This is a genomic window from Agrobacterium larrymoorei (assembly GCF_013322225.1).
Classification (GTDB): domain Bacteria; phylum Pseudomonadota; class Alphaproteobacteria; order Rhizobiales; family Rhizobiaceae; genus Agrobacterium; species Agrobacterium larrymoorei_A.
The window spans coordinates 172,075-229,745 of record NZ_JAAMFB010000016.1 but is presented as its reverse complement, the minus strand read 5'-3'; the positions used below and the strand labels follow the sequence as shown (position 1 = coordinate 229,745).

The following is a 57,671-nucleotide window of genomic DNA, read 5'->3' as shown; positions in this document are numbered from 1 at the left end:
GAAGTGTGCATTCTTGGAATCCGCAAGTCATGGATTTTCTCTGAATTTTATGTACGTATTTTTTACTCCGAGTTCTAGGGGAACTCTTGGTTCCCACCCCATTTCCCTCAACGTCTCCGCGCTCATCAACTTCCTTTGCGTGCCATCGGGCTTGCTCAGATCATGCTTGATCTCGCCTTCGAAGCCTACAATGCCGCAAATGAGTTTGGTAAGGTCCAGAATGGAGATGTCTTCGCCGCTGCCTACGTTGACGTGAGTTGCTTCGGAGTAGTTTTTCATGAGAAAGACGAGGGCGTCGGCGCAGTCGTCGGCGTGCAGGAACTCGCGGCGAGGGGTGCCGGTGCCCCAGATCGTGATTTCGGTATCGCCGCGCGTTTTGGCTTCGTGTGCCTTGCGGATCAGGGCGGGCAGAACATGGCTTGAGGTTAGGTCGAAGTTGTCACCGGGGCCGTAGAGATTGGTCGGCATGGCGGAAATGAAGTCGCAGCCATATTGTTTGCGGTAGGCCTGAGCCAGCTTGATACCCGCGATCTTTGCAATCGCATACCATTCGTTGGTCGGTTCCAGCGCGCCAGTCAGTAGCGCTTCTTCTTTGATCGGTTGCTCTGCAAATTTCGGGTAGATGCAGGATGAGCCGAGAAAGAGAAGCTTCTCGACGCCAGCGTGGTAGGAGGCGTCGATGATGTTACTCTCGATCATCAGGTTTTCATAAAGAAATTCCGCAGGGCGCGTGTCGTTTGCGAGAATCCCGCCAACCTTCGCTGCGGCCAAAAATACTGCTTGCGGCTTGTTTTTCGCGATCCATTCACTCGTTTGCGCCTGATTGCGCAGATCGACTTTCGCGCGATCAATCGCAAGAACTTCGCAGTCCTCCTGTTGGAGGCGCCGAACAATTGCGGAGCCAACCATGCCGCGATGCCCGGCCACCCAGACGCGCTTTCCCTGAAGGCTATAGATCGTCATAGCTTATGCGCCTTTTGCGATATTGTCGGACTGCATCAGGCGGAGATCCTCGGCCACCATCTCTTGTGCCAGTTCACGCACGCTCGTTTCGTGCTTCCAGCCAAGTTTCTCATGCGCCTTGCTGGGGTCGCCGATCAATAGATCGACTTCCGTCGGGCGGAAATAACGTGGATCGACTTCCACCAGAACATTGCCGGTTGCGGTGTCGATGCCTCTCTCGTCCACGCCTTTGCCTTCCCATTTCAGGATGAAACCGGCATCGGCGAATGCCCACTCTACGAAGGTGCGGACCGGCGTCGTTTCGCCGGTCGCCAGCACGTAATCATCCGGCTGGTCCTGCTGCATCATCAGCCACATGCCGCGTACATATTCCTTCGCGTGACCCCAGTCGCGCTTGGCATCGAGGTTGCCGAGGTACAGCTTTTCCTGCCGGCCGAGCTTTATCGCGGCGGCGGCGCGGGTAATCTTGCGCGTTACAAAAGTCTCGCCGCGAAGCGGGCTTTCGTGGTTGAAGAGAATACCGTTCGATGCGTGCAGGCCATAAGCCTCCCGGTAATTTACAACGATCCAGTAGGCGTAAAGTTTTGCCGCAGCGTAGGGGCTGCGCGGATAGAAGGGCGTCGTTTCGCGCTGGGGCACTTCCTGAACAAGACCGTAAAGTTCAGATGTGGAGGCCTGATAAAAGCGCGTCTTTTTCTCAAGTCCAAGGATGCGGATAGCTTCCAGCAGGCGCAAAGTGCCGATGCCGTCGGCATTCGCCGTGTATTCCGGTGTTTCGAAGGAAACTTGTACGTGGCTTTGCGCGGCAAGGTTATAAATTTCTTCCGGCTGCGTTTCCTGCACGATGCGAATGAGGTTTGTTGCATCGGTCATGTCGCCATAATGGAGGAAAAACCGAGCATTTTCCTCGTGCGGATCCTGATAGATGTTTTCGATGCGACCGGTGTTGAAGGACGAGGAGCGACGCTTGATGCCGTGAACAATGTAACCCTTGTCGAGCAGAAGCTGCGCGAGGTATGCGCCGTCCTGACCAGTTACGCCTGTGATGAGGGCTACTTTTGTTTTTTTAGACATTGGTTCGTTTTATCCCTGTCGGCACCCTTGGACGCCTTATGCTGTAGGCTGTGGATTTCAGCCTCTGGCTATTTAATTTTATCGGGCAATCGTGTGCCTGCATCTATAATAAGTCACAAGCAAAATAAACCAGTGTTTTGCGAAGTTAACGCTTGAAAACGTCGGCCTATCCGGCGCTTGCCTTTCTGCCCTCCGCAATCTTATAGACAGTATAAGGCATAACCACGCTCGCGAGGGTGTGGTTGTTATTTATCCGCTTCATCTTTGGGAGTAGCATGGAAAAGCTTGGGCTCTCAGCCTTTATCATCTGTCTCAATGAAGAGGCCTATCTCGGCAATTGCATCGCAAGTCTCGAAAGCTGTGCGGAGATCGTTATTGTCGATTCCGGTTCCACCGATGGTACGGCGGCGTTGGTACAGTCTTATATCGACGAAGGCTGGCCAATCCGTTTCATGTTCGAGCCGTGGCGCGGATATGCGGGGCAGAAGCAGTTTGCGCTGGAACAGTGCAGCCAGCAATGGTGCCTGAACATTGATGCAGATGAGCGGCTGGATGATGCCTTGCGTCTGGCCTTGCCTGAATTACTGGCGACACCTCCAAATATCGTCGGCTGGAAAGTCGCGCGACGTCCCTATCTTATTGGCTTCGGTTACACGCCAGAAAATGTACGAGAGCGAAAGAACCTGCGTTTGATCCGCCGAGGGCAGGGTGGGTACGATCTGGCGCAGAAGGTGCATGAAGGCATAGTGCCGAAGGGCGAGGTGGCATCTTCACAGAAAGGCAGTCTGTTGCATTACAGACCGCTCATAATCGACGAGCAAATTCTGAAAGAAAATAAATACTCGACACTTAAGGCGGATCAGCAGTTTGCAGAGGGTAAGAAGGCCAAAGTTTCCAAACTGCTATTTTCTCCATGGCTTTATTTTCTTCGCCTCTATTTCAAGAATGGGCTATGGCGTTGCGGCATATCGGGCTTCATAGAAGCGGCAACGGGAGGTGTTTACGCCTTTCTCACTCAGGCCAAGATTTACCAGCGTCATGCGCTGAAACGACATCCCAATGTCGATGACATGGAACGTGGAAGGAAAAGCCTATGAAAGTCATGCATTACCATCTTGGCAAGGATGGTGGCGCTGAACGTTTCTTCGTTCATCTCGTCAATGCATTGGCGCGTCGTGGTGTAGAGCAGACTGCTGTCATTCGCCCGAACCGTCTCTGGCGAAAGAATATCGATGATGTCTGCGGCATTATTGAAAGTAATTTTCGCAATCTCTCTCCGGATCGGCTGCTGCTGCCCATGAAGGTGATGCGTATGGCAAAGGCGGAAAAACCAAACGCACTGATGTCTTGGGCAACCCGCCCCAGTCGTTTGATGCCTAATTACAGTGGCTGCATCAAGCTTTCCCGTTTGGGGGATTATCCGACCAAGCTGGATTACTTTCAAAATACAGACATTCTCGTTTGCAACACGCCCGGTATCGCGGAGCATGTGAAAGCTATCGGTTGGAGCCGAGGGGTCGAGGTGGTTTCCAACTTTACCAGTACCGAGAAAGTTTCGCCGGTCTCTCGTGCTGCGCTTGATACACCTGTCGATGCGACGGTCGTCATGTCGATGGGGCGTTTTGTCAAACGCAAGGGATTTCACACGCTGATTGATGCGGTGGCTGCTTTGCCCGGTGTCTATCTTTGGCTTGCAGGTGATGGTGAAGAGCGTGAGAACCTGGAGGCGCAGGTGTCTGCGCGAAATATGAATGATCGCGTTCGTTTTCTAGGCTGGCAGGACGATACGAGGCCTTACGTAGCAGCCTCCGATATATTTGTTATGCCTTCAAGTCATGAACCGCTAGGTAACGTCATTCTCGAAGCATGGGCACAGGAAAAGCCCGTCGTCTCTTCAAAGTCTGAAGGCCCCTTATGGTTTATGAAAGATGGTGAAAACGGTTTGCTCGCTGACATTGGCGAACCTGATGGATTTGCGGCAGCCATCACGAAAATTCGAGACGACGTAGAGTTGGGCGAAAACCTTGCCGCGGGAGGGAATAAATCCCTTATGTCGCAGTTTTCAGAAGATGCGGTGGTGGGTCAATATTTGGAACTGTTTTCTAGACATCCGTGATTATTTACCGTCGTAGGAAGCTGATCAAAGCCAGAATTGGGTGAGCTTGATCCAGCGCTTTTTAGCTGAATGCTTTAGAGTGCGGATAAACTTGTGCCTCTTTGTCAGAAGAGCCTTATTTGCCCACGGCGTATGCTGGCGGTAGTTAAGAAACGTGACTTTTTCCGGATGCTTACATATCTCTGTATTCGGTTTGTCATGGGTGAAATGGACAATGATTGCTGTAGAGTAATCAGGTTCTCTTTGCGCGTTCCATCGCCAATCGAGCTGGATCAATTGATCAGTTGCCAGAACGTTCAAAACGTCTTGGTCAAGAAAGTCAAAGTGGTTCGTTTTCAATAAGTCGAACGCCTTTTCTGTTGTCTTTTCAAAGTTCCATAGCTCCAAATTGACTGCGATAACACCTGCGTTGAAGTACGGGGTGTCTTTTTTTCTCTTAAGTGCACTGTTGCGAGCATCCACGAATTCCGAGACTTTGATGGGGACGGCAGCCATCAGAGCACCTGTCATCGACATGGAAAATAAGTGGGAGATATCCTGTTTTACGATAACGTCGGCGTCCAGGTAAACGAGACGGGCATGGTTGCCATCCAAGAGTTCGGGCAAAATGAGACGTCCATATGTCGCCCGACTCCAGTAAGACGTGGTGCGAAGCTGGCGCACCCTTCCAATCATTTCGTCCGTCATATCGATAAAAGTCACCGGGCGGCCCGCTGCAAGTTCGATATTCGCCTTGTCTTTGTGGGTAAGGCCATCCCCGAGAACAACAAATTCGACCTCTGGGATGTTTCCATTGAGATGGCATGAGCGAAGCATCACGCCAGCGAGTTCAACATAGTTCCGGTCAATCGCACATGCCAATAACATCAACTAACTCATTTCCTAATTTTCACGCCGAGAAACCTCGGTGGAATATCAAGTGTTGGCAATATAGATTTTGCCAATATTGCTGCCTTCGGAATCGATAGTGAATTTTTGGCTCACATGTTGATGAGCCTGATTGCCAGAAACATCGTGGCTTTCGCCTTTGCTCATCCAACTCGATGCTGCATTTGCCATTGCTTGGAGATCGTCGCGAGGTATGATATCGCCCATAGCGCCTTGGACGATCAATTCCGGAAACGCGCCTACATCCGTTGCAATCACCGGAACGCCACTTGCCATTGCTTCAAGCGGCGTCAGGCCGAAACCTTCCCAGCGTTGCGGAGCGATGAAAAGATCGAGGGCGCGGTACCATTCATTGATGTTGGTATGTTCGCCAACGAAAAGAATTCGTTTTTTGAGCCCTGCTTCACGAACCTTTTCTTTAAGACCGTTCTCGAACTCTACGTGCGCGGCTGTTGCACGACCGGCAATAATCGCAGACCATTCAGGATATGCCGGTAACGTGGCAATCATAGTGTCTACGAACAGATCCGTACCTTTCTGGTGACGGACACGGCCGAAACAGCCAGCATATTTCAGTTGAGGATCGAGCCCGAGACTGTGTTTTGCCGCTGCCTTGTCGTCGGCTGGGTAAAAACGCTCGGTGTTTATTCCATGCATGATGACGGTACAGGGAACTTCCAGATACGAGGCCGTCTTGTTGCTCGTGGCGATGACGGCGTCCATCTTGGAGATCAGGAATTTCGTCCAGCCGGTATGTTTTCTCTGCGATGCAGAGGTGAAGACGAGCTTTAGTTTCATGCGCAGGAGATCGCGCATGACGATGCCCGGCAGCATCTCTATATTTCGGCGCGCATGCCAGATGCGCGATCTGCCCTCGGGCCCATGCTGCCAGAGCCGCCAGAGATCTCGAACACGAATCCTTGGCAGGCTATCTGGCAGGCCCGGACCGATAACGGCGACCTTCTGCCCGAGCCGGTTTTGAACCGGCACGAGCTGGATGATGGTTGATGTCACGCCTGATAGCCTGCGCTTGAAGTTGGGCGCAAGGACCTGAACATCTTTCAAATCGACGTAGGGCAAGTCTCGTTCTCGCAGAAGGAGCGGCGTATCTCAGCCCCAGTTGACGGACAAAATCTCGTAACCGCGAGAGCCGCCGGGCGCATTCACTTCGATGCTGTCGCCCACTTCCTTGCCGATCAGCGCGCGGGCGATGGGGGAGGAAATGGAAATGCGGCCTTCCTTGACGTCTGCTTCCTGATCGCCAACGATCTGGTATGTCTTTTCCTCATCGGTATCTTCATCGACGAGCTTGACGGTCGCACCGAACTTGATTTTCGAACCGGACATCTTGGACAGGTCGATCACTTCCGCGCGTGCAGTCAAATCTTCAAGCTCGGTAATGCGACCTTCATTGTGACTCTGCGCTTCCTTCGCGGCATGGTACTCGGCATTTTCCGACAGATCGCCATGGGCACGCGCTTCGGCAATCGCCTCGATGATGCGTGGGCGTTCTTCCTGCTGGCGCCAGCGAAGCTCTTCCTGCAACTTGACAAAACCGCCATGGGTCATCGGTACTTTTTCTATCATCTTTTTATTCCTTCACATTCGCACCGCGTTAGTCGCAGACACAAAAAGAAACAGGTTCCGAAGCGAAACCTCGGAACCATGTCAAAATCACAATTGAAGCGACTATATCAGAAGATCAAAGCAAATTGCCAGAAAATTAAAGTTCCGGAAAATGCCGATATAGCAGGGACTTATCGATGTGATTGACATTTCGCCATGGAACATATAGAGAACATAATTATGAAGAAGTCAATAAAAGACCGGCTTGCGATTTTATCGGATGCAGCGAAGTATGACGCCTCCTGCGCGTCCAGCGGTACCTCGAAAAGAAACTCCTCGAGTAGCGGCGGGTTAGGGTCGACGGAGGGGTCAGGCATCTGCCACGCCTATGCGCCGGATGGACGCTGTATCTCTCTGCTTAAAATCCTGCTGACGAATTTTTGCATTTATGATTGTGCCTATTGCATCAACCGGTCTTCCAGCAATGTAGAGCGCGCGCGCTTTACGGTGGAGGAGGTGGTTTGGCTGACGCTGGAGTTTTATCGCCGGAATTATATTGAAGGGCTGTTTCTCTCATCCGGTATCATTCGATCATCTGATCACACAATGGAGGAGCTTGTCCGCGTGGCGCGGGAACTGCGGGTCACTCATGGCTTTCGCGGCTATATCCATCTCAAGTCCATTCCGGAGGCGTCGCCTCGTCTGGTGGAGGAGGCGGGACTTTACGCTGATCGCCTGTCGATCAATATCGAACTGCCGACAGATAGCGGTATCGGGAAATTCGCGCCGGAAAAACAGCCCGGCAACATTCGTCGTTCGATGGCTGATATCCGTCTCAAGATCGAAGAGGCGGGGGAGCCGACGTTAAAGTCGAAGCGTGTGAAGAAATTTGCACCTGCGGGGCAAAGTACGCAGATGATCGTGGGCGCCGATGGGGCAGACGACGGCACTATTTTATCCACAAGCGCGCGTCTTTATGGAAGCTATGGACTGAGGCGTGTTTATTATTCGGCTTTTAGTCCCATCCCTGATTCATCTAAAAACCTGCCACTGATCAAACCACCTTTGATGCGGGAGCACAGACTCTATCAGGCCGATTGGCTTTATCGCTTTTACGGCTTTGATATTGACGAAATAACGTCCACCCAAAAAGGCGGGATGCTCGATCTCGATATCGATCCGAAGCTTGCCTGGGCACTTGGCAATCGTCAGAAATTTCCAGTTGATTTGAATAGGGCGGATAAGGAAATGTTGCTCCGTGTGCCTGGTTTCGGCGTGAAGACGGTGAATTCTATCCTATCGTCTCGGCGTTTTCGTCGTTTGCGATTGGAGGATTTGGGGCGTTTCGGGGTATCGTTGAAAAAGGTGAAAGCCTTTGTTGTCGCTGATGGGTGGACGCCGGGGAAGTTGATCGAGCGGCCAGATTTGCGCGCAATGTTTGCTCCTCAACCGGAACAGCTGTCGTTGCTCTAATGTATCGGATCGATCTGGAGGGAAGGGGAGATTTTACCGAGTGGCGCAATGCCGCACGTGCCTTGCTTGCCGCTGATATTGCGCCCCGTGAAGTCGAATGGCGTCTGAAATCCGAGAACAGGGATTTTTTTGGCTTTCAAGAAGCGCCAGCTATACCCTCTTACAGCGGGTCGCCACAGGTCAACGTTCCTGCTTCCTTCATGCCGCTTGCCGAGGCGGTGATTTGTCACACTGACCCGGCGCGTTTCGCACTGCTTTACCGGCTGTTATGGCGGTTGCAAGCTGACCGCTCTCTCTTGCAATTCAAATCCGACCCCGATGTTCTGAATGCGCGTAAGCTGGAAAAATCCGTGCGTCGAGATAGCCATAAGATGACGGCATTTGTTCGCTTCAAAGAGGTGCCGTCTGCGTTTGAAGGCGGTCGGCGCTGTTTTATCGCATGGTTCGAGCCGGATCATTTCATCGTCGAACGCAAGGCTTCATTTTTCCAAAGGCGCTTCACGGATATGGATTGGTTGATTGCCACACCGAAAGGTTCTGCGCGGTGGGATGGCGAGCGGTTGGAAACGTCGCGCGAAGCTGCGGAAGAGCCGGATATTTCGGACGAAACGGATGAGCTGTGGCGGACATATTATGCCAATATCTTCAACCCGGCCCGCTTGAAGATCAAAGCCATGACAGCGGAGATGCCGAAAAAATACTGGAAGAATTTGCCGGAGGCGGAGCTTATTCCGGACCTTATCTTAGGGGCAGAAGCGCGGGTGCTTGGAATGGCTGCGAAAGCTGCGACAGAGCCGCAACTTTTTCACCATCGTATTCAGGCCGCCGCTGCCGCCAGGCCGGTGGATGAATTACCCGATGCTGATTCGCTGGCTGGTTTGAGACGCGCCGCTGAAGGCTGCGAGCTGTGTCCCTTGCACTGCAAGGCAACGCAAACGGTGTTTGGTGAAGGCAGTGGCGATGCCGACATCATGGTTGTCGGAGAGCAGCCGGGCGATCACGAGGATCTCGCCGGGCGTCCTTTCGTCGGCCCGGCGGGCAGGGTATTCGATCAGGTACTGGCGGAGACTGGGATCGAGCGAAAGTCACTCTATGTCACCAATGCAGTAAAGCACTTCAAATATGAAGCACGAGGCAAAAAACGCATCCATCAGAGGCCTGACGCCGGTGAAGTGGAACGCTGTCGCTGGTGGTTGACGCGCGAAATCGATCTGGTTCAGCCAAGGTTGATCGTCGCCATGGGGGCCACAGCGGTATACGCGCTGACAGGCATGAAAGAGAAGATTTCCGACCTGCGTGGAAAGCCCATGCCTATGTCCGCAGGACGAATGCTTTTTGTGACGGTCCATCCATCTTATCTACTGCGAATTCCCGATGAAGGCAGGAAGCAGGAGGAACTGCAGAAGTTTCGCGCAGACATGGCAGCAGTGCAGAGGCTAAAAGATATGGATTACGGCACGAGCGCCATAAGGTGAAAGCCGCAACGTCAATGGCCACTCATAGCACTTTCATCGATATGCGCTTTGGCGTACACCTTCTTAGCGATGAGAGCCAAGAGTAGCAGTGTGACTGAGGCGAGCAGGCAGCATGCGGCAAACCCGAGGGAAAATCCTCGGCGTGCAGGCTCCAGCCACGCGGCATTGCTTACACCCATGGCTTTGGCTGTTTCCACAGCGCCTGCCAGCGTTGCGGTTACGGCTACCGCCTGATGCTCATTCAGGCCACCCAACTCGACGCCGTTCATAACCATTCTGTAGACGACCGTTCCGAGGCTACCGAGCAATGCGACGCCAAGAGCCCCGCCGAATTCCGCGCTGGTTTCTGAAATGGCCGACGCCGAACCGGCCCGTTCAGGTGGAGCGGTGCCAACGATCAGACCTGTTGTTGTCAGGATGACTGGCACGAAGCCCAGGCCAACGATGACGCTTGCGCATAGAACTCCAATCAGGCTCTGATTATAGGACGCGATTGCCATGGCCGTCGTGCCGATTGCGTTGACGACAAGGCCTAACAGCACGGTCTTTACCGGGCCGAAATGGTTGGTGAAACGATAGGCCTGGAACGACATGATGGCGAAAACAGAGGCTGACGGAACGGACCAGAGCGCCGCATGCAGTGGCGACAGACCGATGACCAATTGCAGAAACAGGTTCTGATAGAGGAATGTGCCGAACACGAAAAAGACACCGGCCAGATTAACGATCAACGAGGCGGTGAAGGCGGGGATTCTAAACAGCTTCAGATCGATCAACGGGTGCGTTATCCGCTTTTGTCGGCCGATGAATAGGACGCCGACGGCGACGCCCGCCGCAATCGGCAGGAGCTGGCGCAGATCGAAGCCATCCGCTGCCATATGCTTGAAGCCATAGATGACGGGCAACACCGTCGCGAGCGACAGGAAGACGCTGGGCAGATCGATCCTCCCGCCATCTTCGTTTTTGTATTCCGGCAGGATGAACGGCCCGATAGCCAGCAGCACCAGCATCACCGGGATGTTGATGAGAAAAACCGATCCCCAATGGAAATATTGCAATAATAGTCCGCCGATCAAAGGACCGATGAGGCCGCCGAGAGCAAAGGCTGAACCCCATATGCCAATGGCACGGTTTCGCTCCGCCTCGTTCTTGAAAATGTTGACGACGAGCGAAAGTGTTGATGGCGCGACCGTGGCACTAGCGATGCCGAGGAGTGATCGAGAGATGATAAGCTGCTGGGATGTCTGAGAAAAGGCGGCGAGCGCGGATGCAGCCCCGAACGCAAACGCTCCGAAAAGAAGCAGTTTGCGGCGACCAACCCGGTCTCCAAGCGTTCCCATCGTCACCAGAAAGCCCGCGACCATGAACCCGTAGATATCGTTGATCCATAAGAGTTCTGCCGCACTTGGGTCGAGGTCGGCAACGATCGCTGGCATGGCCAGAAACAGTACCGACAGGTCCATGGAATAGATCAGGCAGGCGATGGATAGCACGCAGAGGCCGATCCAGTCTCGCTGGCTCGCGCGTTCGTCGGCTCCCGGCATCTCTAGCATTATACGTCCTCTTCCAGAGGCGCGGAGGGTTTACCGATTTTGCCGGATTAGCAAGCCGGAAAATGGCGACGATCCAGCAATCCCCTCACGACAGATCACCCATTGCTAAAACAATCTCTTCCAGCCGATCGAAATTCTGCTCATTGGCGGCGGAGATGAATTTCTTGAGTTGCAGATTTTCTTCCGTTGCCTCGAACAGCATTCGCCAGTTCAGTCGCGTGTCGTCTCCTTCTTCGGAGAAATCGATTTCCATTCGATACACATGCATCGGTTCATGATGTTCGAAGACGATGCGCCGTGGCGGGTCGATTTCGCGGAAAGTGGAGACATTGTGAAAATCGGTTCCGTTCGAGGCCGTCATGGTGATCTGCCATATGCCCCCCTCACGAAAGTCGAATGCGCCGATTGTATTGCTAAAGCCGTGAGGCCCCCACCATTGCTCCAGAAGTCTTGGCTCGGAGAAGGTGCGAAATAGCGTTTCGCGGTCAACGCTTAAGACGCGTTCGTTCAGAATTTCAATCTTCTCGGACATGCTTTTCTCCCGCGCCCCGCAAATTCCGGACAAAAGAAAACCGGCCAGCATCGCTGCTGGCCGGTTGATAATATCACCGAAAATCAGAAGTAGCTTTGCAGCGGCTTCACTTCGAGGTTTCCTGCCTTCAGCGCCTTGATGGCAAGGGCCGCCGCTTCCGCGCCAGCCATCGTCGTGTAGTAGGGCACCTTCTGCATCAGCGTTGCGCGGCGCAGCGATTTCGAATCCGAGATCGCCTTGTTGCTGTCTGTGGTGTTGATGACCAGCTGGACCTGACGGTTGCGGATGGCGTCTTCGATATGCGGACGGCCTTCCTGTACCTTGTTGATCTTTTCGGCGGCTATGCCCTGTTCTGCGAGGAAGCGCTGCGTGCCCCCTGTTGCCAGAACCTTGAAGCCAGCCTCGACCAGATTGCGAATGGCAGGGAGAACGCCGTCCTTGTCCTGATCGCGCACCGAGACGAATACGGCACCCGAACGTGGCAGATCGACGCCAGCACCCAGCTGCGACTTGGCGAATGCCAGTGCGAAATCGGTATCGAGACCAATGACTTCACCGGTGGAGCGCATTTCCGGCCCAAGCAGAATATCGACGCCTGGGAAGCGGGCGAACGGGAAGACGGCTTCCTTGACGGCGATGTGCTTCAGGTTGCGCGGATCCGGCTTTTCGCCGTAAGCGGCAATCGCCGGATCGAGCTTCTCACCGGCCATGACGCGGGCGGCGATCTTGGCAATCGGCGCGCCGATGGTCTTGGCGACGAATGGCACGGTACGCGATGCGCGCGGGTTAACCTCGAGAACGTAGATCGTGCCGTCCTTGATGGCATACTGCACGTTCATCAGGCCGCCGACCTTCAGCGCCTTGGCAAGCGCCGTCGTCTGGCGCTCCAGCTCGTCCAGCATGTCCTTGGAAAGCGAACGTGATGGCAGCGAGCAGGCGCTGTCGCCGGAGTGGATACCAGCCTCTTCGATGTGTTCCATGATGCCGGATACGAACACGTTCTCGCCATCGCAAAGCGCGTCCACGTCCACCTCGACCGCGTTGGTCAGGTAACTGTCGAAGAGCAGCGGGTTCTTGCCGAGCAGCGTGTTGATCTGGCCCGTCTTGTCATTGGGGTAACGCTGCTTGATGTCTTCCGGCACGAGGCCCGGAACGGTGTCGAGCAGGTAGGTCTGAAGCTGGCCTTCGGAATGTATGATCTGCATGGCGCGGCCACCCAGAACGTAGGATGGACGAACGACCAGCGGGAAGCCGATTTCGGTCGCAACGAGGCGGGCCTGCTCCACAGAATAGGCGATACCGTTGTTCGGCTGCGTCAGGTCCAGCTTCATCAGAAGCTTCTGGAAGCGATCGCGGTCTTCGGCAAGGTCGATCATGTCGGGTGCGGTGCCGAGGATCGGGATGCCGTTCTTTTCCAGCGCTTCTGCAAGCTTCAGCGGGGTCTGGCCGCCAAACTGCACGATAACGCCGACGAGTTCGCCCTTTTCCTGCTCCGCACGCATGATTTCGATCACGTCTTCAGCGGTCAGCGGTTCGAAATAGAGGCGGTCGGAGGTGTCGTAGTCGGTGGACACGGTTTCCGGGTTGCAGTTGATCATGATGGCTTCGAAGCCTGCATCCTTCAGCGCGAAGGCCGCGTGGCAGCAGCAATAATCGAACTCGATGCCCTGGCCGATACGGTTCGGGCCGCCACCGAGAATGACGACCTTTTTGCGGTCGGAAACCTGCGCTTCGGAGCGCAGAGCGCCGACGAAAGGCGTCTCATAGGTGGAGTACATGTAGGCGGTTGGCGACGCGAATTCGGCAGCGCAGGTGTCGATGCGCTTGAAGACCGGGCGCACGTTCAGGCTGTTGCGCAGCTCGGCAACTTCCTTCGGGCGCTTGTTGGTGAGGCTCGCCAGACGGGCATCGGAGAAGCCCATGGCCTTCAGCATGCGAAGGTTTTCGGCATCGGTCGGCAGGCCATGCTCGCGGACGCGAGCCTCCATATCGACGATGGCCTTGAACTGGGCGATGAACCAAGGGTCGATCTTGGAGTTTTCGTGGACTTCGGCTTCGGACATGCCCATGCGCAGTGCCTGCGCAACCATGCGCAGACGATCCGGCGTCGGCGTGCCGATGGCGGCGCGGATGGCGTTCTTGGAACCTTCGCCTTCCTCGTATCCGGGAATTTCGATTTCATCGAGACCGGTCAGGCCGGTTTCCATACCGCGTAGCGCCTTCTGCAGCGATTCTGCGAAAGTACGGCCAATCGCCATGACTTCACCGACCGACTTCATGGCGGTGGTCAGGATTGGCGACGCGCCGGGGAATTTCTCAAAGGCAAAACGCGGGATTTTCGTGACCACATAGTCGATGGATGGCTCGAAGGACGCCGGTGTCGCGCCACCGGTGATATCGTTTTCGAGTTCGTCCAGCGTGTAGCCGATAGCGAGCTTCGCGGCGATCTTGGCAATCGGGAAGCCGGTTGCCTTCGAAGCGAGAGCAGAGGAACGCGACACGCGCGGGTTCATTTCGATGACGACTAGGCGGCCATCCTTCGGGTTGACGGCGAACTGAACGTTCGAGCCGCCGGTTTCCACGCCGATTTCACGCAGAACCGCAATCGAGGCGTTGCGCATGATCTGGTATTCTTTGTCCGTCAGCGTCAGCGCAGGTGCAACGGTGATCGAATCGCCGGTGTGGACGCCCATCGGGTCGATGTTTTCGATGGAGCAGATGATGATGCAGTTGTCCGCCTTATCGCGGACCACTTCCATCTCATATTCCTTCCAGCCGAGAACCGACTCTTCCACCAGAACTTCGGTGGTGGGCGAAGCATCGAGGCCGCCGGAAACGATATCGAAGAATTCGGAACGGTTATAGGCAATGCCGCCACCGGTGCCGCCGAGCGTGAAGGACGGGCGGATGATGGCGGGCAGGCCGACGTGATCGATGGCCTGCGCAGCAATTGCCATGGCGTGAGCCATGTAGCGCTGCTTGCGGTCCGTCTCGCCGAGGTTCCACTGGTTTTCCAGCTCATCCAGAGCCTTGTCCAGATCCGCGCCGGAAAGCTTTGCCTTCAGTTCGGTTCGGGCTGCTTCGTGCTTCTTGCGGTCTGCGTCCTTGATTTCGGTTGCGTTGGCCAGCATCGAGCGGGGCGTTTCAAGGCCAATGCGTGCCATGGCCTCGCGGAAGAGGGCGCGGTCTTCCGCCATGTCGATGGCTTCAGGCATTGCGCCGATCATCTCGACATTGTAGCGATCCAGCACGCCCATGCGCTTGAGCGAAAGCGCGGTGTTGAGCGCCGTCTGGCCGCCCATGGTCGGCAGCAGCGCATCCGGGCGTTCTTTTGCAATGATCTTGGCAACCACTTCCGGCGTGATCGGTTCGACGTAGGTCGCATCCGCAAGGCCGGGATCGGTCATGATGGTGGCGGGGTTGGAGTTGACCAGGATGACCCGGTAACCTTCTTCCTTCAGCGCCTTACAGGCCTGTGTGCCGGAATAGTCGAATTCGCATGCCTGACCGATAACAATCGGTCCAGCGCCGATGATGAGAATGGATTTGATATCTTGGCGCTTTGGCATGGCTCTCGTTCCACTTTCATGTTGCGCAAAAAACGGCCATGGTGAAACTTCACCGGCCGGGGCGCGCAATTCCAATCTTTTCAGGCTAGAAGCGGCTTATAGGCAAATGTTTTGGTGAACGGAACCCCGAATCTTCGCTTTCCGACAGAAAGTTGAATTGTCATCAAACCGTGCTTTTCGCTGATCCCTTTTCGCCCGCGATACGTATGTGTTTTTGAACAAGAAATCTCCTCCTGTCAGTAAGAAGCAAGATCACATGATCACAGTCCATTATCTCGAAAATTCGCGTGCGCACCGCATTCTCTGGCTGCTGGAGGAGTTAGGCGTCGATTATGAGGTGAAGACCTACCAGCGGGGGCCGGACATGCGCGCTCCCAGGAGCCTGAAAGCGATCCATCCCCTCGGCAAATCTCCCGTCATCGAGGATGGTGGGCGCATCTACGCCGAAAGCGGGGCCATCATCGAGTATCTGATCGACACGTACGGGCAGGGGCAATTCAGGCCGGAAAATAGGACCGATGACTATCGCCATTACGTATATTGGCTGCATTACGCGGAAGGCTCGGCAATGCCGTTGCTTTTGCTCAAGCTGCTTTTCTCTCGGCTTCCCGGGCAGATGCCGTTTTTCCTGCGACCCGTCGCCTCGCTGATCTCGAAGGGTGTCGCCGCCAAGCTCATCGACCCACAGTTAACGGACCATCTGAATTATTGGGAAGACCATCTCGCCAGACACGGTTTCTTCGCGGGTAGTGAATTGACGGGGGCGGATTTCGCAATGAGCTTTCCGGTCGAGGCCGCGATGAGCCGCGCCGATGGTCTGGATAATAAGCCCGCAATCCGTAAATTCCTCCAAACAATCCGCGCGCGCCCTGCTTATAGACGAGCTTTGGAAAAGGGCGGTGCTTACATCTATTCGGATAGCTGACAGACATCTGGTGCAGGGCACTCTTGCGGGAACGCTTCCGCCGATCTAGCGTTTAACGACCACTTTTAAGTATTTGTTTTGGCGCATGTCGTTTTCGCAATCGCTGCGCAGATTTGCGCAACATGCCGTAGGGGAGACTGAAATGCAGTGGAGAGGGCGCCGTCAATCGGACAATATAGAAGACAGACGCGGCATGTCGTCCGGCGGCATGGGTGGCGGTGGCGGCTTCCGCATTCCCACCGGCGGTCGTGGTGGCGGTATCGGGATAGGCGGACTTCTTCTTATTCTCCTGATCAGCTGGGTCCTGGGCATCAACCCGCTGACGCTTCTTTCGGGCGGCGATATCTCTATGGATGGAGGCGGTCAGCAGACGACCGGCACCCGCCCGCAAGGTCAATCCGCAGATGATACCACTGCCTTTGTCCGCACGGTGCTGGCAGAGACGGAAGATACCTGGACAAAGATATTCCAGGCGTCCGGCGAGACCTATCAGACGCCGACACTGGTCCTCTTCGCGGGGCAAACGCGCTCCGGCTGCGGCGCGGCATCTTCCGCGAGTGGTCCATTCTACTGCCCGGTGGATCGTAAGGTTTATCTGGATACGGATTTTTTCCGTGAATTATCACAGCGTTTCGGTGCATCCGGTGACTTTGCGCAGGCTTACGTCATCGCGCATGAAGTCGGCCATCACGTCCAGAATCTCACGGGCGTCTTGCCGGAGTTCAACCGCCGGCGCCAGTCGATGAGCGAGACCGACGCCAATGCCATGTCGGTGAAGGTTGAGCTACAGGCGGATTGCTATGCGGGTATCTGGGGTAAATCCACTCAGCAGAAAGGGATTCTCGAAGCTGGCGATATGGAGGAAGCTCTAAACGCAGCACATCAGATCGGTGACGACACCTTGCAGAAGAAAACGCAGGGTTACGTGGTGCCGGACAGCTTCAACCACGGTACCTCCGCGCAACGCGTCGAGTGGTTCCGCCGAGGTTTCGACAGCGGCCGCGTGGAAGATTGCGACACGTTCTCCGCCGACATCTAAGATTAGGCGAGGAGCAGCGCCGTCACGAACATTCCCGATGCGAATATGGTGTGTGCGACGAGATTTAGCGCGCGCACCTTGTTCGGATTGGGCGTCTTCGAGGCAGCCCATCCGATGCCCAATCCCGGCTGGAGAAGAAACCAGCCCGCGCACACAGTTACAATGCCGACTATGAATGGCAGCAGGAACGTCGGCGCTTGGAACCAGCCCGTGGGCACTACTAACGCCAGAAGAATACCGTAAACAATGCCGACCACATAGTGCGCAATCCAGCCGAAAGCCAACTCGTTTTCGTGAGGTTCGGCGTGTGCGATGCTGTCGTGAAAAATCTTGCCTTTTGGCACGTGCCAAAACCAGCGGCCGACCGGACCCCAATTGGCGGCGGGCTGCTGAAATATCCGGTGCAGGACTATGGCCCATATGTCCATGAAGATGGTGCCGCCCACGCCCATCGCCGTTCCGCGCCAAAGAATCTCCCACATCATTTGCCCCTCCCGAATCAAGACGTCAAACATGTCCTCTCAGTCGTGGTGGAGCAAGGCATGACAGCACATCGCGCCATATCGACGTTGGCTTTCAGCAAGAAAAAAGGCCCGAAAACCGCACGCGATTCTCGGGCCTCGATATTTAAATAGTGCTGCGTCCGATCAGGCGGCGTTGCGATAGCTATTGTGCTGGCGCGGTGCGTTCGAAAGCTGGAACTGCTCAATCAGCGCGTTGAGCGCTGCGGCTTCGGAGGCCAGACCGTGGCTTGCTGCGGTCTGTTCTTCCACCATCGCGGCATTCTGCTGCGTGCCTTGGTCGATGGTGTTGATCGCCGTGTTGATTTCCTGAAGACCGGTGGATTGCTCACGAGAAGCAAGCACGATCGCGTTGATGTGCTTGTTGATCTCCTGCACCTCGGCGACGATGGTTTCCAGCGCTTTTCCGGCATTGCCCACGAGTTCGACCCCCGCTTCCACCTGTGTGGTCGAAGCGCTGATCAAAGTCTTGATTTCCTTGGCAGCATTTGCGGAACGCTGAGCAAGTTCACGCACTTCCTGCGCGACGACTGCAAAGCCCTTGCCCGCTTCACCCGCGCGCGCCGCTTCAACGCCCGCATTCAGGGCGAGGAGATTGGTCTGGAAGGCGATCTCATCAATCACGCCGATGATCTTCGAAATGCCGGATGAAGATTCCTCGATGCCTTGCATCGCCTTGACGGCATCGCCGACCACCACGCCGGATTGCTCGGCATTTGTGCGCGCGCGCTCCACCAGACGACCGACTTCTTCGGCGCGCTTGGCAGAATCCTTGACCGTGGTGGTGATCTCTTCCAGAGCGGCTGCGGTTTCTTCCACAGATGCTGCCTGCTGTTCGGTCCGCTTGGCAAGGTCATCCGCAGAGTGACGGATTTCGCTGGCGCCCGCATCGATGGCCTTGGCGTTATGGCCGACATTGACAAGGGCTGCATTCAGCTTCGCAATCGAAGCGTTGAAGTCGTTGCGCAGGCGATCCATCCGCGCGACAAATGGCGTGTCGATGCGGTAGTTCAGATTGCCCTCGGAAAGATTGGCGAGACCACCGGCCAGCGCATCGACCGCGAACTGAATATCTGCGGCATCCTGAGCGGAATGGCGTTCACGCTCTGCGCGTTCCTGTTCGGTAAGGTTGCGGTTGCGTTCGGCATCGCCTTCCAGACGCTGACGCTCCAGCGCGTTGGTGCGGAAAACGGCGACGGCGCTGGCCATGGAACCGAGCTGGTCCGTCCGTTCCTGCCCGGGGATTGCCGTATCAAGGGTGCCTGCTGCAAGTTTTTCCATGGCAGAGGTCATCTGCGTGACCGGCTTCACGACCATGCGGCTTAGAAGGAAAATAAGGAAGGCTATCATGCCTGCCACAGCCAGGACTGTCGCAATGACTGCCGCCAGGCGGAATTCCGACACCGAGGCGTAGGCCGCCTTGCTGTCCACCACGAAGCCGAGATACCAAGTCACGGATGGCAGATTTTTCACAGGAATGAAGCTGGTGATCTTGTTGACGCCATTGAGTGCGGTTTCGTGCAATTCCGTATCGATGGACGGCGTGTTTTGCGGAAACAGATCCGTAAGCGACTTGTAGATCATGGCGTTATCCGGATGGATCAGGATTTTTCCATCCTTGTTCACCAGAAATGCATAGCCATCCTGTCCGGCATCGACTGCATCGATCATCGAAACCAGCGTTGTCAGCGTAAAGTCGCTTGCCGCCACACCTGCAAGCTTGCCCTCGCGTTTTACGGGGAATGCGGCGCTGACGACGAGTTTGTCAGTGGAGGAATCGATATAGGGTTCCGTCAGAATTCCAGCATTCGCAGCGACTGCTGCCTTGTACCATGGGCGCTGGCGAGCGTCGTAGCCGTCGCGCATTTTCTGTGCCGGCCAGTTCGTGAAGACACCCGCTTCATCGCCGAAGTAAGTGGACTTGAATTCTCTGGCCAGCACATCGTTATAAAGCGCCTTTTCCAGCGTGGTCTGGTCTGACCCCTTGGAAATGGCCGAAGCGACCATCTCCGTCATGGTGACGCGGCCATTCAGCCAGTTGGAAATGCTTTGGGAGGCTTCCCCGCCGGTGGCGCCGATCTTGTCGCGGACGAATTGATCGGTCGCTCCGCGCTGGAGACTGTCGATATAGATCGAGAAGCCTGCAAAGGCAGTGACGACAACGCAGGAAGCCGCAATGACGATGCGCGTCATCAGGTTGGATTTGGTGGCCAAGATTTTTGGTCCTAGAAATGAAGCCGGTTTAACCGGAAGTGCTAACAAAACATGCCACTGGCGCTATTGGCATGCTTCATGCAGCCGAGAATTTGATTTCTATCAGGCTGGTATGTCTATTCGATAACGGTAAAAAGAACTTTAAGTGCATGTTTAATAATACTTTCATGTAAGTCTTTGTTCTTCCTCGTAATAGTTTAGAAACTGCACTTTCGCAGGCAATTTGCCTTCTTGTTGCGCAGGCGTCGCAAATATTTTATTCAACGCATATGCCGCTTCATTCTCCTTCGAAGCGGTTTTTCGTTTTGAGGTGATCCATGTCTTCGTCGGTAGCTATCAGGAACGCCCCGCAAGGTGGCAGTTCATGGGCAGCGCATTTTCGCGCTACATTGGTGCTGGGCATCCCTCTCGTCGGAGCGCAGCTGGCGCAGCTTGCCATCCACACGACAGACATGATCATCGTTGGCCAGCTCGGCGCAGAAAAGCTGGCAGCCATGGTACTCGCCGGTCAGTTCTACTTCGTCGTTTTCATTTTCGGCACGGGCTTCTCGGTTGCCGTGGTGCCGATGGTGGCGAATGCTTATGGACAGGGCGATGCAACCTCGGCCCGCCGCGCTCTTCGCATGGGTATGTGGGTGGCTATTGCCTATTGGCTGCTGGCCCTTCCTGTTTTTCTCAATGCAGAAAACATTCTGCTGGCACTGAAGCAAAACCCTCAAGTCGCTAAGCTGACCGGCGATTATCTGGCCATCTCCCAGTTCGGACTTCTGCCTGCGCTGCTGTTTTACGTCATGCGCGGGTTGGTGAGCGCGATCGGTCGGGCAGGAGTCATCCTCTACGCCACCATTGCGATGCTGCTGATCAATGGTTTTCTGGCCTATGGCCTTGTCCTCGGTCATTTTGGCCTTCCGGCCCTCGGCATGCAGGGTGCTGCGATCGCTGCCGTCTTCGTCAACGCCTTCAGCCTCGTTCTCATCGTCGGCTACATACAGACGCGTGATGAAACGCGCCGATATGAGTTGTTCGTGCGCTTCTGGAGGCCGGATTGGCATGCGCTTTGGGAAGTGCTGCGTTTGGGCTTGCCCATCAGCATTACCATTCTTGCCGAAACCATGCTGTTCTCCGCGGCCTCAATTCTGATGGGGCAGATCGGCACAATAGAACTCGCCGCCCATGGTATTGCCCTGCAACTAGCGTCCATCGCCTTCATGATCCCGCTTGGCCTCTCGCAGGTGGCGACCGTTCGTATCGGGGTTGCGCATGGTCAGGGCGATTATGCCAATCTTATTCGCGCGGCGATCATGGTCTATGGCGTTGCCTGCACCATCGCGCTTTCGGGTGGCATCTTCTTTGCGCTGGCGCCGGAGTTTCTCGCTCAGTGGTTCCTTGATGCAAGCCTGCCTGAAGCGCCGCAGGTTCTTTCCTATGCCAGCACGCTCGTCATCATGGCAGGGGTGTTCCAGTTGGTGGATGGTATTCAGGCTGTTGCGGCTGGCCTGTTGCGTGGGCTGAAAGATGCCCGTGTCCCGGCAATTCTCGCGCTGATCTCCTATTGGCCGATTGGCTTTGCCCTAGCGTGGACCATGGCGTTCCCGCTCGGCTTCGGTGGCGTCGGCGTCTGGTCCGGCTTCGTCGTAGGGCTTTCAGCAGCGGCTTTCCTGCTCTCGCTGCGGTTCTATCTGCTTGTGAAGCGGGAGATGAGGGCTGCGGCGCGTCAGCGTATCGTCCTCTCGGCATAACTAAAACATAGTCCACGAAACAAAACGGCCCGCTGAGCGGGCCGTTCGTTATTCGATATAATGAATCTTATCAGCGTTCTGCGAGCGCAGGTTCGCCCTTCTTCTCACGCAGCAGGTTTACGAACCGGCGGAAGAGGTAGTGGCTGTCCTGCGGGCCGGGGGAGGCTTCCGGGTGGTGCTGGACCGAGAAGACAGGCTTGCCGGTGATGCGCAGGCCGCAATTGGTGCCATCGAACAGCGAAGTGTGAGTCTCTTCAACGCCTTCCGGCAGGGACTTGGCATCCACCGCAAAGCCGTGGTTCATCGACACGATTTCCACCTTGCCGGTGGTGAAATCCTTTACCGGATGGTTTGCGCCATGGTGGCCCTGATGCATCTTTTCCGTCTTCCCACCAACGGCAAGACCAAGCATCTGGTGGCCCAGGCAGATACCAAAGACCGGCAGATCGGTCTTGATGAGGTTCTGGATGACCGGCACGGCATATTCGCCCGTCGCAGCCGGGTCTCCCGGGCCGTTGGACAGGAAGACGCCATCGGGCTTGAGCGCCATGATGTCTTCTGCGGACGTCTGGGCCGGAACGACCGTGACCTTGCAATCAAGACCCGCAAAGAGACGCAGGATGTTGCGCTTCACGCCGAAGTCGACGCAGACGACGTGGTACTTCGCGTCCTTTTCGCCCAGCGTGCCGTAACCCTTGTTCCACTCCCATGGCGTCTCGTTCCAGACAGAAGACTGGCCGGAGGTGGCTTCGATGGCAAGATCGAGGCCGACGAGGCCGCTCCAGGCCTTCGCCTCTGCTTTCAGCGCATCGATGTCGAAGACGCCGTTCGGATCATGCGCGATGACCGCATTCGGTGCGCCATTTTCACGGATCCACGCGGTCAGCGCGCGGGTGTCGATGCCGCAGAGGCCAATGATGCCGCGGCTCTTCAGCCATGCATCCAGATGCTTGGCGGCGCGGTAGTTGGATGGTTCGGTAATGTTGGCCTTGAAGATGACGCCGACCGCGCCGCGGCGCGCCGCAGGCGTCAGGTCTTCGATATCCTCGTCATTGGTGCCGATATTGCCGATATGCGGGAAGGTAAAGGTAACGATCTGGCCGAGATAGGACGGGTCGGTGAGGATTTCCTCGTAACCGGTCAGGGCCGTGTTGAAGCAGACTTCCGCCTGAACCTTGCCGGTTGCGCCGATGCCGGTTCCCTCGATCACGGTGCCATCTGCAAGAACGAGCATGGCGGTCGGTTTGCGTGTTGTCCAGGGAGCTGTCTCGGTCATCTCGTTTCCCGTTTCTGCCGGTTCGGCCCGCCTCTTGAAAGGCAGGATGAAAGCGGTCATGTTTTCTCGCGGATAAGGGCGCGCGAAAGCCTTCGCGTCGTAACCTTCGTTAAAATCCTGTGCAGGTGCCGGAAAATAACGAAAGCGGCTTTCGGGGTCAACCACGGGCTCACGGATTCCCCGGAATTAAAGACGCGTCAAAACAAAGGCTTATGCAAATAGTTTGCCGATTGCCGCCCGCTCGTTTATGTCGGCGGCACATTATGACGAAAAGCCGTCTGCGGAAAATGAACCGCGGTGCCAGGCTTTTCCAAGGAGAAAGATATGATCCGCGATACATTCTCGACCGCACTGAAAGACGCCATGAAGGCGAAAGACAGCCTTCGTCTGGCGACCATTCGCCTCGCTCAGGCGGCGATCAAGGATCGCGACATCGCCAATCGCGGTATCGGCAAGGAGCCGGTGTCGGACGAAGAAATTCTCCAGATCCTAGCCAAGATGATCAAGCAGCGCGAGGAGTCGTCTAGCCTCTATGAAAAGGCTGGCCGCGATGAACTGGCCAGCCAAGAACGCGATGAAATCGCCATCATCAAATCTTTCATGCCGGAGGAGATTCCGGAAGAGGAAGTGCGCGGCATCATTCAGGATGTGATTGCTGAGACAGGTGCAGAAGGGCTGCGCGATATGGGCAAGGTGATGGGCGTTCTCAAAGAACGTTATCCGGGCCGTATCGATTTCGGTAAGGCATCCGGCCAGATCAAAGACTTACTGAAGTAAGCCTCACCAAAAATAAGAAAGGCGGGGCAGATGTGGCAGCCTCGCCTTTCTTGATGCTTGAGGACGCGCCTGCGGATAACAGCGCAATGACCAGGCTCTATTTTTGGGGGATTTCGCCGTCCCTCAAGCATTACGCACTACAATCGACATCATGCCGATGATGCGACGTTAGGCTTGGTTTTCGCTCTCAGCAAATTACAAAAACATAATTTTCGGATTGTCGCGATTGCCGCAAATTTGCCTGAACTTCGAGCAGCGATTCGCGCCTGCCTTTAGCGGTCTTTGCTTTTCTGTTCGCGCACGTAGTGGCGAAGTATCGCATTCATCCGCGTCTGATATCCCCGACCTGTCGACTTGAAAAAGTCTATGACCTCTTCATCGAGCCTTATGGATATTGATTTTTTCGCTGCCGGCACGACGACCACGGCCTTCGACCAGTCGACATCGATCCACTCCGCCCAATCGGGGTCGTCACGCATCGCACGTTCGATATCCTCATCGGTCTGCGCATCGACGCGTGCCCAGTCGGTTTTGTCTTGTCCGGCGTCAATCTTCTTTCGAATTTCATCCAGCGAATAGCTGACGATATGTTTCTCGCTCATTTTTTCGCGCTGCCCTTGCTGATATGATGCGGCAAATGTCGCCTCTCATAGTATAGACAATGGCGATCAGACGATCCGTTTCAGGGCATATTGCCAAGATGCGGCATTCACCATTCTGATCGGAACGTCGCTCTATATGCGTTTCCGAAAGTGCATTGGCGGCCACTGGAAAGTCTATGCCATGCTTCTCGACATTTTTCAGTCGTTTATTCTCGTCCCAATCGAACGAGACAAATTCTCTCTTCACAACGAACATTAGTGACCCGAAACTGTTGAAGCTTTCAGGCACTCATGCGCCATGGGTGTATATTCATCTGTATATACAAAATGTCAATACGGCGCTGTGAATAACGGGTATGACCAACTTGCAGGCTTGGTATTTCGGCTCTGCCGGTCTTATATAGAAGACTGCCGATCAGCGGGCTTGGATTTCAGGTTACAATGCGCTTTTCTAACTCATTCCTCGACGAGATACGCGACCGGGTGAACATCTCCGATGTCATCGGCAGACGCGTGACGTGGGACAGGAAGAAGAGCAATGCTTCCAAAGGTGACTATTGGGCCTGCTGCCCGTTCCACGGTGAGAAGAGCCCCAGCTTTCATTGCGAAGATCGAAAAGGCCGTTATCATTGCTTCGGATGCGGCGTCTCCGGCGATCATTTCCGGTTCCTGACCGAACTCGATGGTATGGCGTTCCCTGAGGCGGTGCAGCAGATTGCCGATATGGCGGGCGTTGCCATGCCTCAGCCGGATGTGCAGGCGGAACGGCGTGAGCGTGAGCGGGCGTCTTTGCAGGACGTCATGGAAATGGCGACGCTGTTCTTTCAGGATCAGTTGCAGACCGCAGCAGGTGCGCGGGCGCGCGCCTATCTGCGCGATCGCGGTCTGACGGGCCGCACCATCGAAACTTTCCGGCTGGGCTTTGCGCCCGATAGTCGCAATGCGCTGAAGGAGCATCTGGCTTCCAAAGGCATCACCAAGGAACAGATGGAAGCCTGTGGTCTCGTGGTGCATGAGAATGTGCCGGTTTCCTATGACCGCTTCCGTGATCGCATCATGTTCCCGATCCTGTCATCGCGTGAAAAGGTCATCGCCTTCGGCGGCCGTGCCATGGCGGCGGATGCGATGGCGAAATATCTGAACTCCAACGAGACCGAGCTCTTTCACAAGGGCAATGTTCTCTACAATTTTGCGCGAGCCCGTCGCGCCACGCAGTCCTCCGGCACTGTGATTGCCGTCGAAGGCTATATGGACGTGATCGCGCTTTATCAGGCCGGTGTCGAAAATGCCGTCGCGCCTTTGGGCACGGCGTTGACGGAAAACCAGCTTGAGCTTTTATGGAAGATGTCGACGCTGCCGATCCTGTGTTTCGATGGCGATGGTGCGGGTATCCGCGCTGCCAGTCGCGCCGCCGATCTGGCGCTGCCGCATATCAAGCCTGGCCGTTCGGTCAGCTTCGCGCTGCTGCCGGATGGCAAAGACCCGGACGATCTGGTGCGCCACGAGGGCAGGGCGCCATTCGACCGCGTGCTTTCCGAGGCCAAACCGTTGGCTGCGATGATCTGGAGCCGTGAAACGTCGTCCGTTACTTTCGACACGCCTGAAAAGCGTGCCGAACTGGAAAACCGTTTGCGACAGATCGTATCCGTCATCGGCGATGAAAGCGTGCGCCGTTTCTATCAGCAGGATATGCGCGACCGGCTGAACAGCTTTTTCCAGCCGCAGTTTCAGCGCGGCAATATGCCGAATCGGAATTTCCAGCGCGGCGGAGGCTCGGCAAATGGACGCAACGGCCAGCGAGGGCAGGGTAGTAATCCCGGCGCGATGAATGCTGGTCGCGTCTCGGACCGTCTCAGCCAGTCCGGTCTAGTAAGGGGCTATTTAACTGCGCCTGCACTCCGCGAAAGCGTGTTGGCGTTGACCATCGTCAATCATCCACAATTGTTGCTGGAAGAGTATGACGAGATTGCTGCCATCGATTACGAAAATCGCGATTTGCAGCGGCTCTGGTCGCAGGTTCTGACTTACGCTGCCGAAAGCGCGGCGGAGCTTTCCCGCGATGGATTGATCGGGCGGCTGGAGGCTCACGGCTTCGATACCTTGGTGAAGGCGATGAACCAGCAGGTTCGCAATGCCCGCCTCTGGACCGCAACCGAGCAGGCTGCGCCGGAAGATGCGCGTGAAGGGTATGTTCAGGCGCTATCGCTGCATAAGCGCACGAAAGCGTTGCGCTGGCAGAAAATCGATCTGGAGCGGGAGATTGCCGAAGCGACGGAGGCGGGTGATGACGAGCGCGGAACATTGCTGATCCGCGCGCTTTCAGAAGTGCAGCTGGAAATCGGTCGGATGGAAAATCAGGAGGCGATCATCGATGGCTTTGGCGTCATGTCCGGCAGGGTCAAAGGGCCAGCCTACAGCCATGGATAGTTGTTTTGTGGTGGTGCAGGCTTGTCTTTTGAGTAGATCGGCCTAAATAGTGGAAAAGTTGGTGAAGGCCCGCAAAATGTTGCCGCAATGACGGCTTTTACGGTTTTTAGCCCTCGCTCTGGCCGGAAAGGCTTGACGTGACGGGAAATAGCGGGAATCACCATTTCAGGAAAAGTAAGGTGGAATGGACCTTGGCGGATCGAAACTGCATGAGCACGTATTTCCGGATGCACTGTCTTGATGTTCCGCCTATGTGTGCCGTGGTTAATCGGCAATTAAAGATCATTCCGTTAGGTGTTTGACGTGATTCGCGGTTATTGCCGGAAACCTTTGCAAGGTGGACGGCGTTGGCCGGATAACGGATGTTAGCGTCAGGGAAAGCGACGAGATAGATGGCAACCAAAGTCAAAGAAAACGAAGAAGCTGAAAACGAACGCGATGGCGCGACGGATGGCCCGCTTCTCGACCTTTCGGATGACGCGGTCAAAAAGATGATCAAGGCCGCCAAGAAGCGCGGCTACGTCACCATGGATGAGTTGAACGAAGTCCTGCCGTCCGACCAGGTCGACCCTGACCGTATCGAAGACGTCATGGCTATGCTCAGCGAGATGGGTATCAATGTCGTCGAGGACGAGGACGCTGAAGAGCAGGCTGCTGAATCGGATGGCGACGATTCCGATAGCGAAGAGTCCGAAGGCGGCGAGATTGCTCCTTCCAGCGGCACCGCGCTCGCGACCGCCAAGAAGAAAGAGCCGACCGACCGTACCGATGACCCGGTGCGCATGTATCTGCGCGAGATGGGTTCTGTCGAGCTTCTGTCGCGCGAAGGCGAAATCGCCATTGCAAAGCGGATCGAGGCCGGCCGCGAGACTATGATCTCCGGCCTCTGCGAGAGCCCTTTGACATTCCAGGCGCTGATCATCTGGCGCGACGAACTCAACGAAGGCACGACGCTGCTGCGCGAGATCATCGATCTCGAAACCACCTATTCCGGTCCGGAAGCCAAGGCTGCTCCGCAGTTTCAGAGCCCTGAGAAGATCGAGGCTGACCGCAAGGCTGCCGAAGAAAAGGAAAAGGTCCGCAGATCGCGTGTCGGCGACGACGATGTGACGAATGTGGGTGGTGAAGGCCTGCCGCCGGAAGAGGAAGAGGACGAAGACGAGTCCAATCTTTCGCTTGCCGCGATGGAAGCCGAACTGCGCCCGCAGGTCATGGAAACGCTGGATACGATTGCCGACACCTATAAGAAGCTACGCAAACTTCAGGATCAGCAGGTTGAGGCGCGCCTTGCCTGCACTGGCACGCTTTCCACAGGCCAGGAGCGTCGCTACAAGGAACTGAAGGACGAGCTGATCACGGCGGTTAAGTCGCTATCGCTCAACCAGAACCGTATCGATAGCCTCGTTGAGCAGCTCTACGACATCTCCAAGCGTCTGATGCAGAACGAGGGTCGCCTGCTGCGTCTGGCCGAATCCTATGGCGTGAAGCGCGACAGCTTCCTCGAGCAGTATCACGGTGCGGAACTCGATCCGAACTGGATGAAGTCCATTGCCAACCTTGCTGCCAAGGGCTGGAAGGAATTCGCACGCGAAGAGAACAACACGATCCGCGATATCCGTCAGGAAATCCAGAATCTTTCCAGCGAAACCGGTATCTCGATTGCCGAATTCCGCCGCATCGTTTCGATGGTGCAGAAGGGTGAACGCGAGGCACGTATCGCCAAGAAGGAAATGGTAGAAGCCAACCTTCGTCTGGTTATCTCGATTGCTAAGAAGTACACCAACCGCGGTCTTCAGTTCCTCGATCTCATTCAGGAAGGCAATATCGGCCTGATGAAGGCGGTGGACAAGTTCGAATACCGTCGCGGTTACAAGTTCTCGACCTATGCGACGTGGTGGATCCGTCAGGCGATCACCCGTTCGATCGCCGACCAGGCCCGCACGATCCGTATTCCGGTGCATATGATCGAAACGATCAACAAGATCGTTCGCACATCGCGCCAGATGCTGCATGAAATCGGTCGCGAGCCGACGCCGGAAGAACTGGCTGAAAAGCTGGCCATGCCGCTTGAAAAAGTGCGCAAGGTTCTGAAAATCGCCAAGGAGCCGATCTCGCTCGAAACCCCGGTGGGTGACGAAGAGGATTCGCATCTCGGTGACTTCATCGAGGACAAGAACGCGCTTCTGCCGATCGATGCCGCCATTCAGGCCAACCTGCGTGAAACCACGACCCGCGTTCTGGCCTCGCTGACGCCGCGTGAAGAGCGCGTGCTGCGCATGCGTTTCGGCATCGGCATGAACACCGACCACACACTGGAAGAAGTGGGTCAGCAGTTCTCGGTTACGCGCGAACGTATCCGCCAGATCGAAGCGAAGGCGCTGCGCAAGCTCAAGCACCCAAGCCGTTCGCGCAAGCTGCGCTCGTTCCTGGATAGCTGATTTTCAGCAACATAAAGATACAAAACCCGGTCAGTCACTGGCCGGGTTTTTCGTTTCAGGGATGGTCTTGCGCGTCAAAACGCTTATCTCTGTGATCGAAGAGAGGGCAGGGTTCTCAATGGATGGGGCACCGAAAAAGAACTGGCGGCAGAGGAGTTGGACGTTTCCGGCTTCCGTGCTGCTTCATGTTCTGATCGTCGGCGCTTTCTACCTGCAATGGCCGGAGAGCATGGAGGCACCGGCAGAACCAGAAAGCGTCAGCGTGGAATTGGTGGAGCCTCCCAAGGAGGAGCCTCCGGCTGAAGAGCAAAAGGCAGAGGAACCCCCACCACCGCCTGCTGAAACGAATGCCGAAGAGCCTCCACCGCCACCGCCTCCGCTCCAGCCAAGTTTGCCAAATATCGCGCTCCGGCCGGATGCCACCCAGCTTGATGCGCGTGACGAGCCGGGCAAGCAGGAGGAGCAGGGCGGTGAGGAACAGCCTAAGCCTTCTGAAAGCCCTGCAAACGCAAAGACGGAGGAGCCGAAACCTGCCGAACAGGCCGAAACGCCAGTGCAGAACGAGGCAAAAAGCGAGCCGCAGCCTGAAACTAAACCTGTAGACGAGACGGCTCAGGCGTCATCTGACCTAGCTGCGACGGCAGAAGACGGGGAGATCGCAGCATCTAAAACGCCAACTGAGCAAGAGACCGCAGCTGTCGCGGTACCGCTGCCGAAGCCGCAAGTTCCAACCAAGCCGGAGCCAGCAGCCGACAACGCGCCCTCGGGAGCAGGTAATCCGGAACTTAAGCCAGCCCGCCAAATCCTGTCTGGCTCGACCCTGATGAACCCTATGCTACGGCAGATGCTCGGCGAACTTCCACCGAGGCGTCGCATCGTGCAGATGTGCAGCACGGAGGCGCTTGCGCAGATCATGGAGGCAAGAGCCGGCCAGTCGCAGCCTGAAGGTATCGTACCCTACACCGGCAAGGGCGGCATGATTGGCGGCAATGTGCTGAATGCCAGCGGTGGAGCCTTCAACGTCGGTTCAGACTGGTATGCGATAACGTTCCGTTGTGAGGTCGACCTGGACAACTACGTCGTTTCCGATTTCAGCTATCAGATGGGAGCAAAGCTCTCGCCATCGGAGGCGAGGGCTCGCGGTCTACCCGTTCAGTAACGGCTCAAGCCGCCACGGGTTTGCCCACTAGCCTGCCAATCGAAGACATCAGCGAATCCTCGTCGTAAGGCTTGCGGATGACCGGAACGTCGGCAAATTCGGACGGCACCATGATGCCGTCTGCATAACCAGTGGCGAACATGAAGGGAATTTGGCGGCGCAGAAGTTCATAGGCAACCGGAATAGATGTATCCGCGCCGAGATTGATGTCGAGGATCGCGACATCCGGGGTTGCCGTCTTTAGCTTTTCGAGCGCCATGGCGGAGGAGGTTGCCGTCTCTATATCGGTAATGCCGTTCTGCTCCAGCATATACTCGACATCCATTGCGATCAGCATCTGGTCTTCGACGAGGAATACGTTCAAGGGTGCCTCCGAATTATAGGCTTCGAAACTCGGCTGTCCGCCGGTTTCAGTGGTCAGGTTTGTGTCCGCGGGGCCAGCGGAGGCATGGCGCGCTGGGACCAATATCTGTACCTCGACGCCGGTGCGGGTGTAGTCGATCCGGCTTTTTCCGCCCAGATCATATGGAACGCTTCGGCTGACGAGCGCCGTGCCGAAACCGCTGCGCGCAGGTGGAGACAGCCTTCCTGTCAAGCTTTCCCGCCAATCCAGAATACAGTCACGCACGTCGTTGATGTGCCAACGGACGGATAATGTACTCCCGGGCTGCGCAAGGGCGCCATACTTCGCGGCATTGGTCGCAAGTTCGTGCAGCACCAACGCCATCACCGAGAAGGCGCGTGAGTCCAGCAGGACGTTCGGACCGTCCATGATGATTTTGCTGTCTGGAGAGCGGTGCGGTGAAAGTTCTGCTTCCAGCAGATCGCGCAACAAGCCGCCGCCTTCACCCCGGACAACCTGATCATGCGCGAAGGAAAGTGCCTGGATACGCCCCTTAAGCGCCGATACGTATTCCTGCAAAGTCCGGCCCTCCTGCTTCGGATTGCCGACAAGGGATTTGATGATGGCAAGGACGTTCTTGACCCGGTGGTTCAGCTCTTCGTTGAGCATGCGCTGACGCACTTCCGCCTGTGCACGCTCTCCAGCCATCACCTCGCTGTGGCGGAATGCCACTTCCACAAGCGCAACTCTAGCCGCCTCGGCAATTTGCCGGTCTTCTTCCGTCCATGGCTGCGCCTGCCTGTGAACGGTTTCCTTCCATATGGCGAAGCTCTTGCGTGGCGTTAGCCGGTCGCCAAGCGGCCCGGTCTCGTAGGACTTGTCGGGGTTACCCGCCCAGTTCAGCGTCTGGATCAGTTCGCGGCGGAAAAACAGCAAATATTCATTTTTCACCTGGGACAGTGAAACTGCCAGCACGCCCGCCGTCTCGCTACTGTAATCCTCGGCCTCTGGCAGATGATTAAAGAGCGCGTGAGTGGCCCACGACTTACCATCGGAAACGGAGGCCAGAAGCCTGCTGAGTTGCGAGATGGCGCTATCAGGCGGAGTCGTGCCGATGCCATACCAGTTGTCGTTCATCCACAGCCCGACGCCATCGCATGGCATCAGGTTCTTGAAGTCATGCAGGCTTTCGACAAGCAGTTCTTCGATGTTGCTATGATGGGTCGCCAAACGAAGAAAATTGTCGAGAGAAGCGTGAGCTTCCTGCGCCGTCGTCAGCTTTTTCTTTTGCTTTAGAGCCTGAAGATGCAGCGACAGGAACTCACCGAACATTTCCGCCGCGATGCGCATCGGCATTGGCAGGACACGGGGAGAGTAATGATGGCAGGCAATCAGGCCCCATAATTCGCCATCGATAATGATCGAGATCGACATCGAGGCAGCGACGCCCATGTTGCGCAGATATTCGCAATGGATGGGCGATACGCTGCGCAGATGCGAAAATGATAGATCCAGCGGTTCGCCGGAGGCATCCAGCGTCGGCACGACAGGAACGCGGATACCGCGTGCATCGGAGATGATGCGGAGCGTGTTCTTGAGGTAAAGCGCGCGCGCCTGTTGCGGGATGTCGCTTGCCGGGAAATACTGGCCGAGAAAGCTTTCAAGCGCTGGCTGCTTTGCCTCGGAAATGACCTTGCCTGCACCATCTTGCTCGAACTGGTAGATCATCACGCGGTCATAGCCCAGCATGGCCTTTATCAGGCGTGATGTGCGTGAAATCAGGCTATCGACATTGTCCGCCTCGCGGATGCGGTCGATCATCAGTTGCGCTGTGTGCAGCGGCCTGCTTTCTTCACTGGCCGGCTCGAGTTCTATGATCGTCACCGACTTGTAGCGATGAATGGCTACATCGAAGGTTTTGCCGGATGCGAGGGTAACGTTTGGAAGAAGGGCAGGGCGGGTGCTATTTGCCGTTACCGTCAAGGCATTGCGGAAGTCATGCACGATATCGTGCCCGAATATCTCTTCCGCCGACAGGCCGATAAGTTCGCCTTTGGTTTCCAGAAAGTCGGAGCAGTTGACCGATGCGCGTAAGACAGTTCGCATGGCGTTGTCGCAAGCGACAAGACACCCATGTGGCTGAATATATCCGGGAATGTGGATTGGTTCTTTATCGCAGTTCGTAAGATCGATCTGCTGATCTGTGGGCGTCATGGATCAGGCTTTCCGAATAACATTCATGCTGGCGAGCGCGAAGAAATCTTTTTGTATTCGGAACAATGATAAATAGATCTCAGTTAAAATAATGACGCCCAGTGATGAGCATAAGGCATAATGGGAAGCGCAAACTGACGTCATATTTTTACATATTGTTCTTTTCGCGTTTGCGAACCGGTGCATAGGTCGATCTCGTTTCATGAACTGAAGGCTTAAAGTCCAAACCCGGCCTTAGGATGAAAAACGGGATATGCCGGAGTTTTGTTCCAACAACAGGAAATTATTTTGCCCCAACAGTCATTGAAGATCGCCACGCGCGGTCAGGGCCTCTACGAATTCACCCGGGACGTTGCGACCTTCGTTAGATCCGCCGATGTAGCAATCGGCCTTGCCACTATTTTTGTGCGTCACACCTCCTGCTCGCTGTTGATACAAGAGAATGCGGACCCCGATGTAAAAGCGGATCTGAAGCAGTTCTTCAAAAGGCTTGTCCCGCCTTCGAGCGATCCGTCCATGCGCTGGATCGTTCACACCATGGAGGGGCCGGACGACATGCCGGCGCACATAAAGTCCGCGTTGATGCCTGTGTCGATCAGCATTCCGATCGCAGGCGGCAAGCTCATGCTCGGCACCTGGCAGGGCATCTATCTTTTCGAACACAGGGACCATCCGCATATGCGCGAAGTGGTTCTCCATCTTTCCGCGTGAAAGTATTCTGGGCCTGTTTCATACTGTTTACGCGAATATTAGCATTATGAATGCCATGTGAATGCATGGTTCTGAAATCGTTCAGTCGGCGCTGACTAGTGTCTGCTCAATCGATCGGGTCCTTTGAACCCCCGGCGACGGATAGGAAACGGAGTAAGACAATGATCAGCAACTTTGCAAAACTCGGCCTCGCAGCGCTCATGGCACTTGGCGGCATCTCTGCGACCGCCTCCACAGCCTCGGCTCAGGATGTCCGTTACGGAATCTACGTTCAGGATGGATACCGCCACGGCGGTCATGGCTGGGGTCGCCCTGATCGCGGTCGTGACCGCGACCGCTGCTCTACCTGGCGGGCTGAAGAAAAGGCCAGCCGCATGGGTCTGCGCCGTGCTCGTGTGATCGATGTATCTCCACGCCGCGTCGTTGTAGCCGGTTTCGACCGTCATGGCCGCGACCGTATCGTCTTCGCGAACGTCCGTGGTTGCCCGGTCATTCGTCGCTAACATAACGGCAATCTGACAAATTCAGCCCCTCATCCGCTAAGGCGGGTGAGGGGCTTTTTCTTTTTGAAGCTTTGAGATGTCATTTTAAAGAGAATTCAAAAAGGTTTGAGCGCCGCTTAGTGAGCGGCGCCCGTATGCAAGCTTATTGCTCCAAGGCAAAGGTCACGTTCACCATCACCTTGTAGGTGTTTTCGCCCGCTGCAATCGGCACGGCGTCGGATTTCTCCATGGCGGAAGCGCGCATCATGGCCATCGGTACGGGGGCAGGGCGCTGCATGTTCTCGTTGATCTCGATCACGCGACCGAGCTTCACGCCAGCAGCTTCGCTCAGCGTCCTCGCCTTGGCGATTGCGTCTGCAACGGCGCTCTTGCGCGCTTCGGTCACGGTGGACTTCGGGTCGTCGTTAGTGAAGGTAATGTCGCCGCCCTGATTGATACCGAGCTTCACGGAGCTGTCGAGGATTTCTCCAAGCTTCGCCAGATCGCGCACCCGCACGGTCAGTCCATTCGTCACCTGATAACCGGTAATTTCCGGCGGGACGTAGACGCCATCCTTCGGCTCGAACTGCTTGTAGACCGGTTGCACGGAGAAATTGCTGGTCTGCATGTCCCTGTCCGCAATGCCCGCAGATTTCAATACAGCCTGAACTTCGCCCATCGCCTTGCTATTGTCTGTCAAGGCGGTAGCGGCGGTATCTGCCTGTTTCAAGACGTTGAAGGAAAGGATCGCCATATCCGGCGCAACGGAAGAATCACCTTCTCCGGAAACACTGATGGTCGCTTCACGTGGCTGGATCTGCTGTGCGGTCGCTACGACTGGCGCAAGTGCAAGCGCGCTGATTGTGCCGAAAAGAACGACCCGGCCAAGATTTAATGACATGTAATTTTCCTCATTTAACGTCCCTGATGCAACTATGGCCAGAGATTATGTGACTATTGCGGCATTGATATCTCAACCGTTGTCGCAACGGCTTGTTCTCGCTAAAAAATTACGTTAGAGCGAGTGCTGTATCCGATTGAACCATTGCAAACGGATGCTTCGATTGCTTCGCTGTCGAGAGGGCCTGTAGCTCAATGGTTAGAGCCGGCGGCTCATAACCGCTTGGTTGGGAGTTCGAGTCTCTCCAGGCCCACCATTTTTCAATAAGTTAGACCAAATTCCAATCATACGGCATTGTGATTCCAGTGGTGCCTTGACAGTCTATGACCGACTTTTAGAGTCGGCTGACGAGAATGCTGATGGAGGAATAGTATGATCATGCGTGTGATGGTTAGGGTTTATAGGGCGCGTGCATGATCGTCGGATTTGTATTGACGGCGGCTTTGCTACTGTTCCTTATCGCGTTCCCTCGTAAGCTGAAGCCCATCGTTGTCGGCCTTGTTGTGGTGTGGGTTGCAACTGCGTTGTGGATCGTCTTCGACTGGATGCGAACGGGTGACCGGCTGGCGGCAATCGTTGCTACAGCCTCTTACGATACAAGTTGCCAAGACCCGCGTGCACCGATTCGCCTCAGTTTCCAGAATGCCAACAATATTGCGGTGCGCCGCGTTACCTACACGCTTGAAGGTTTCGAAGCTGCGTTCCGGGTGTCGGTGTCATTTGACCCCTATCAAGTGAGCGAGAGACGGCTGGAGCCACATGAGACCTACGCTGCGTGTCGGCCATTCAGGCTACGCAATAACGAAAATGTCGATCCGAGTACGCTCGATTGGCGTGTGACGATTGATTCCGCCGAGTTCGGTTAGGCCGTTAATAGGTAGATTAAAGCTACGTTAGTCATCACAGGATTTTGACTGAATATATTCGTCCCCGTCACACTCGCTAATAAAAGCCTCGGTACAAGGCCTTGCGGGTTTTCTGTCGGCGTCTCCAATACAAATGCAACTTTATGGGCCTTGCAGGTGGGCTCGTGCGATGCCAAGTCACCCGCAATTCGTGAGTTCGGGAAGGCTTTGTTTTGATTTCTGTATCGAAAATTCTGAAGATCGGCGCCATCTGCCTCGTCGCCGTACCCGTATTGACGGGTGCTCATATGGGCATCAACCAGCTGACCGGAAATTTCCACGAGGTGCTGCCGGGTGAGCTGTATCGCTCCGGTCAGCCGAGCGGGGAAGATATTGCCCGCTATGCGCAGGAAAAGGGCATCAAGACCATCGTCAACCTGCGCAATGAAAAGCGCGAAGCATGGTATGACGAGGAAAATGAAGCCGCCACGGAAAGCGGCGTTCAGCTTATCGACTTTCCCCTGAGTTCCGCAAAGGAGGTTTCGCTGGAAGAGGCGCAGCGTCTCGTTCAATTGATGAAAGATGCGCCAAAGCCGATCCTTATCCACTGCGAACATGGTGCAAACCGTACTGGTCTTGCCTCTGCATTATATATGGGTGCAGTCGCAAAGAAGAGTGAAGCTGCCGCAGAGTTCCAGCTTTCCCCCTATTACGGGCATATCCCTGTTCCGGGCATCGGTCGTTACGCCATGTATTCTTCTTGGGACAAGTTTGAGGAAACAATCGGCTTCTGAAGCTGCGGGAAACCGAGCCCGGGTTTCCCAATCATACGTAGTGTGAAACGCAGCGATGGTGTCGATCAGCGAAAGGCGCGCTGTTGTTTTAGCCGCCGCGTCTGGCTGATTCAATCTTGGCGACGTCGATCTTCTTCATCGTCATCATCGCGTCGAAGGCCCGTTTTGCCTCGGCTCCGCCAGCCGCCATTGCTTCCATGAGTACCCGCGGCGTGATCTGCCACGAGACGCCCCACTTGTCCTTGCACCATCCGCAATCGCTTTCCTGCCCGCCATTACCGACGATGGCGTTCCAGTACCGGTCGGTTTCTTCCTGATCCTCGGTCGAAATCTGGAAGGAAAAAGCCTCGTTGTGCTTGAAAACCGGCCCGCCATTGAGGCCAATGCAGGGAATGCCCGCGACGGTGAATTCCACCACCAGTACATCACCCTCTTTGCCATCCGGGTAATCACCGGGCGCGCGGGTTACCTTGCCGACGCTGCTATCGGGAAACGTTTCCGAATAAAAACGGGCTGCTGCTTCCGCGTCCTTATCGTACCAGACGCATATCGTGTTCTTGTGCATGATCTTCCTCCCATGGAAGGAAGTACCATAGCGCGATTAGGGAAGGGTGGCGATGGTTTCGAGGTGTTCGCCCAACTCGCCCCCCATCGCTGTGTTTGTCACAGGGATGGGGGTGAGAAGAGGTCTTACTAGAAGCAATCTTCAAACAACGCCTTCGTATTCTCCAGCGTCATCTCAACCGGGTTACCCCCACAACTCGGGTCCTTGATCGCCTCAGCCGTCAACTCATCGATGCGATCCGGCCTGAAGCCCATGGCGGTCAGTGTATCCGGCACGCCGAGTTCCTTGCGCAGTTCCAGCACATAATCATAGAAGCCATCAAACCCGCCTTCAATGCCGAGATAGGCGGCGGCGCGGGCTATTTTTTCTTCGATGGCGGGCCGGTTGAAACGCAGGACTGCGGGCATGACGACGGCGTTGGTCATGCCGTGGTGCGTGTTGTACACCGCACCGATTGGGTGCGAGAGCGAGTGAATGGCGCCGAGGCCCTTCTGGAAGGAAACGGCGCCCATGGCGGCAGCGGCCATCATGTTAGTGCGGGCTTCGATATCCGTGCCATCCTTATAGGCGCGCGGCAGGAATTCCTTGATCAGCCGCATGCCTTCCAGCGCAATGCCCTGGCTCATGGGGTGGAAGAAGGGCGAGGAATAGGCCTCTAGGCAATGGGCGAAAGCGTCCATGCCGGTGCCAGCGGTAATCGCCTTCGGCATGCCGACGGTCAGTTCCGGGTCGCAGATCACAACACCGGGCAGGAATTTCGGGTGGAAAATGATCTTCTTTACATGGGTTTTGGAGTTGGTGATGACGCTGGCGCGGCCCACTTCCGAGCCCGTTCCAGCTGTCGTCGGCACTGCAACGATGGGGGCAATGCCGTCGGAATTGGCGCGCGTCCACCAGTCGCCGATATCCTCGAAATCCCACACAGGCCGCGTCTGGCCCGCCATGAAGGCAACCGCTTTGCCGAGATCGAGGCCGGAGCCGCCGCCGAAGGCGACGACGCCATCATGGCCGCCATCCTTGAATGCCTTCACGCCCGCTTCTAGGTTGATCTCGTTCGGGTTCGGGTCGACCTCCGCGAAAATAGCACGGCCAAGACCGGCCTCTTCGAGAATATCCAGCGCGTGGCCGGTGATCGCCATGCCAGCCAAGCCGCGGTCCGTGACCAGCAGCGGCTTCTTGATGCCGAGCGTCTTGCAGGCATCGGCCAGTTCCTTGATGCGGCCACGACCGAGCTTGATGGGGGTTGGATAGCTCCAGTTTGCGACGATATTCATTTCGTGACTTTCTTCAGATGGTATGATTTCGGGCGCGTCAGGTTCTGGAAGCCGATGACGGAGAGCGAACCGCCGCGACCGGTTTCCTTGACGCCGGTCCAGCACAGTGCCGGGTCAAGATAATCCGCGCGGTTCATAAAGACGGTGCCGGTTTCGATCTCGCGACCGATGCGCCCCGCGCGCTCCGAATCCTGCGTCCAGAGCGATGCGGTCAGGCCATATTTGCTGTCGTTCATCAGATGCAAGGCTTCGTCGTCGTTCTTCACTTTCATGATGCCGACGGCAGGGCCGAAGGTTTCTTCTTTCATGAATTCCATGGAGTGATCGACATTGATGAGAACCTGCGGCGCGACATAGGCGCTCTCGCCATCATCGGCAGAAAACAGTTTGGGATCGACCAGCGCCTTCGCGCCCTTCGCCAGGGCATCCGCCACCTGCTGACGCACCACCTTGGCGAAGCGTTTGTTCGCCATCGGCCCCAGCGTCGTTTCCTGATCCAGCGGGTTGCCGAGCTTGTAGTTGGACACCCATGCGACGGACTTTTCTACGAAGGCATCGAACAGAGCTTCATTGACATAGATGCGCTCGATGCCGCAGCAGCATTGGCCGGAATTGAAGGTCGCGCCATCCATCAGCGTATCGACGGCAGCGTCGAGGTCCGCGTCTTCCGTGACGTAGCCCGGGTCCTTGCCACCGAGCTCCAGACCAAGCCCGGTAAAGGTGCCAGCCGCCGCGCGCTCGATGGCGCGTCCGCCCTCCACCGAACCGGTGAAGTTGACGAAGTTGAACAGGCTTTCGGAAATAAGCGCAGACGTCGTCTGGTGGTCGAGGAAGAGGTTGATGAAAACATCATCCGGCACGCCCGCTTCGACAAAGGCGCGAACCATGCGCTCACCAACGAGCAGCGTTTGCGCGGCGTGCTTGATGACGACCGTGTTGCCCGCCATCAGGGCAGGCGCAATCGTGTTGATAGCGGTCATGTAAGGGTAGTTCCACGGCGCGATGACGAATACGACGCCGTGCGCTTCGCGCTCGATACGGCGCTCGAAATTGCCGCTTTCCTCGATAACCAGCGGGGCCAGCGCGTCTGCCGCGATGGAGGCGACGTAGTTGGAGCGCTCGTTGAAGCCCTTGAATTCACCGCCATAACGAACCGGTCGGCCCATCATGTGCGCCAGTTCCGGCACCACCTCATCCACCATCTCGTTGAGACGCGCCACGCCCTTCAGCACCAGCTGAATGCGGTCTTCCAGCGGACGACGCGCCCACGCTTTTTGCGCAGCGCGCGCCTTCAACACGGCGCCCCGCGCCGCATCCAGCGACATCGCTTCCCGTTCGGCATAAACAGTGCCGTCGATCGGCGAGATATTCTGGATCATGACCATGATTGATTGCTTCCCTGTTACTCTGCTTAACATCGGATTACCCGAAAACCGCTTCACACTTTTCGGTCCGATGTTGTTTATGCCCGTTCGAAACCGCGCGCGACTTCCCAGTCCGTCACGCGGCGGTCGTATTCTTCCTGCTCCCACTTTGCGGCGCGAACATAGTGGTCGATCACATCGTCACCAAAGGCCGCGCGCAGCATGGCAGAGCCGTGGAGATGGTCTGTCGCGTCGCGAAGGGTCTTGGGAATTTCCCTGATCTCCTTGCCGCCATAGGCATCGCCCACAAATTGCGGCTCAAGTTCCATCTTCTTCTCGATGCCGTCAATGCCTGCCGCAAGCAGCGCAGCCATTGCCAGATGCGGGTTGAGGTCCGAGCCGCCCACGCGGCACTCGATGCGGATACCCTTAGTGCCGTCTCCACATAGGCGGTAACCGGCAGTGCGGTTGTCCATGCTCCACACGGCCTTCGTCGGCGCGAAGGTGCCCGCCATATAGCGCTTGTAGGAGTTGATGTAGGGTGCAAGAAAATAAGTGATCTCGCTGGCATGGGCGAGAAGACCCGCCACATAATGCCTCATCATATCGGACATGCCGTGCTCGTCATTTTTATCGAGGAACATCGGCGTCTTGCCATCCAGGCTCCAGAGCGACTGGTGGATGTGGGACGAGCTGCCTGCGGCGCTATAATTCCACTTGGCAAGGAAGGTAACGGCCTTGCCCTTGGACCATGCGATTTCTTTGGTCGCGTTCTTGATGATGGCGTGGCGATCGGCCATGGTCAGCGCATCGGCATAGCGAACGTTGATTTCTTCCTGACCCGCGGATGCCTCGCCCTTGGTGTTTTCGACAGGAATTCCAGCACCTTGCAAGCCATTGCGAATGGCGCGCATCACCTCTTCTTCCTTGGTGGTCTGGAAGATGTGGTAATCCTCATTATAGGGGCTTGCGAGCTGCAGGTTGCGATAACCGCTGGCGCGGGCGGATTCGAAGCTCTGGTCGAAGAGAAAGAATTCCAGCTCGCTTGCCATATAGGCTTTCAGGCCCATGGCTTCGAGCCGGGCAACCTGCTTCTTCAGCATAGCGCGCGGCGAATGCGGCACTTCCGCATGGGTGTGATGGTCATAGGCGTCGCAGAGAACGAGCGCTGTGCCCTCCAGCCACGGCACGCGTCGCAGCGTTGCCATATCAGGCTTCAGCGTATAGTCGCCATAGCCTTTTTCCCAACTGGTGGATTTGTAGCCGGAGACCGTTTCCATTTCCATGTCGGTTGCCAGAAGATAATTGCAGCTGTGTGTTTCCTCATGCGCGCTTTCGACGAAGAACTGCGCCTGAAACCGTTTGCCCATCAAGCGACCCTGCATATCCACGAGGCATGCCAGAACCGTGTCTATGCGCCCCTCGGCGACGTCTTTTTTCAACTCGTCGAATGTGTAGGTCGTCATGATGTCGTTGTTCCCTGTTTATGTGTTGGTAAAAGGCGGCACGCATGGCGCGCCGCCTTTATGTTCAAAACATCAGGCCTTGGCCGCCGCCGCGTTGAGTGCCGCCTGCTTGTGCTCCATCGCAAACTCTTCCTCTGGCGAGAGAATGAGGCGGTGGCGACCAACAATCGCGAAGTATGCGATGGCAACCGCAAACCAGATTGCGACCCACAGTACGCCCTTGCCGAAGTTCGGATCCTGCACCTGATAAAGCAGCGTCACGACTGCGATGATGATGGTCAGCACTGCGCCCGGCACGCCGAGCGGCGAACGGAATGGACGCTCGATATGCGGCAGGTTTTTTCGCAGCAAAATGAAGGAGATCGCCTGCATGATGTAGGAGAACATCGCGCCGAAAACGGCCATGTTCAGAAGAACGCTGCCGATGATGCTGCCGCCCTGTTCCGCACCCAGTGCGAACCAGATGATCATCATGACGCTCAAGCCCACGATGGCACCCGTCAGCATCGCCACATGCGGCGTCTTGAACTTGGGATGCGTGATAGAAAGCGCCGTCGGGAAATAGCCCGCGCGTGACAATGAATAGATCTGACGACCCTGCGCATAAAGAATGGTGTGGAAGCTGGCGATGAGGCCTGTCAGCGCCACCAGACCCAGCAGAACCACGCCGCTATCTCCATAGACGGCCTTGAAACCATCCAGCAGAGGCTCAAGCGCCGAACCGAGATGAAACGCGCCGACACCAGGCAGTGACGGGTTAAGCAGCACGATCATGAAGGCGGAAATCATCAGCGTGATGATGCCGAGAATGATGCCTTTCGGCATGTCGCGCTTGGGATCGACCGACTCTTCGGCTGCCAGCGGCAACTGCTCGATGGCAAGGAACAGCCAGACGGCGAAGGGTAGCGTGGCAAGAACGCCGGAAATACCGAAGGGGAAGAAGGAGCCGTTGCCTTCCGGCAGTTCCACCGCAGCACCATCCGGCCCAACGCCGATGTTCAAGGCCCAGCGAGAGAAGTCCATGTTCGGAATGGCGCTGATCCAGAAGAACACCAGAACACCGAGCGAAATCAGTGTGATGACAAGCGTTACCTTGAAAGATAGTTCAAGCCCGAAAACATTGAGGCTCAGGAAGATGATGTAGAACAGCACCCACAGGAACGGCGAATAGGCCGGATCGAGCCCGAGGATGGAGTTCACATAGGCCGTGATGAAAGTGACGATGACGGCGGGTGTGAGAACATATTCGACGTTTTCGCACAGCCCGGTGATGAAGCCGCCCCAGGGGCCCATGGCAGTGCGGGCAAAGGAATAGGCCGCGCCCGTGTGGGGCAGGGCAGGGCTCATCTCCGCGATGGAGAATGTCAGCCCCAGATACATGATGGCGATGATGATGCCCGCCACCAGCATGCCGCCCCAGCCGCCGGTGGCGAAGCCGAAGTTCCAGCCGGAAAAGTGGCCTGAAATAACCGCACCAACGCCGAGCGCCCAGAGAGACCAGACGCCCGCATAGCGCGAAAGCCCTCGTTTTTCGAAATAAGTGGCGTCCGCTTTCTTGTAGCTAACGCCTGATGATGAACTGTCCATGCTTTACTCTCCTGATCGAGAAAAAACAGGCAGTCAGCCGGAATGGCCGATTTTGCCCCAGTCTCGGCCCAAATATCAGGCCGCATGCATCTGCTGTTCCCTTGTCGCATCCTGCGCCTGTTTCGGCGTTCTGGAAGATGCGGCAATATTGCAATCCGGCAGGCTGAGCCGGCCGGAGATTTTCAGTGACCCCGAGTGGCAATTGCCTTTCTCAGAAGCTCTCCCAAATATTCGGCAGCGGCCTGCTGCCCCTCCTCATCTGTAATCAGATCGTTACGTACTTCGATCATTACGTTAAGCAAGCCATTCGGCAGTGCGTGCAGCCGCAGCGTATGGGTAACGCCATCCTCCGGGCCGTATGGTTCGTTTCGCTCAACCCGGAAATTCGGCTTGGCATCTTTCAGCATCGCATCCGCCAGACGCGAATCGGCATCATGCAGAATGCCGATCTGCACATCGCGCACCCGGCCGTGGTAGACGGGCGTGAAGCTGTGGATCGTCACGAGGACTGTCCCTTTGCCAGTGATTTTGCGCCTTTCGATAAGGCCGGAAACTGCCTCGTGGAAGGGAATATAAAGGGCAGCGGTGCGCGCGAAACGCTCCGCGTCGCTCAGGTTTTCGTTCCCGGGAATATCGTAAATCTCGCTGGAAGCCGGCATGGCCGAAGCTGATTCCGGAGGGCGGTTGCAATCATAAATCAGCCGTGAAAACCGCTGGAAAATCAGTGCAGCATCCAGTTTTCTTGACAAGAGACGCGCAATCGCGAGTGCGCCGGGATCCCAGGCAATGTGGCTTGAGAGGGCATCGCTGCCAAGACCGAGATTGTTGTAGCGAAGGGGGAGCTTGTTCGACGCATGTTCGCAGACGAGCAGTATCGCGCTTTTGCCTTCGGCGTTTTCCACCGCGACCGTTTCGCCTTCATCGGCGCTAAAAAATTGCGAACGAACCGTCATGGTTGACCCTGCTTGCCTGACCGTCCCCACGGCCAAGAAAAGAATTCTTCACATAACGCAAAGTGTCAAATGGAATTTTGAAATTTTCTCTTCATTTTTTCGATTGACTCCACGTCGACCTCGTATCTTAATCATCGTCAAAAGCCGGTAGAAAAACCGGAAAAGGGGAAAAATTTGCGCCAATCATCGTCTGGGACGGTGTCAGAGGTCATTCAGACCCACTACGAAAACTTGACGCGCGCTGAGAGGCGCTTGGCGGAGAGTTTGCTGGCAAATTATCCGGTTTCCGGCCTTGGTAGCATCACCACCGTTGCGGAAAATGCAGGCGTTTCCACGCCAACCGTCGCGCGGATGGTGCAGAAGCTTGGCTACAAAGGCTATCCGGAATTCCAGGCAAGCCTCCATCAGGAGCTTGAGGCCACCATCTCCAACCCGATTGCCAAGCACGATCGCTGGGCTTCCAACGCGCCCGGGCTGCATATTCTCAACCGCTTTGCCGATGCGATCACCAACAATCTGCGTGATACGCTGAGCGATCTTGATACCGCCGATTTCGACAATGCCGCCGCGCTACTATCGGACAGGAAGCGCGGCATTTACTTTGTCGGCGGGCGCATCACCGGTTCGATCGCAGAGTATTTCTTCACGCACATGCAGGTCATTCGGCCCAAAACGGCATTAATGTCCTCCAATTCCAGTTCATGGCCGCAATATATGCTGAACATGAATGCGGGCGATGTGCTGGTGATCTTTGACATCCGCCGCTACGAGCAGGACATGGTGACGCTGGCGCAGGTGGCGCATGAAAACGACGTCAGCATCCTGCTCTTCACCGACCAGTGGACCTCGCCCGTTTCGCGCTTTGCCAAACATACTTTCCGCGTGCGAATCGAAGCGCCGTCCGCCTGGGACAGCTCCGTCGTGACGCTGTTCGTGGTGGAGGCGCTGATCGAAGCAGTACAGAGCAACGGCTGGGACGAAACCCGCCAGCGCATGAACTCACTCGAAGGGCTGTTCGAGCAGACCCGTCTTTTCAGGAAACCGGAGAGAAAGTGACACAAGGCGCTCAACGAACGGAGATATGAGAAACATAACAAAAATTTTATTGTCGCACAGCGCTCATCATGGCGATAAGGTGGCGCTAAAGTGGCAATAAAACGACAGACCAAAGTTGGCCGGTGGAGATCGGCAGCTGATACAACCGTCACATAACCTTCATGCAAGCCACGTACAGCGTCCGCCGACGCATGAGACACGAAGAGGAGAACAAAGTGATCTCGCATAGCCGCCGACTGCTTTCGCTTACCACCGCAATCATCCTTGCCACCTCGGCAATCGCTTCGGCAGCGCCGAGCGAGGAGCTCATCGCAGCCGCCAAGAAGGAAGGCATGCTGACGACCATCGCTCTGCCACATGACTGGTGCGGTTACGGCGACGTCATCGCCTCCTTCAAGGCCAAGTATCCTGAAATTCAGGTCAACGAACTGAACCCGGACGCCGGTTCTGCTGACGAAATCGAAGCCATCAAAGCCAACAAGGACAACAAGGGCCCACAGGCTCCTGACGTGATCGACGTTGGTCTCGCATTCGGCCCGCAAGGCAAGAAAGAAGGTCTCCTTCAGCCTTACAAGGTTTCCACCTGGGATGAGATACCAGACGATCTGAAGGACGCTGAAGGTTACTGGTACGGCGACTATTATGGTGCGATGTCGATCCTGGTGAACAAGGACCTCGTGTCAAATCCGCCAAAGGAATATGCTGATCTGGTCAAGCCGGAATACGCTGGACAGGTTGCGCTCGCAGGTGATCCACGCGCTTCCAGCCAAGCCATCTTGAGCGTTTTGGCAGCCGGACTCTCTACAGGCGCAAAAAGCGGCAAGGATGCTGGTGAAGCTGGCCTGAAATACTTCGCTGATCTCAATAAGGCTGGCAACTTCGTTCCGGTCATCGGTAAGGCAGGTACACTTGCACAGGGTGCGACGCCGATTGTTGTTACATGGGACTATAACGCTTTGTCGTGGGCCAAGACGCTTAACGGTAACCCGGAAACGGAAGTAGTCGTGCCGACGAAAGGCACATTGGCGGGCGTTTATGTGCAGGGTATCTCTGCTTATGCACCGCATCCGAATGCAGCGAAGCTTTGGATGGAATTTCTCTATTCGGATGAAGGTCAGCTTGGCTGGCTGAAAGGCTTCTGCCATCCGATCCGCTTCAATGCCATGGTCAAGGCAAACAAGATCCCAAAGGATTTGCTTGATGCCCTTCCGCCGGCAGCAGCTTACGAAAAGGCGATTTTCCCGACACTCGAAGAGCTGGACGCTAACAAGGCCGCAGTTACCGCCGGCTGGGACAAGGTTGTCGGCGCCAACGTGAAGTAACGATTTGATAACAGCCGTCCCGATCTTTCCACAGGCCGGGGCGGCTGGTTTATAAATACGGGAGCATTTCCGGGCCGAAAGTGTGTCACGGTTCTGCGCCCGGACAATGCGTTAAACAAATAGACCGCGATGACCGCGGCATTGGGGACAGCATGTCATCAGCGAATACTGGCACAGCATTGCCGGTTAAACGGCGCTTTCGCCCGAAGCTCGAATGGCTTGGCATTCTGCCATTTGCAATTTTCGTTCTTCTTTTCTTGATTATGCCGACGATGAAGATCGTCATCGGCGCGTTTCAGAACGCGGACGGCAGCTTCACATTTGATAATATTACGGGCCTTTTTACACCATCCATTCTCGCGGCCTACTGGATTTCGATCAAGATCAGCGTTGCCTCTGCCTTCTTTGGCTGCCTGATCGGTTTTGGCGTTGCCGCCGCCGTTGTGCTTGGCGGGTTGCCTCAGAAAATCCGCGCACCGCTTTTGACATTCTCCGGCGTTGCATCGCAATTTGCTGGCGTGCCATTGGCCTTTGCCTTCATCGCAACGCTTGGCCCGGTCGGCCTCGTTACGGTGTTTCTGAAAACCCAGCTCGGCATTGATTTGCGCCTGCTCGGCTTCAACATCCTGTCCTTCTGGGGCCTGACGCTCACCTATCTGTTCTTCCAGATTCCACTGATGATCCTCATCATCACGCCAGCTCTGGATGGTTTGAAGCGCGAGTGGCGCGAGGCTGCTGAAATTCTCGGTGCCAGCGGGACGCAATATTGGCGCATGGTGGCGTTTCCGATTTTGCTGCCCTCCATTCTCGGCACATTCTCGCTTCTGTTCGCAAACGCTTTCGGCGCCGTAGCAACGGCTATCGCGCTCACCGGTTCGTCGCTGAACATCGTACCGATCCTGCTTTTCGCTCAGATCCGCGGCGATGTTCTCGGCAATCCCAATCTCGGCTATGCGCTGGCCTTCGGCATGATCGTCGTAACTTGCATTGCCAATACCCTCTATATCTGGATGCGTACACGCAGTGAGAGGTGGCTGAAATGAAGCGCATTTTCGCTTGGGGTGCGCTTCTTTTCGGCGTCCTCTATTTTGCCCTGCCGCTGATCGGCATGACCAACTTCTCACTGAAAATGCGTCGCGGCGTCTATTCCTTCGACGCGTACGCCGTGGTGCTGAGCGATCCACGCTTTCAGGAAACCTTCACCTACTCCGTGATGATGGCGCTCGTCACCATCATCTTCGGCGTGGTGCTGGTGGTGCCTACGGCCTATTGGGTGCGGCTAAAGCTGCCGGCGCTTCGCCCGGTCATCGAATTTATTACGCTACTGCCGCTGGTCATTCCGGCCATCGTCATCGTCTTCGGCTATATCCGTCTGTACAACACATCCAGCTGGCTGCCGCTGACGGGCTCCACCTCCGGCACCAACCTGCTTTTGATGTTCGGCTACACGACGCTTGCGCTTCCGTATATGTATCGCGCCGTCGATACCGGTCTTCGCACCATCGATATCGGCACCTTGACGGAAGCAGCACAAAGCCTTGGTGCCGGGTGGACAACGATCCTTGCCCGCATCATCCTGCCGAACGTGCTGGTGGCCGTGCTGTCTGGCGCATTCCTGACCTTTGCCATTGTCATCGGCGAATTCACCATGGCGGCGCTTTTGAACCGCCCAGCCTTCGGCCCTTACATGCAGTTGCTCGGCGCAAACCGCGCTTATGAACCCGCAGCACTTGCCGTCATTTCCTTCGGCATCACATGGGGCTGCCTCGGGCTCATCCAACTCGTCTCCCGCTACCAGAAGGGCCAGGCCCCGAAGGCCTGAAGGATCATTCATGAGCTTTCTGACACTTACTCACATCAAGAAATCCTTCGGTCAGGTTCAGGTCGTGCATGACTTCAACATGGCCATCGAAAAGGGTGAATTCGTCTCCTTCCTCGGCCCATCCGGTTGCGGCAAGACCACGGTACTGCGCATGATTGCCGGTTTTGAGACGCCAAGCGACGGCTCGATCGTCATCAATGGCAAGGACCAGACGACGCTGAAACCGAACCAGCGCAATATCGGCATGGTGTTTCAGGCCTATGCGCTGTTCCCCAACATGAATGTGCGCGAAAACGTCGCGTTCGGCCTCAAGGTCGCGGGCAAGCCCAAGGCGGAAATCGATGCCCGCGTGCAGGAAATGCTGGCGCTGATCCATCTGGAGCATCTGGCGGATCGCTATCCGTACCAGATGTCGGGCGGTCAGCAGCAGCGCGTGGCGCTGGCGCGTGCGCTCGCACCGAAGCCGGAAGTGCTGCTTCTGGACGAGCCGCTCTCTGCGCTCGATGCCAAGATCCGCGTGTCGCTACGCGAAGAAATCCGCCAGATCCAGCGCAAACTCGGCATCACGACTATTTTCGTAACGCATGATCAGGAAGAGGCGCTGTCGATTTCCGATCGCATTGTGGTGATGAATGCGGGCAGGGCAGACCAGATCGGCTCGCCGTTCGAGATTTACAACAACCCCGCAACGCGCTTCGTCGCCTCCTTCGTCGGCACGCTGAACCTCATCGACGCAACCGTAACCGATGTGGCGACAAGCAAGGTTCTGGTGGGAGACCAGCAGATTTCGTTGAAGAAGCCGCTGGACAAAGCCAATGGCGACAAGGTGACCGTGGCGCTTCGCCCGGAAGCCGGTTCGCTGAACCCAAGCGCCAAGGGCGATGTTGCGATTTCCGGCGTCGTGACCTCCAGCCACTTCCTCGGCTCCGTCATCCGTACGCGTCTGGATGTCGGCGGCACCGTGCTGTCCTTCGACATGTTCAACGATCCCGGCACCGCCCCGCCTGCTATCGGCGAGCGGATCACGCTCAACTTCTCATCAGAAGATTTGATGATTGTAGCAGAGTAACGCACTGTTTCTCCGTTCTGGAAAGCGCTACTCGGTGCTCATCTCAGGAGAACACAATGCGCGCTTTATTCTACGAACGCTTTGGCGAAGCCCCGAAAGTCGCGAACCTGCCCGACCCGGAACCGACGCCGGGCGGCGTGGTCATCGATGTCAAGGCGACAGGTATTTGCCGAAGCGACTGGCATGGCTGGATGGGTCATGACAGCGACATCGCGCTTCCGCATGTGCCGGGGCATGAATTCGCGGGCGTCATCTCTGCCGTCGGCAAGAACGTCATGCGCTTCAAGGTGGGTGATCGCGTCACCGTTCCCTTCGTTTCCGGCTGCGGCCACTGCCAGGAATGCCGCTCCGGCAATCAGCAGGTCTGCGAAACGCAGTTCCAGCCGGGCTTTACCCATTGGGGTTCGTTTGCGGAATATGTCGCTATCGACTACGCCGACCAGAACCTCGTTCATATGCCGGATGAGATGGCCTATGACACCGCCGCCAGCCTCGGTTGTCGTTTCGCCACCTCCTTCCGCGCCGTTGTCGATCAGGGCCGCCTGAAGGGCGGCGAGTGGCTGGCTGTTCATGGCTGCGGCGGCGTTGGCCTGTCCGCGATCATGATTGGCGCTGGGCTCGGCGCACAGGTCGTCGCCATCGATATTGCCGAGGACAAGCTGGTGCTGGCAAAGCAGCTCGGCGCGACCGTTACCATCAACAGCCGCGAGGTCGCCGACGTGACCGAAGCGGTTCGGGATGCGACGCGCGGTGGTGCGCATGTCTCCGTCGATGCGCTCGGCCATCCGCAGACCTGCTGCAACTCCATCAGCAACCTGCGCCGTCGCGGACGCCACGTTCAGGTGGGCCTGATGCTCGCCGATCACTCCATGCCGCAAATACCCATGGCGCGTGTCATTGCGCATGAGTTGGAAATTTATGGTAGCCACGGCATGCAGGCATGGCGTTACGACGATATGCTGGCCATGATCCAGAGCGGCAAGCTTTCGCCGGAAAAGCTGATCGGGCGCCACATCTCACTTTCGGATGCCGTCACCGCTCTGCCTGAAATGGACAGTTTCAAGGACAGCGGCATCAGCATCATCAATCGCTTCGAGTGATTTCGCCAAGTTTCGACTGGCAGAGGGCTCATCTACGAGAAACAGCGTTCTCTCAATTTAGACCATAATCACGGTCGCACAGATCGTCACCAGCGCCGACAGACAGTTGGCCTTGGTGGTTGTGTAGGACGAAATACCGTCTCTGCCGCGCACAAGCAGAAGAATGAGATAGAGCGCGGTGTGAAACACAAAGAAGAACGCAAAGGCCCAGCCGAAGAGCGTGCCGAGTGCGGGCCACCAGTGTCCACTGTTGTGCGATTCAACGAAGATGCGAGCGCTGAAGACAGCGATGATCGCAAAGACCGTAATCAGAGATGATATTTGCTGCACTGATCCAACCTCGTTTCTTGCATAGAGGGCCGTTTTATCCCTATGGGCGTATCTAGAATTTGTATTTTCGATTTATCTAATATTGCGTAAATGAAGAGTCCTGAAAATGACCCGGGCCGGCTTGAAGAATTACGGTGCCACATCTGCCTTGAACATGCGCAGATTGTGCGGGCTTACACATAAAGCGCTTGAAATGATGCGATGCATGGCCCATTCACCTTTTTAGGATCACCTGAAAGAAGAACGGGAACATGTCGCCTACCACCACGCCGGTCTCAGCTCGTCCGCTGAACAAGCAGGACTTTAGAACTCTTGGTCTCTCCGCTCTCGGCGGCGCGCTGGAGTTTTACGACTTCATCATTTTCGTGTTCTTCGCCACCGTCATCGGGCACCTGTTCTTCCCGTCGGAAATGCCGGATTGGCTGGTGATGATCCAGACCTTCGGTATTTTCGCTGCCGGTTATCTGGTGCGCCCGCTGGGTGGCATCGTTCTGGCGCATTATGGCGATCGCCACGGTCGCAAGCGCGTCTTCGCTTTCTCCATTCTGCTGATGGCGCTTTCCACGCTCGGGATGGCGCTGATGCCCACCTATGCGACTATCGGTATTGCCGCTCCGATCCTGCTTGTCGTTCTGCGCATGTTGCAGGGTGCCGCAATAGGCGGTGAAGTGCCGGGAGCCTGGACCTTCGTGTCCGAACATGTGCCGTTCCGCCACGTCGGCCTTGCCTGTGGTTTTCTCACCTCCGGCCTTTCGCTCGGCATCATGCTCGGTTCGCTGATTGCCTTTGCGATCAACACCATTTTCTCGGCCGAAGACGTGGCCGGTTATGCGTGGCGCATTCCGTTCCTTATCGGTGGCGTTTTTGGCCTTATCGCCGTCTATTTGCGTCGCTGGCTGGAAGAAACGCCGATCTTCAACGAAATGAAAAAGTCGAAAGCCTTGACGGACAAGCTGCCGCTCGGCCTCGTGTTGAAGAACCACATGCGTGGCGTCATCGTTTCGGCTTTGTTGACATGGGTGCTCTCCGCCGCAATCGTGGTGACGACGCTGATGACGGCGACCTTCCTGCAAAAGCTTTACGGCTATACTCCGACGCAAGCGCTTGCCGGAACGAGCTTCGGCACGCTGTTTCTCATCTTCGGGGTCATCATTGCGGGCGCGCTGATCGACCGTGTGGGCAGTGGCGTATTCTTCATGTGTGCCAGCGTATTCTTCGGCATCGCCACCTTCACATTCTACAGCTATGCCGGAACATCGCTGAATGTGATGTTCGCGCTCTACGCTGTGATGGGCCTCTCGGTCGGCATGGCCGGTGCCGTGCCCTACGTCATGGTCCGCGCTTTCCCGGCCTCGGTCCGGTTCTCCGGCCTATCCTTCGCCTATAATGTTTCCTACGCGATATTCGGTGGTTTGACGCCAATTGCCGTATCGACTGCACTCGCCATCAACCCCATGGCTCACGCCTGGTATCTGGTTTTCATTTCGGTGCTGGCATTTTCCATTGGCGTATATCTCTATCTGCGCGGAAGCGAGGTGGAGAGCCATGTGGGTATAGAAGAGCTGGCGGCACTGCGCGGCTGATATTTATCTGAACGTCATCCTCGGCCCTGTGCCGAGGATAAAAACACGCTTGAGCTGGCTGAAATGTCAGCAGATGCTTGGGACAGGCAGAGCATGACGAAAGTGACGAAAGGCGGCGTTAAGCCGCCGTTTCCACTTCCTTTGCCGCATCCGTAGGTACGTAGTTCAGCACAGGCCCGAGCCAGCGCTCGACCTCTGCCACGGCCATACCCTTGCGCTGCGCATAATCCTGCACCTGATCCCGCTCTACCTTGGCGACGCCGAAATAGTAGCTTTCCGGGTGGCCGATATAGAGGCCGGAGACGGAGGAGCCGGGCCACATGGCATAGCTTTCGGTCAGCTCCACGCCGGTCTGGTTGGTGGCGTCCAGAAGGCGGAAAAGTGTTTCCTTTTCCGTATGGTCAGGCTGGGCGGGATAGCCGGGGGCAGGGCGGATACCTGCATAGGCTTCGCCGACCAATTCCTCATTGCTGAAGCTCTCGTCGGTTGCGTAGCCCCAGAATTCCTTGCGCACGCGCTCATGCATGCGTTCAGCAAAGGCTTCGGCGAAGCGATCTGCCAGAGCCTTGACGAGGATGGAGGAGTAATCGTCGTTTGCCCGCTCGAAGCGCTCGGCAATCGCCACTTCCTCGATACCCGCCGTGACCACAAAGCCGCCTACGTAATCTGCAACGCCCGTATCCTTGGGAGCTACGAAGTCCGAAAGCGCCACATTGGGACGTCCATCGCGCTTGGAAAGCTGCTGGCGAAGCGTGAAGAAGGTTTCGAGTTCCTGTTTCCGGCTCTCGTCGGTGAACAGGCGGATATCGTCACCCACAGCATTGGCGGGCCAGAAGCCGATGACGGCGCGAGGACGGAACCACTTCTCGTCGATGATCTTCTTCAACATCGCCTGCGCATCGGCATAGAGCTGACGTGCAGCCTCACCCTGCTTCTCATCTTCCAGAATGGCTGGGTAACGTCCCTTCAACTCCCATGTCTGGAAGAACGGCGTCCAGTCGATGTAACGGGATAGTTCTTCAAGATCATAGGTTTCGAAGGTCTTGGTGCCGAAGAACTGCGGCTTGACCGGCTGGTAGCCGGTCCAATCCACCTTATGCGCATTCTCACGGGCACGAGACAGCGGCAGGCGCTGCTTTTCCCGTTCATTGCGGGCATGGGCTTCCGCCACCTTGGCATATTCGCCACGGATGCCATCGATATAGGCTGGCTTCTGCTCGTCCGACAACAGAGCAGACACGACGCCCACGGCGCGCGACGCGTCCGTCACGTAGATCGCCTGACCTTTTTCGTAACGCGGATGGATCTTCACAGCCGTATGAACACGGCTGGTCGTCGCGCCACCGATCAGCAGCGGTAGGTCGAGGCCCATGCGTTCCATTTCAGCCGCGACATGCACCATCTCATCCAGCGAAGGCGTGATCAGGCCCGACAGGCCGATGACGTCGACCTTTTCCGCGATTGCCGTCTCAAGAATCTTCGTGGTCGGCACCATGACGCCGAGGTCGATGATTTCGTAATTGTTGCAGGCCAGTACGACGCCGACGATGTTCTTGCCGATATCGTGCACATCGCCTTTCACGGTCGCCATCAGCACCTTGCCTGCGGCCTTGCGCTGATCGCCGCCATTGAGGCGCTTTTCTTCTTCCATATAGGGCAGAAGGACGGCCACGGCCTGCTTCATTACGCGGGCGGATTTAACCACCTGCGGCAGAAACATCTTGCCCGAACCGAAGAGGTCACCAACCACATTCATGCCCGCCATCAACGGGCCTTCAATGACGTGCAGCGGACGCGCGGCCCCGAGGCGCGCTTCTTCCGTGTCGGCATCGATGTAATCGGTGATGCCGTTGACGAGCGCGTGTTCCAGCCGCTTTTCGACAGACCATTCGCGCCATGCCAGATCCTGCACCTTTGCTTCCCGACCCGGACCGCCACGAAATTTTTCCGCCACAGCCAGCAGCCGCTCCGTGCCATCTTCGCGACGGTTCAGCACCACGTCTTCGCAGGCTTCGCGTAGTTCGGGATCGATGCTTTCATAGACCGCCAACTGACCGGCATTGACGATGCCCATATCCATGCCGACCTGAATGGCGTGGTAGAGGAACACGGCATGCATCGCCTCACGCACCGGCTCATTGCCGCGGAAGGAGAAGGACAGGTTAGAAACGCCGCCGGAAATATGCACCAGCGGCATGGTTTCGCGGATCGTCTTCGTGGCCTGAATAAAGTCCACGCCGTAATTATTGTGCTCCTCGATACCCGTCGCCACGGCGAAGATATTCGGGTCGAAGATGATGTCTTCGGGCAGAAGACCTGCCTTCTCGGTCAAAAGCTTGTAGGCGCGGGTGCAGATTTCCACCTTCCGCTCATAAGTGTCGGCCTGCCCCACCTCATCGAAGGCCATGACGACGACGGCGGCGCCGTAATGGCGCACCAAACGCGCCTGTTCCAGAAACTTCTCCTCGCCTTCCTTCAGCGAGATGGAGTTGACCACGGACTTGCCCTGAACGCATTTCAGGCCAGCCTCGATGATCTCCCACTTGGAACTATCGATCATGACCGGAACGCGTGCGATATCCGGCTCGGCGGCGATGAGGTTGAGAAACTCGACCATGGCCTTCTGGCTGTCGATCAGGCCCTCATCCATGTTGATGTCGATGATCTGCGCACCGTTTTCCACCTGATCGCGGGCAACGGCGAGAGCCGCCGTGTAATCGCCCGCCGTGATAAGCTTGCGAAACTTGGCAGACCCGGTGACGTTGGTGCGCTCGCCGACGTTGACGAAGGGAATGTCCTTGGTCAGCACGAAGGGCTCGAGGCCAGACAGCGACATGAAGGACTTGTGCTCCGGGACCTTGCGTGGCTCGAAGCCCTTCACGGCCTCGGCAATGGCGCGGATATGCTCCGGCGTGGAGCCGCAACAGCCGCCCACTACATTGACCAGTCCTTCACGCGCAAACTCGGCAACCTGCGCCGCCATCATATCCGGCGTTTCATCATACTGGCCGAATTCGTTCGGCAGACCCGCATTCGGATAGGCGCAGATGAAAGTGTCCGCAACGTCGGACAATTCCTGCAAATGCGGACGCATGGCGTTGGCACCCAACGCGCAGTTCAGGCCGATGGTGAAGGGGTTGGCGTGGCGCACGGAATTCCAGAATGCCGATGGCGTCTGGCCGGAAAGCGTGCGGCCGGAAAGATCGGTAATCGTGCCGGAAATCATCACCGGCAGATGAATGCCCTTGGCCGCAAAGCGCTCTTCGCAGGCAAAGATTGCAGCCTTGGCATTCAGCGTATCGAAAATGGTTTCGATAAGAATGAGGTCGGCACCGCCATCGATCAGGCCATCGATCTGCTCGCCATAGGCAGCGCGAAGATCATCGAACGAAACGGCGCGATAGCCGGGATTGTTGACGTCTGGCGAGATGGAGGCGGTGCGGTTGGTCGGGCCAATGGCACCAGCCACGAAACGGCGACGGCCATCCTCGCGCTCTGCGCGCTGTGCGGCGCGGCGCACGACGAAGGCACCCTCGCGGTTCAGATCGTAAACCGCACCTTCCATCTCATAATCCGCCTGCGCAATGCGCGTGGAGGAGAAGGTGTTGGTTTCCAGAATATCCGCACCCGCCATGGCGTAACGGTAATGGATTTCCTCGATTGCATCCGGCTGGGTCAGGATCAGCAGGTCGTTATTGCCCTTCTGATGACAGGCGCAACCGATGAAGCGATCTCCACGGAAATGGTCTTCGTCAAATCCAAGGCCCTGGATCTGCGTGCCCATGGCACCATCGAGAATGAGGATGCGCTCCTGAGCAGCCTGTCTCAGCGCTTTCAGAATTTCCGCGCCGTCTTGTTTGCCGCCCAGAGGGCCAAACAGATTATCCAACATCGGCACTCACTCCTCATTCTTTGCAAATCAGCAAATTTCAAGTCACATAAAGATATCTTTATGTCAACATATGAAGCGGTTCAAGCAAACCATTTGCGTCCCGAACCGACGTTACGAAATTTCCGTTATGGATGACACCCTTACGCCCGAAAGATATAGGTAGAATCAAGACCGCATCAAAGGAGGACTGGATGAGCGAGACAGAAAGCACGAAAGCCAACTGGAGTACGCTGCCCTGGCACCGGCAATGGCTGGCAAAGCAGGCAGAAGGCCTGTTTGATTTCTTCCAGTATCGCGCCGTCAATCCCAAGGGTGGTTTTTTCGACCTCGACCGTCAGGGCGTGCCTCTCGTTTCCGATAATCAGGTGCGGGGCATCCACGCCTCAGCCCGCATGGTGCATTGCTTCTCCATTGGTCATCTGCTCGGTCGCCCCGGCTGCGGCGATATCGTCGATCATGGCATGACCTATCTCTGGGACAGGCACCGCGATCAGGAGCATGGCGGCTATTTTTGGCAGGTGGATGATAACGGCCCGGCAGATTCCACCAAGCAGGGCTATGGCCACGCTTTCGTGCTTCTCGCCGCCTCCTCGGCAAAGACTGTTGGCCATCCGCTGGCCGATAAAATGCTGGCTGACATCACCGAGATTCTTGAAACCCGCTTCTGGGAAGACCAACACGGTGCTATCAATGAGGAGTTTTATCGCGACTGGTCTCCCATCGAAAATTATCGCGGTCAGAACTCCAACATGCACCTGACCGAAGCGCTGATGGCTGCTTTCGAGGTGACGGGTGACAAGACTTATCTCGCCAAGGCCGAACGTATCGCAGACCTCATCATCCGCCGTGCCGCCGGTGCGCTGGACTTCCGCGTGCCGGAACATTTCGATGAGAACTGGGTGCTGGATAAGGATTATCGCGGCAACGAAATGTTCCGCCCTTCCGGCTCCACCCCCGGCCACTGGCTGGAATGGGCCCGCCTCATCCTCCAGCTCTGGGTGCTTGGCGGCCGCAAGCATGACTGGATGCCGACGGCGGCAAAATCGCTTTTCGTCCAATCCATGGCGCTGGGCTGGGACCGGGAAAAGGGCGGGTTCTTTTATACGCTCGATTGGGACAACACGCCCGCCAAGAGGGAGAAGCTGTGGTGGCCCATGAGTGAGGCAGCCGGAGCCGCCCATTTCCTCAACGAACACTTGCCCGCCGACGAGTTCTACGAAGACAGCTACCGCCGCATCTGGAGCACGATTGCCAACCGCTTCCTTGATCATGAACATGGCGGCTGGCATGAGGAGCTGACGGATGATCTCGTTCCTGCCAACACGCTGTTTCCGGGCAAGGGCGATATCTATCACGCCCTGCAGGCATGCCTTATTCCGCTGTTCCCGGCAGATGGCAGCCTGGTGAAAGTCATTGCTGAAAAGGGGGCTCGTTTCTGACGGCCGAGTATGGGATGGAGCAGGGCCGGGCAAGACTTCGCCCGGTCGTGTTTCCATTTTGTTAATTATGTTGGTTAACACTATGTAAAGCACCATGATTTGCTTCGGTGCGTTGCAGAGCATCGGAATTAAAGGCTCTGAAATTTTCGGGGGCCACAATGCCAGTCATCACATTCGCCAATACCAAGGGTGGGGCAGGGAAGACCACAGCCGTTCTGTTGCTCGCCACCGAA

General features: G+C 56.3%; 47 protein-coding genes and 1 tRNA gene (1 of these 48 running past the window's edge). 25 read left to right on the top strand and 23 right to left on the bottom strand.

Going from position 1 to position 57,671, the window contains the following annotated elements:
• Positions 1–27: 27 nt before the first annotated feature.
• Both fcl and gmd read right to left on the bottom strand, forming a co-directional pair.
• Positions 28–957: a GDP-L-fucose synthase gene (fcl, locus tag G6L28_RS09920; protein WP_337795758.1), complete on the bottom strand. Its 930-nt coding sequence runs from the start codon at positions 955–957 to the stop codon at positions 28–30.
• A 9-nt stretch (positions 958–966) separates the two neighbouring features.
• Positions 967–2,037: a GDP-mannose 4,6-dehydratase gene (gene gmd / locus G6L28_RS09915; protein ID WP_174063594.1), complete on the bottom strand. Its 1,071-nt coding sequence runs from the start codon at positions 2,035–2,037 to the stop codon at positions 967–969.
• 275 nt (positions 2,038–2,312) lie between these two features.
• On the opposite strand from gmd, the gene G6L28_RS09910 reads away from it, so the two are divergent.
• Together G6L28_RS09910 and G6L28_RS09905 are read left to right on the top strand one after the other, a co-directional pair.
• Entirely contained in the window at positions 2,313–3,134 is an 822-nt protein-coding gene (locus G6L28_RS09910) for a glycosyltransferase family 2 protein (protein ID WP_174063593.1), read from the top strand.
• Entirely contained in the window at positions 3,131–4,153 is a 1,023-nt protein-coding gene (locus G6L28_RS09905; protein WP_174063592.1) for a glycosyltransferase, read from the top strand. The genes G6L28_RS09910 and G6L28_RS09905 overlap by 4 nt, the downstream gene beginning before the upstream one ends.
• 24 nt (positions 4,154–4,177) lie before the next feature.
• On the opposite strand, the gene G6L28_RS09900 is transcribed toward G6L28_RS09905, so the two are convergent.
• Genes G6L28_RS09900 through greA form a run of 3 tightly spaced genes read right to left on the bottom strand, consistent with a single transcriptional unit; the run spans position 4,178 to position 6,628 of the window.
• Positions 4,178–5,020: a glycosyltransferase family 8 protein gene (locus G6L28_RS09900; RefSeq protein ID WP_234902524.1), complete on the bottom strand. Its 843-nt coding sequence runs from the start codon at positions 5,018–5,020 to the stop codon at positions 4,178–4,180.
• Positions 5,021–5,068: 48 nt separating this feature from the next.
• A complete protein-coding gene (locus tag G6L28_RS09895) occupies positions 5,069–6,121 on the bottom strand; it encodes a glycosyltransferase family 4 protein (RefSeq protein WP_174063590.1) in 1,053 nt (350 codons plus the stop codon).
• Positions 6,122–6,151: 30 nt separating this feature from the next.
• The gene (gene greA / locus G6L28_RS09890; protein WP_174063589.1) at positions 6,152–6,628 is read right to left on the bottom strand and encodes a transcription elongation factor GreA; all 477 of its coding nucleotides are present in this window, start codon (positions 6,626–6,628) and stop codon (positions 6,152–6,154) included.
• Between the two features lie 219 nt (positions 6,629–6,847).
• On the opposite strand from greA, the gene G6L28_RS09885 reads away from it, so the two are divergent.
• Together G6L28_RS09885 and G6L28_RS09880 are read left to right on the top strand one after the other, a co-directional pair.
• Positions 6,848–8,080, top strand: coding sequence for a putative DNA modification/repair radical SAM protein (locus tag G6L28_RS09885; protein WP_174063711.1), 1,233 nt, complete (start codon positions 6,848–6,850; stop codon positions 8,078–8,080).
• Positions 8,080–9,555 (top strand): UdgX family uracil-DNA binding protein, encoded by a 1,476-nt coding sequence (locus G6L28_RS09880; RefSeq protein ID WP_174063588.1) that lies wholly within the window; start codon positions 8,080–8,082, stop codon positions 9,553–9,555. Before G6L28_RS09885 ends, G6L28_RS09880 begins: the two co-directional genes overlap by 1 nt.
• An 11-nt stretch (positions 9,556–9,566) precedes the next feature.
• Here the strand turns inward: G6L28_RS09880 and G6L28_RS09875 are convergent, their stop codons facing one another.
• The 3 genes from G6L28_RS09875 to carB form a co-directional block, all read right to left on the bottom strand.
• The gene (locus G6L28_RS09875) at positions 9,567–11,108 is read right to left on the bottom strand and encodes an MFS transporter (protein WP_174063587.1); all 1,542 of its coding nucleotides are present in this window, start codon (positions 11,106–11,108) and stop codon (positions 9,567–9,569) included.
• A gap of 85 nt (positions 11,109–11,193) precedes the next feature.
• Complete coding sequence (locus tag G6L28_RS09870) at positions 11,194–11,640, bottom strand: SRPBCC domain-containing protein (protein ID WP_174063586.1); 447 nt, start codon at positions 11,638–11,640, stop codon at positions 11,194–11,196.
• Positions 11,641–11,723: 83 nt separating this feature from the next.
• Positions 11,724–15,209 carry a carbamoyl-phosphate synthase large subunit gene (carB, locus tag G6L28_RS09865; protein WP_174063585.1) on the bottom strand — a complete coding sequence of 1,162 codons (3,486 nt, stop codon included), beginning with the start codon at positions 15,207–15,209 and terminating at the stop codon, positions 11,724–11,726.
• A 256-nt stretch (positions 15,210–15,465) separates the two neighbouring features.
• Here carB and G6L28_RS09860 point away from each other — a divergent pair, with 256 nt between their 5' ends.
• Together G6L28_RS09860 and ypfJ are read left to right on the top strand one after the other, a co-directional pair.
• The gene (locus G6L28_RS09860; RefSeq protein ID WP_174063584.1) at positions 15,466–16,134 is read left to right on the top strand and encodes a glutathione S-transferase family protein; all 669 of its coding nucleotides are present in this window, start codon (positions 15,466–15,468) and stop codon (positions 16,132–16,134) included.
• A gap of 142 nt (positions 16,135–16,276) precedes the next feature.
• Positions 16,277–17,173, top strand: coding sequence for a KPN_02809 family neutral zinc metallopeptidase (gene ypfJ, locus G6L28_RS09855; RefSeq protein WP_174063583.1), 897 nt, complete (start codon positions 16,277–16,279; stop codon positions 17,171–17,173).
• Between the two features lie 2 nt (positions 17,174–17,175).
• Here ypfJ and G6L28_RS09850 read toward each other — a convergent pair whose 3' ends face one another.
• Both G6L28_RS09850 and G6L28_RS09845 read right to left on the bottom strand, forming a co-directional pair.
• Complete coding sequence (locus G6L28_RS09850) at positions 17,176–17,655, bottom strand: DUF2938 domain-containing protein (protein WP_174063710.1); 480 nt, start codon at positions 17,653–17,655, stop codon at positions 17,176–17,178.
• 165 nt (positions 17,656–17,820) lie between these two features.
• Positions 17,821–19,908, bottom strand: a complete 2,088-nt coding sequence (locus G6L28_RS09845) for a methyl-accepting chemotaxis protein (protein ID WP_174063582.1) — start codon at positions 19,906–19,908, stop codon at positions 17,821–17,823.
• A gap of 317 nt (positions 19,909–20,225) precedes the next feature.
• On the opposite strand from G6L28_RS09845, the gene G6L28_RS09840 reads away from it, so the two are divergent.
• Positions 20,226–21,647, top strand: coding sequence for an MATE family efflux transporter (locus G6L28_RS09840; protein WP_174063581.1), 1,422 nt, complete (start codon positions 20,226–20,228; stop codon positions 21,645–21,647).
• Between the two features lie 70 nt (positions 21,648–21,717).
• Here G6L28_RS09840 and carA read toward each other — a convergent pair whose 3' ends face one another.
• Positions 21,718–22,923, bottom strand: a complete 1,206-nt coding sequence (gene carA, locus G6L28_RS09835; protein WP_174063709.1) for a glutamine-hydrolyzing carbamoyl-phosphate synthase small subunit — start codon at positions 22,921–22,923, stop codon at positions 21,718–21,720.
• Positions 22,924–23,247: 324 nt separating this feature from the next.
• Between carA and G6L28_RS09830 the strand changes: the two genes are divergently transcribed.
• Positions 23,248–23,700: a GatB/YqeY domain-containing protein gene (locus G6L28_RS09830; protein ID WP_174063580.1), complete on the top strand. Its 453-nt coding sequence runs from the start codon at positions 23,248–23,250 to the stop codon at positions 23,698–23,700.
• Positions 23,701–23,972: 272 nt separating this feature from the next.
• On the opposite strand, the gene G6L28_RS09825 is transcribed toward G6L28_RS09830, so the two are convergent.
• Positions 23,973–24,302, bottom strand: coding sequence for a BrnA antitoxin family protein (locus tag G6L28_RS09825; protein ID WP_174063579.1), 330 nt, complete (start codon positions 24,300–24,302; stop codon positions 23,973–23,975).
• Positions 24,265–24,558 (bottom strand): BrnT family toxin, encoded by a 294-nt coding sequence (locus G6L28_RS09820; protein WP_174063708.1) that lies wholly within the window; start codon positions 24,556–24,558, stop codon positions 24,265–24,267. Before G6L28_RS09820 ends, G6L28_RS09825 begins: the two co-directional genes overlap by 38 nt.
• Before the next feature lie 185 nt (positions 24,559–24,743).
• On the opposite strand from G6L28_RS09820, the gene dnaG reads away from it, so the two are divergent.
• From dnaG to G6L28_RS09805, 3 genes are all read left to right on the top strand, one after another.
• Positions 24,744–26,729 carry a DNA primase gene (gene dnaG / locus G6L28_RS09815; RefSeq protein WP_174063578.1) on the top strand — a complete coding sequence of 662 codons (1,986 nt, stop codon included), beginning with the start codon at positions 24,744–24,746 and terminating at the stop codon, positions 26,727–26,729.
• A gap of 392 nt (positions 26,730–27,121) precedes the next feature.
• On the top strand, positions 27,122–29,167 hold the full coding sequence (gene rpoD, locus G6L28_RS09810; RefSeq protein ID WP_174063577.1) for an RNA polymerase sigma factor RpoD: 2,046 nt from the start codon (positions 27,122–27,124) through the stop codon (positions 29,165–29,167).
• A gap of 67 nt (positions 29,168–29,234) precedes the next feature.
• Positions 29,235–30,326, top strand: coding sequence for a DUF930 domain-containing protein (locus G6L28_RS09805; RefSeq protein ID WP_234902514.1), 1,092 nt, complete (start codon positions 29,235–29,237; stop codon positions 30,324–30,326).
• Between the two features lie 4 nt (positions 30,327–30,330).
• Here the strand turns inward: G6L28_RS09805 and G6L28_RS09800 are convergent, their stop codons facing one another.
• The gene (locus G6L28_RS09800; protein ID WP_174063575.1) at positions 30,331–32,883 is read right to left on the bottom strand and encodes an HWE histidine kinase domain-containing protein; all 2,553 of its coding nucleotides are present in this window, start codon (positions 32,881–32,883) and stop codon (positions 30,331–30,333) included.
• A gap of 288 nt (positions 32,884–33,171) precedes the next feature.
• On the opposite strand from G6L28_RS09800, the gene G6L28_RS09795 reads away from it, so the two are divergent.
• Both G6L28_RS09795 and G6L28_RS09790 read left to right on the top strand, forming a co-directional pair.
• Positions 33,172–33,594 carry a secondary thiamine-phosphate synthase enzyme YjbQ gene (locus G6L28_RS09795; RefSeq protein WP_174063574.1) on the top strand — a complete coding sequence of 141 codons (423 nt, stop codon included), beginning with the start codon at positions 33,172–33,174 and terminating at the stop codon, positions 33,592–33,594.
• Between the two features lie 161 nt (positions 33,595–33,755).
• Positions 33,756–34,097: a hypothetical protein gene (locus tag G6L28_RS09790; protein WP_174063573.1), complete on the top strand. Its 342-nt coding sequence runs from the start codon at positions 33,756–33,758 to the stop codon at positions 34,095–34,097.
• 142 nt (positions 34,098–34,239) lie between these two features.
• Here G6L28_RS09790 and G6L28_RS09785 read toward each other — a convergent pair whose 3' ends face one another.
• Positions 34,240–34,977, bottom strand: coding sequence for an SIMPL domain-containing protein (locus G6L28_RS09785; RefSeq protein ID WP_174063572.1), 738 nt, complete (start codon positions 34,975–34,977; stop codon positions 34,240–34,242).
• 180 nt (positions 34,978–35,157) lie between these two features.
• On the opposite strand from G6L28_RS09785, the gene G6L28_RS09780 reads away from it, so the two are divergent.
• The 3 genes from G6L28_RS09780 (at position 35,158) to G6L28_RS09770 (ending at position 36,616) form a co-directional block, all read left to right on the top strand.
• Positions 35,158–35,233, top strand: a tRNA-Ile gene (locus G6L28_RS09780).
• Between the two features lie 157 nt (positions 35,234–35,390).
• On the top strand, positions 35,391–35,843 hold the full coding sequence (locus tag G6L28_RS09775) for a hypothetical protein (RefSeq protein WP_174063571.1): 453 nt from the start codon (positions 35,391–35,393) through the stop codon (positions 35,841–35,843).
• A gap of 212 nt (positions 35,844–36,055) precedes the next feature.
• The gene (locus tag G6L28_RS09770; protein ID WP_174063570.1) at positions 36,056–36,616 is read left to right on the top strand and encodes a dual specificity protein phosphatase family protein; all 561 of its coding nucleotides are present in this window, start codon (positions 36,056–36,058) and stop codon (positions 36,614–36,616) included.
• Positions 36,617–36,704: 88 nt separating this feature from the next.
• On the opposite strand, the gene G6L28_RS09765 is transcribed toward G6L28_RS09770, so the two are convergent.
• The 6 genes from G6L28_RS09765 to G6L28_RS09740 all read right to left on the bottom strand — a co-directional run bounded on the left by G6L28_RS09765 (position 36,705) and on the right by G6L28_RS09740 (position 43,825).
• Positions 36,705–37,181 (bottom strand): VOC family protein, encoded by a 477-nt coding sequence (locus G6L28_RS09765; RefSeq protein WP_174063569.1) that lies wholly within the window; start codon positions 37,179–37,181, stop codon positions 36,705–36,707.
• Positions 37,182–37,309: 128 nt separating this feature from the next.
• Positions 37,310–38,455, bottom strand: coding sequence for an iron-containing alcohol dehydrogenase (locus tag G6L28_RS09760; protein ID WP_174063568.1), 1,146 nt, complete (start codon positions 38,453–38,455; stop codon positions 37,310–37,312).
• Entirely contained in the window at positions 38,452–39,840 is a 1,389-nt protein-coding gene (locus G6L28_RS09755) for an aldehyde dehydrogenase family protein (RefSeq protein WP_174063567.1), read from the bottom strand. The genes G6L28_RS09760 and G6L28_RS09755 overlap by 4 nt, the downstream gene beginning before the upstream one ends.
• Before the next feature lie 77 nt (positions 39,841–39,917).
• A complete protein-coding gene (locus tag G6L28_RS09750) occupies positions 39,918–41,285 on the bottom strand; it encodes a glutamine synthetase family protein (RefSeq protein ID WP_174063566.1) in 1,368 nt (455 codons plus the stop codon).
• Positions 41,286–41,357: 72 nt separating this feature from the next.
• On the bottom strand, positions 41,358–42,872 hold the full coding sequence (locus tag G6L28_RS09745; protein WP_174063565.1) for an amino acid permease: 1,515 nt from the start codon (positions 42,870–42,872) through the stop codon (positions 41,358–41,360).
• 182 nt (positions 42,873–43,054) lie between these two features.
• Positions 43,055–43,825, bottom strand: a complete 771-nt coding sequence (locus G6L28_RS09740; RefSeq protein ID WP_174063564.1) for an N-formylglutamate amidohydrolase — start codon at positions 43,823–43,825, stop codon at positions 43,055–43,057.
• A 174-nt stretch (positions 43,826–43,999) separates the two neighbouring features.
• Between G6L28_RS09740 and G6L28_RS09735 the strand changes: the two genes are divergently transcribed.
• From G6L28_RS09735 to G6L28_RS09710, 6 genes are all read left to right on the top strand, one after another.
• A complete protein-coding gene (locus tag G6L28_RS09735) occupies positions 44,000–44,881 on the top strand; it encodes a MurR/RpiR family transcriptional regulator (RefSeq protein ID WP_174063563.1) in 882 nt (293 codons plus the stop codon).
• 215 nt (positions 44,882–45,096) lie between these two features.
• Positions 45,097–46,203, top strand: a complete 1,107-nt coding sequence (locus G6L28_RS09730) for an extracellular solute-binding protein (RefSeq protein WP_174063562.1) — start codon at positions 45,097–45,099, stop codon at positions 46,201–46,203.
• 152 nt (positions 46,204–46,355) lie between these two features.
• Positions 46,356–47,246: an ABC transporter permease gene (locus G6L28_RS09725; protein ID WP_174063561.1), complete on the top strand. Its 891-nt coding sequence runs from the start codon at positions 46,356–46,358 to the stop codon at positions 47,244–47,246.
• Positions 47,243–48,025, top strand: a complete 783-nt coding sequence (locus tag G6L28_RS09720) for an ABC transporter permease (protein WP_174063560.1) — start codon at positions 47,243–47,245, stop codon at positions 48,023–48,025. The genes G6L28_RS09725 and G6L28_RS09720 overlap by 4 nt, the downstream gene beginning before the upstream one ends.
• Positions 48,026–48,035: 10 nt before the next feature.
• Positions 48,036–49,094, top strand: coding sequence for an ABC transporter ATP-binding protein (locus G6L28_RS09715; protein WP_174063559.1), 1,059 nt, complete (start codon positions 48,036–48,038; stop codon positions 49,092–49,094).
• 56 nt (positions 49,095–49,150) lie between these two features.
• Positions 49,151–50,194 (top strand): zinc-dependent alcohol dehydrogenase family protein, encoded by a 1,044-nt coding sequence (locus tag G6L28_RS09710; protein WP_174063558.1) that lies wholly within the window; start codon positions 49,151–49,153, stop codon positions 50,192–50,194.
• 57 nt (positions 50,195–50,251) lie between these two features.
• On the opposite strand, the gene G6L28_RS09705 is transcribed toward G6L28_RS09710, so the two are convergent.
• Positions 50,252–50,524, bottom strand: coding sequence for a hypothetical protein (locus G6L28_RS09705; protein ID WP_174063557.1), 273 nt, complete (start codon positions 50,522–50,524; stop codon positions 50,252–50,254).
• Positions 50,525–50,775: 251 nt separating this feature from the next.
• On the opposite strand from G6L28_RS09705, the gene G6L28_RS09700 reads away from it, so the two are divergent.
• Positions 50,776–52,107, top strand: a complete 1,332-nt coding sequence (locus G6L28_RS09700) for an MFS transporter (protein ID WP_174063556.1) — start codon at positions 50,776–50,778, stop codon at positions 52,105–52,107.
• A gap of 118 nt (positions 52,108–52,225) precedes the next feature.
• On the opposite strand, the gene metH is transcribed toward G6L28_RS09700, so the two are convergent.
• The gene (gene metH, locus G6L28_RS09695; protein WP_174063555.1) at positions 52,226–55,999 is read right to left on the bottom strand and encodes a methionine synthase; all 3,774 of its coding nucleotides are present in this window, start codon (positions 55,997–55,999) and stop codon (positions 52,226–52,228) included.
• 191 nt (positions 56,000–56,190) lie between these two features.
• Between metH and G6L28_RS09690 the strand changes: the two genes are divergently transcribed.
• Both G6L28_RS09690 and G6L28_RS09685 read left to right on the top strand, forming a co-directional pair.
• Positions 56,191–57,438, top strand: a complete 1,248-nt coding sequence (locus tag G6L28_RS09690; protein ID WP_174063554.1) for an AGE family epimerase/isomerase — start codon at positions 56,191–56,193, stop codon at positions 57,436–57,438.
• A 158-nt stretch (positions 57,439–57,596) separates the two neighbouring features.
• Positions 57,597–57,671: the beginning of a ParA family protein gene (locus G6L28_RS09685; RefSeq protein ID WP_174063553.1), read on the top strand. The gene runs 639 nt beyond the window's last position; 75 of the gene's 714 nt are visible here — the first part of the coding sequence; the start codon lies at positions 57,597–57,599; its stop codon lies beyond the right edge, outside the window.

Excerpts from the sequence above, each read along its gene's own strand:
- gmd (WP_174063594.1), bottom strand. The coding sequence starts at position 2,037 with ATGTCTAAAAAAACAAAAGTAGCCCTCATCACAGGCGTAACTGGTCAG.
- G6L28_RS09910 (WP_174063593.1), top strand. The coding sequence starts at position 2,313 with ATGGAAAAGCTTGGGCTCTCAGCCTTTATCATCTGTCTCAATGAAGAG.
- G6L28_RS09905 (WP_174063592.1), top strand. The coding sequence starts at position 3,131 with ATGAAAGTCATGCATTACCATCTTGGCAAGGATGGTGGCGCTGAACGT.
- G6L28_RS09900 (WP_234902524.1), bottom strand. The coding sequence starts at position 5,020 with ATGTTATTGGCATGTGCGATTGACCGGAACTATGTTGAACTCGCTGGC.
- greA (WP_174063589.1), bottom strand. The coding sequence starts at position 6,628 with ATGATAGAAAAAGTACCGATGACCCATGGCGGTTTTGTCAAGTTGCAG.
- G6L28_RS09885 (WP_174063711.1), top strand. The coding sequence starts at position 6,848 with ATGAAGAAGTCAATAAAAGACCGGCTTGCGATTTTATCGGATGCAGCG.
- G6L28_RS09880 (WP_174063588.1), top strand. The coding sequence starts at position 8,080 with ATGTATCGGATCGATCTGGAGGGAAGGGGAGATTTTACCGAGTGGCGC.
- G6L28_RS09875 (WP_174063587.1), bottom strand. The coding sequence starts at position 11,108 with ATGCTAGAGATGCCGGGAGCCGACGAACGCGCGAGCCAGCGAGACTGG.
- G6L28_RS09870 (WP_174063586.1), bottom strand. The coding sequence starts at position 11,640 with ATGTCCGAGAAGATTGAAATTCTGAACGAACGCGTCTTAAGCGTTGAC.
- carB (WP_174063585.1), bottom strand. The coding sequence starts at position 15,209 with ATGCCAAAGCGCCAAGATATCAAATCCATTCTCATCATCGGCGCTGGA.
- G6L28_RS09860 (WP_174063584.1), top strand. The coding sequence starts at position 15,466 with ATGATCACAGTCCATTATCTCGAAAATTCGCGTGCGCACCGCATTCTC.
- ypfJ (WP_174063583.1), top strand. The coding sequence starts at position 16,277 with ATGCAGTGGAGAGGGCGCCGTCAATCGGACAATATAGAAGACAGACGC.
- G6L28_RS09850 (WP_174063710.1), bottom strand. The coding sequence starts at position 17,655 with ATGTGGGAGATTCTTTGGCGCGGAACGGCGATGGGCGTGGGCGGCACC.
- G6L28_RS09840 (WP_174063581.1), top strand. The coding sequence starts at position 20,226 with ATGTCTTCGTCGGTAGCTATCAGGAACGCCCCGCAAGGTGGCAGTTCA.
- carA (WP_174063709.1), bottom strand. The coding sequence starts at position 22,923 with ATGACCGAGACAGCTCCCTGGACAACACGCAAACCGACCGCCATGCTC.
- G6L28_RS09830 (WP_174063580.1), top strand. The coding sequence starts at position 23,248 with ATGATCCGCGATACATTCTCGACCGCACTGAAAGACGCCATGAAGGCG.
- G6L28_RS09825 (WP_174063579.1), bottom strand. The coding sequence starts at position 24,302 with ATGAGCGAGAAACATATCGTCAGCTATTCGCTGGATGAAATTCGAAAG.
- G6L28_RS09820 (WP_174063708.1), bottom strand. The coding sequence starts at position 24,558 with ATGTTCGTTGTGAAGAGAGAATTTGTCTCGTTCGATTGGGACGAGAAT.
- dnaG (WP_174063578.1), top strand. The coding sequence starts at position 24,744 with ATGCGCTTTTCTAACTCATTCCTCGACGAGATACGCGACCGGGTGAAC.
- rpoD (WP_174063577.1), top strand. The coding sequence starts at position 27,122 with ATGGCAACCAAAGTCAAAGAAAACGAAGAAGCTGAAAACGAACGCGAT.
- G6L28_RS09800 (WP_174063575.1), bottom strand. The coding sequence starts at position 32,883 with ATGACGCCCACAGATCAGCAGATCGATCTTACGAACTGCGATAAAGAA.
- G6L28_RS09790 (WP_174063573.1), top strand. The coding sequence starts at position 33,756 with ATGATCAGCAACTTTGCAAAACTCGGCCTCGCAGCGCTCATGGCACTT.
- G6L28_RS09785 (WP_174063572.1), bottom strand. The coding sequence starts at position 34,977 with ATGTCATTAAATCTTGGCCGGGTCGTTCTTTTCGGCACAATCAGCGCG.
- G6L28_RS09775 (WP_174063571.1), top strand. The coding sequence starts at position 35,391 with ATGATCGTCGGATTTGTATTGACGGCGGCTTTGCTACTGTTCCTTATC.
- G6L28_RS09765 (WP_174063569.1), bottom strand. The coding sequence starts at position 37,181 with ATGCACAAGAACACGATATGCGTCTGGTACGATAAGGACGCGGAAGCA.
- G6L28_RS09760 (WP_174063568.1), bottom strand. The coding sequence starts at position 38,455 with ATGAATATCGTCGCAAACTGGAGCTATCCAACCCCCATCAAGCTCGGT.
- G6L28_RS09755 (WP_174063567.1), bottom strand. The coding sequence starts at position 39,840 with ATGGTCATGATCCAGAATATCTCGCCGATCGACGGCACTGTTTATGCC.
- G6L28_RS09750 (WP_174063566.1), bottom strand. The coding sequence starts at position 41,285 with ATGACGACCTACACATTCGACGAGTTGAAAAAAGACGTCGCCGAGGGG.
- G6L28_RS09745 (WP_174063565.1), bottom strand. The coding sequence starts at position 42,872 with ATGGACAGTTCATCATCAGGCGTTAGCTACAAGAAAGCGGACGCCACT.
- G6L28_RS09740 (WP_174063564.1), bottom strand. The coding sequence starts at position 43,825 with ATGACGGTTCGTTCGCAATTTTTTAGCGCCGATGAAGGCGAAACGGTC.
- G6L28_RS09725 (WP_174063561.1), top strand. The coding sequence starts at position 46,356 with ATGTCATCAGCGAATACTGGCACAGCATTGCCGGTTAAACGGCGCTTT.
- G6L28_RS09720 (WP_174063560.1), top strand. The coding sequence starts at position 47,243 with ATGAAGCGCATTTTCGCTTGGGGTGCGCTTCTTTTCGGCGTCCTCTAT.
- G6L28_RS09715 (WP_174063559.1), top strand. The coding sequence starts at position 48,036 with ATGAGCTTTCTGACACTTACTCACATCAAGAAATCCTTCGGTCAGGTT.
- G6L28_RS09710 (WP_174063558.1), top strand. The coding sequence starts at position 49,151 with ATGCGCGCTTTATTCTACGAACGCTTTGGCGAAGCCCCGAAAGTCGCG.
- G6L28_RS09700 (WP_174063556.1), top strand. The coding sequence starts at position 50,776 with ATGTCGCCTACCACCACGCCGGTCTCAGCTCGTCCGCTGAACAAGCAG.
- metH (WP_174063555.1), bottom strand. The coding sequence starts at position 55,999 with ATGTTGGATAATCTGTTTGGCCCTCTGGGCGGCAAACAAGACGGCGCG.
- G6L28_RS09690 (WP_174063554.1), top strand. The coding sequence starts at position 56,191 with ATGAGCGAGACAGAAAGCACGAAAGCCAACTGGAGTACGCTGCCCTGG.